Below are 41,237 nucleotides of genomic sequence, written 5' to 3' on the forward strand. Positions count from 1 at the left end.
CTGACTCACAGCAGGGGTTTTCAGGCCGTTTCCACGGCCTTTTTTTTCGCCTGGGGATTGATCAATCGCTTATGTTTTTATGGAATAAACAAATGAATAAATAAGATTTATAGATATATAAATCTGCTGATAAGGTCTATCCCATCTTGGCGCCATCGCCGTACAGCGAACCGCCGACACTTGCTCAAGGAATCTCCTGCATGCTGGTCGTAACACTTGGAGGCAGTCCCAGCCAGCGGTCCCGCTCTGGGGTCTTGCTGGATAAAACCCGTCAGTGGCTGCAACAGCAGGGCGTGGAAGTGGTGAGTTACCAGGTACGGGACTTCCCGGCTGAAGACTTGCTGCATGCGCGCTTCGACAGCCCCAAGGTCATCGACCTGCTGCAACAAGTCGCCAATGCCGACGGCCTTGTGATTGCCACGCCGGTGTACAAGGCGTCGTTTTCCGGGGCGTTGAAGACCGTACTGGACCTGCTGCCGGAGCGTGCGTTGGCCCATAAGGTGGTGCTGCCGATGGCGACCGGCGGCAGCATTGCCCACATGCTGGCGGTGGACTACGCCCTGAAGCCGGTGCTGTCGGCCCTCAAGGCCCAGGAATTGCTCCACGGTATTTTTGCCGAAGACAGCCAGATCGCCTATGGCGAAGGCAGCGTGCAGGCGCAACTGGTGCCGGTACTCGAACAGCGTCTGCACGAAGCCCTGGAGCAGCTCTACAGCGCCATGGCGCGCCGGCCAAAACCGCTGGACCCTGACGTATTGAATGAACGTTTGTTGAGTGCTCGCTGGAGCATCTGAGCCTCACCCCGAAAAGCTGGAAACACTCACCTTACTCAGCCGACAACGGCCAAGCAGGTGCAGCCAAAACCCTAATCGCACAGTTGGAGAGAGCGCCATGCGCACTGTCATCTTGCGCCGTGGTCTGGTCGCACTCTTTGCTGCGGCTGTGTCCTTCGGCGCCATCGTTCAAGCCCAAGCCGCCGAGACCTTGCGGATCGGTTATCAGAAGTACGGCACCCTGGTGCTGCTCAAGGCCAAGGGCACCCTGGAAAAACGCCTGGCCGACCAAGGCGTGCAGGTGCAGTGGACCGAGTTTCCCGGTGGCCCGCAATTGCTCGAGGGCCTGAACGTCGGCTCCATCGACTTCGGCGTTACTGGCGAAACCCCACCGGTGTTTGCCCAGGCGGCTGGCGCCGATCTGCTCTACGTCGCCTACGAACCACCCGCGCCTACCAGCGAAGCGATCCTGGTGCCCAAGGACTCGCCGATCAAATCGGTGGCCGAGCTCAAGGGTAAAAAGGTCGTGCTCAACAAAGGCTCCAACGTGCACTACCTGCTAGTGCGTGCCCTGGAAGATGCCGGCCTCAACTACACCGACGTAAAGACCGTGTTCCTGCCCCCCGCCGATGCCCGTGCTGCGTTCGAGCGTGGCAGCGTGGACGCCTGGGTGATCTGGGACCCGTACCAGGCCGCCGCCGAGAAGCAACTGCAAGCGCGCACCCTGCGAGACGGCACCGGGATTGCCGACAACCATCAGTTTTACCTGGCCACCAAACCCTACGCCGAACAGCACCCGCAAGTGATCAAGGCGTTGGTGGAAGAGGTGCGTGCGGTAGGCGAATGGTCCAAGGCCAACCCGCAGGAAGTGACTGAGCAGGTCGCCCCACTGCTCGGCCTGCCGGCAGATATCACCCTCACATCGGTGAAACGCCAGGGCTACGGCGCGCTGTTCCTGACCCCGGCAGTGGTCGCCGCCCAGCAGAAAATCGCAGACACCTTCTACCAACTCAAATTGATCCCCAAGCCCTTGAGCATCAAGGACGTGATCTGGACGCCACCCGCCGCGGTTGCCAAAGCGCCGTAATCCGACTTCATTCAGGAGACAACTCCATGAGCCTCAATATTTTCTGGTTCCTGCCCACCCACGGCGACGGTCATTACCTTGGCACCGCCGAAGGCGCCCGCGCTGTCGACCACGGTTACTTGCAACAAGTGGCCCAGGCTGCTGACCGCCTGGGTTTCGGCGGGGTGTTGATCCCTACGGGTCGCTCTTGCGAAGACTCGTGGTTGGTGGCCGCCTCGCTGATCCCCGTGACCCAGCGCTTGAAATTCCTGGTTGCCCTGCGCCCTGGGATCATCTCCCCGACCGTGGCCGCGCGTCAGGCCGCGACCCTGGATCGCCTGTCTGGTGGCCGTGCGCTGTTCAACCTGGTCACCGGTGGCGATCCGGAAGAACTGGCTGGCGACGGATTGTTCTTGAGCCATGAAGAGCGCTACCAGGCGTCGGTGGAATTCACCCGCATCTGGCGCCGTGTGCTGGAAGGCGAGACCGTGGACTACGACGGCGAGCACATCAGCGTCAAAGGCGCAAAATTGCTCTACCCACCGATTCAACAACCACGCCCGCCGCTGTATTTCGGGGGTTCCTCCGAAGCCGCCCAGGACCTTGCGGCCGAACAGGTCGAGATGGTACTGACCTGGGGTGAGCCGCCGGCAGCCGTTGCGGAAAAGATCGCGCAGGTACGCGCCAAGGCTGCAAAACTGGGACGCACGGTGCGCTTTGGCATTCGCTTGCATGTGATCGTGCGCGAAACCAACGACGAAGCCTGGAAAGCCGCCGACAAACTGATCTCCCACCTGGACGACGAGACCATCGCCCGGGCCCAGGCGTCCTTGGCGCGCTTCGATTCGGTGGGCCAGCAACGCATGGCAGCCTTGCACGGCGGTAGCCGTGACAACCTGGAAGTCAGCCCCAACCTGTGGGCCGGCGTCGGCCTGGTACGTGGCGGCGCAGGGACGGCGCTGGTGGGCGATGGCCCAACGGTTGCGGCGCGGGTCAAGGAGTACGCGGACCTGGGTATCGATACCTTTATCTTCTCCGGTTATCCACACCTGGAAGAGTCGTATCGGGTCGCCGAGCTGTTGTTCCCGCACCTGGATATCGAACGTCCCGAGCTGCCAAAAAGCGCCGGCTACGTCAGTCCGTTTGGCGAGATGGTGGCCAACGACATCCTTCCCAAAGCTGCGTCACAGAGCTGAGGCGCCGTTATGGACTTAGAAAAAATCAGCCATCGCGTGGCGCCCTGGGTGCTGCCGATCTTATTGCTGGCGGTGTGGCAGTTGTCGGTGTCGGCGGGTTGGTTGTCGACGCGCATTCTGCCAGCGCCGAGTGCGGTGATCGAAGCCGGGGTGAACCTGGTGGTCAGCGGCGAAATCTGGACGCACCTGGCCATCAGCGGCTGGCGCGCCGGCCTGGGCTTTGTGATCGGTGGCAGCATCGGTCTGGCCCTGGGCTTTATTACCGGCTTGTCGAAGTGGGGCGAACGCTTGCTCGACAGCTCGGTGCAGATGATTCGCAACGTGCCGCACCTGGCGCTGATTCCGCTGGTGATCCTGTGGTTCGGCATTGATGAGACTGCGAAAATTTTCCTGGTGGCCCTGGGTACCTTGTTCCCGATCTACCTGAACACTTACCACGGCATCCGCAATGTCGACCCGGCACTGGTGGAAATGTCGCGCAGCTATGGCTTGTCCGGTTTCAGCCTGTTCTGGCAAGTGATCCTGCCGGGCGCGCTGCCGTCGATCCTGGTGGGGGTGCGCTTTGCCCTGGGCTTCATGTGGCTGACGTTGATCGTGGCGGAAACCATCTCGGCAAGTTCCGGCATCGGTTACCTGGCGATGAATGCCCGTGAATTCCTGCAAACCGACGTGGTGGTGCTGGCCATCGTCATGTACGCCATCCTCGGCAAACTGGCAGACCTGGCAGCCCGCGGGCTGGAACGTGTGTGGCTGCGCTGGCACCCGGCGTACCAAGTCAAAGGAGGCGCAGCATGACGGCTCAACAACCTCCGCGTCTGTTGAAGGGCATCCCTCTGGCAGTGCGCAAATTGCGCAAGGCCTTTGGTACCCGCGAAGTGCTCAAAGAGATTGACCTGCATATTCCCGCAGGGCAGTTCGTGGCCGTGGTCGGTCGCAGTGGTTGCGGCAAAAGTACCTTGCTGCGCCTGTTGGCGGGGCTGGACAAAGCCAGTGGCGGCGAGCTGCTGGCCGGCTCCGCGCCACTGCACGAAGCGATTGAAGATACGCGGTTGATGTTCCAGGAAGCGCGCTTGCTGCCATGGAAGAAGATCATCGATAACGTCGGCCTGGGCCTCAAGGGCGACTGGCGGCCCAAAGCGCTGGATGCGCTGGAAGCGGTTGGCCTGGCCGAGCGCGCCAATGAATGGCCGGCGGCGTTGTCCGGTGGCCAGAAACAGCGCGTGGCACTCGCACGGGCGTTGATCCATCAGCCGCGCCTGTTACTGCTCGATGAGCCGCTGGGCGCACTGGATGCCCTGACCCGCATCGAGATGCAGCAACTGATCGAAAACCTGTGGCGCAAGCACGGTTTCACGGTGTTGCTGGTGACCCACGACGTCAGCGAAGCCGTGGCGATTGCCGACCGCGTAATTCTGATTGAAAACGGCGAAATCGGCCTCGACCTGAACATCGATCTGCCACGCCCACGGGCCCGTGGCTCACACCGCCTGGCCGCGCTGGAAGCCGAAGTGCTCAACCGCGTGCTGTCGCTACCCGGTTCCCCACCGGAACCCGAACCTGTTTCACCGCTGCCGACGCAATTGCGTTGGGCTCAATAACTCACACAGGAAAAACACCATGACTATTAAAGCCATCAACGTGCGTAACCAGTTCAAAGGCACCATCAAGGAAATCGTGGTCGGCGACGTGCTGTCGGAAATTGACGTGCAGACCGCGTCCGGCATTGTCACCTCGGTAATCACCACCCGTTCGGTCAAGGAGTTGGAGCTGGTGATCGGCAGTGAAGTGATTGCCTTTGTGAAATCCACTGAGGTGTCGATTGCCAAGTTGTGATAACCCCACTGATCGTTCCCACGCTCTGCGTGGGAATGCCGCCTGGGGCGCTCCGCGTCCCGCTGTGCCAAAGGTGACGCAGAGCGTCACGGGATGTATTCCCACGCAGAGCGTGGGAACGATCAGCGCTTGGGCAGATAGGCCGGCAAATAAAGCCCCACATACGCATCAAACACCCGCATCCCTTCCTCCGCCATGCGCGGCGTAATCAGCCCATGCTGATGCACCGAGCGCGCGTACACGCGGTCGCTCAACTCCAATGCCAGGGCAAACACGTCCACATCGCTCGGTAGCGTGGGCACTTCAAAGTGGCGATTGAACACCGCCAGCATCAAGTCGCCCAATTCCAGATCATGCTGGCGATCGGCCTGGGTCACTTCGGTCAACCCATGCTGGGCCAGGATCAACTGGCGCGCCGCGGCATCGTTGCTGTAGATGCTGAGCATGCGTTGTTCAACGATGTAGGACAGGTCGCGCCAATGCTTGAGAGATTCATGCTCGATGGGCGCCTGGATGGCAGCGCGAAAGGCTGCGTGAACGTCAGCGGTCAACGCCTCAAGCAACGCCGGCACACTGGCGAAAAAGTGGTACACCGATGACGGTGGAATCTGTGCCCGTTCGGCCACGCTGTAGATCGACAAGCTGGCCACACCTTCGGCGGCCAGCAAGGTGCGGGCGGCGTCGAGGATCGCGTCGATCCGGGCCTGGCTGCGGGCGCGGGGTTTGCGAACAGTGGCGGGGCGGGTGGTCATGGATGTCTCCTACAAGGCAGCAGGCATTGTATGAGCAGGAATCTGTGTTGTCTGCCAAGCCGCCTTCGCGAGCAAGCCCGCTCCCACATTTAACTGCATTCCAAAGTTGAAACCCGACCCCTGTGGGCGGGCTTGCTCGCGAAGAGGCCAACTCGGTCTACCGGTAGAAACCCATAAAAAAACGCCACTGACCAAAATCAGCGGCGTTCTTTTATTGCAGCAACCGCTTACACGGTATGCAGGTACCAGTTGTACTCAAGGTCGGAGATGGAGTGTTCAAACTCCTCCAACTCACTTTCCTTACAGGCGACGAAGATATCGATGTATTTAGGATCGATGTACTTGGCCATCACCTCGCTGTCGTCCAACTCACGCAGCGCATCGCGCAGGTTGTTCGGCAGGCTCTGCTCGTTCTGCTCGTAGCTGTTGCCTTCCACTGGAGCGTTCGGCTCGATCTTGTTGGTCAGGCCGTGGTGTACGCCCGCCAATACCGAGGCCATCAGCAGGTAAGGGTTGGCATCGGCGCCAGCCACACGGTGTTCGATACGCACGGCATCGGACGAGCCGGTGGGTACGCGAATCGCCACGGTGCGGTTATCCAGGCCCCAGCACGGCGAGTTCGGCACGTAGAACTGTGCGCCGAAACGACGGTAGGAGTTGACGTTGGGGCACAGGAACGCCATTTGGGCGGGTAGGGTCTCCAGCACACCGCCGATCGCGTGACGCAATGCGGCGTTCTGCTCGGGATCCTCGCTGGCAAAGATGTTCTTGCCGTCCTTGTCCAGAATGGAAATGTGTACGTGCAGCCCGTTGCCTGCCTGGCCTGGGTAAGGCTTGGCCATGAAGGTGGTGTCCATCTCATGGTCGTAGGCGATGTTCTTGATCAGGCGCTTGAGCAGTACCGCGTAGTCGCAGGCCTTGATCGGGTCGGCGACGTGGTGCAGGTTCACTTCGAACTGCGCCGGGGCACTTTCCTTGACGATGGCATCGGCCGGAATGCCTTGCTCCTTGGCACCTTCCAGAATGTCCTGGAGGCAGTCGACGTATTCGTCGAGGTCGTCGATCAGGTAGACCTGTGTCGAGTGCGGGCGTTTGCCGGAGATCGGCGAGCGGGGCGGTTGTGGGCGGCCGTTCACGTTCTCCTGGTCGATCAGGTAGAACTCAAGCTCGAAAGCGGCGCAGATGGTCAGACCGAGGTCGTCAAACTTGGTGACAACTTGGCGGAGCACTTCGCGCGGATCGGCGAAGAAAGGTTCACCTTCAAGTTCGTGCATGGTCATCAGCAGTTGCGCGGTGGGGCGCTTTTGCCAGGGTTCATTGCACAGGGTGTCGGGGATTGGATAACAGATTCGGTCAGCATCACCGATGTCCAGGCCCAGGCCGGTGCTTTCCACCGTAGAGCCGTTGATATCCAGGGCAAATAAAGAGGCAGGCAGGTTAATGCCCTTCTCGTAAACCTTGTGGAGGCTGGTGCGTTCGATGCGCTTACCGCGCACCACACCATTCATATCCGCAATTAGAAGGTCTACGTACAGAACCTCAGGATGATCCTTAAGGAACGCGTTCGCTTCGTTAAGCTGAACGGCACGCGGGGGTACCGACATGATGCAACACCTTTGTTGTTAAAAATATCAATCATTGATCTTTTCTGGTTTCAGTCAACCCGAACGGCCTGCCGAAGTCAAGCGAGGCATTTTTTGCCCTAAAAAAGCGCCATGAAGCCTTTTTTGCGGGGTTTTGGGGCGGTTTTTTGGGTTTTAGGGGCTTGGGACCTGCAGGCTTGAGCGGGCCGTGTAGGATTTTTTACGGGGGTGTTGTGTAAAAAAATGAACAAGGCTAAGCTCGATTCAAACCCATAACAGCAATAATACCGGGGTGCTTCATGTTTCACCTGCCGCCAATCGGCGTCTCTGCCTGCTCCAGCCAGGCTTTGTCCGCAGCTCGTTCGCCCCGTGTGAATGCCCAGGCACCGGCCAATATTCTTGACGGCCCGGCCGATCTCCTTTTTGCCATCTCCGACGCCACTGAGCGACCCTCATCCGCCGTGCCGATCATAATTGCGCACAACTTTGGCCTGAGGAATGCAACCCATGGGCAAATGGCAGGTAAGCTCCTACCCTGAATGAAAAAACGACGCGGATGCTGCGTCAACCAACGCCTGGCCTTTAATGGATGCCAGGAAACCCAGCCCAGAGGCATTTATGAGTAACAACCTCGACCAGCTCACCGATTGGTTGAAAGACCACAAGATCACAGAAGTCGAATGCATGATTGGCGACCTCACCGGTATTACCCGGGGCAAGATCTCGCCGACCAACAAGTTCATTGCCGAAAAAGGCATGCGCCTGCCCGAGAGTGTTCTGTTGCAGACCGTGACCGGCGACTATGTCGAAGACGACATCTATTACGAATTGCTCGACCCGGCCGACATCGACATGATCTGCCGCCCCGACCAGAACGCGGTATTCCTGGTGCCCTGGGCCATCGAGCCGACCGCCCAGGTGATCCACGACACCTACGACAAGCAAGGCAACCCGATCGAGCTGTCGCCGCGCAACGTGCTCAAGAAAGTCCTCAAACTCTACTCCGACCGCGGCTGGCAGCCCATCGTGGCGCCGGAGATGGAGTTCTACCTGACCAAGCGCTGCGAAGACCCGGACTTCCCGCTGCAACCGCCGATTGGCCGCTCCGGCCGCCCGGAAACCGGTCGCCAGTCCTTCTCTATAGAAGCAGCCAACGAATTCGACCCGCTGTTCGAAGACGTCTACGACTGGTGCGAACTGCAGGAACTGGACCTCGACACCCTGATCCACGAGGACGGCACCGCGCAGATGGAAATCAACTTCCGTCACGGCGATGCCCTGTCTCTGGCCGACCAGATCCTGGTGTTCAAGCGCACCATGCGTGAAGCCGCGCTCAAGCACGACGTGGCCGCCACCTTCATGGCCAAGCCCATGACCGGCGAGCCCGGCAGCGCGATGCACCTGCACCAGAGCATCATCGACATTGCCACCGGCAAGAACGTCTTCTCCAATGAAGACGGGACCATGAGCCAACTGTTCCTCAACCATATTGGCGGCCTGCAGAAATTCATCCCTGAATTGCTGCCTTTATTCGCCCCCAACGTGAACTCGTTCCGCCGCTTCCTGCCCGACACCTCGGCGCCGGTGAACGTGGAATGGGGCGAAGAAAACCGCACCGTCGGCCTGCGCGTACCGGATGCCGGCCCGCAGAATCGCCGCGTGGAAAACCGCCTGCCTGGCGCCGACGCCAACCCGTACCTGGCGATTGCCGCCAGCCTGTTGTGCGGCTACATCGGCATGGTCGAAGGCCATAACCCGAGCGCGCCGGTGGTGGGCCGCGGTTACGAGCGACGCAACCTGCGCCTGCCGTTGACCATCGAAGACGCCCTGGAACGCATGGAAAACAGCAAGACCATCGAGAAATATCTGGGGCAAAAATTCATCACAGGCTACGTCGCGGTCAAGCGGGCCGAGCATGAAAACTTCAAGCGCGTGATCAGTTCGTGGGAGCGGGAATTCCTGCTCTTCGCCGTCTGATGCGCCGGGCGCGCCCTTCAAACGGCGCGCCTTCACTGAAAAGTCTAGGAGATTGGTATGTCCAGCAACAACCCGCAAACCCGTGAATGGCAAGCCTTGAGCAATGATCACCACCTGGCGCCGTTCAGCGACTTCAAGCAATTGAAAGAGAAAGGCCCAAGGATCATCACCAAAGCCCACGGCGTTTACCTGTGGGACAGCGAAGGCAACAAGATCCTCGACGGTATGGCCGGCCTGTGGTGCGTGGCGATCGGTTACGGTCGCGATGAACTGGCCGATGCCGCCGCCAAGCAGATGAAAGAACTGCCGTACTACAACCTGTTCTTCCAGACCGCACACCCGCCGGTATTGGAGTTGGCCAAGGTCATTTCCGATGTCGCGCCGGCTGGCATGAACCACGTGTTCTTCACCGGCTCTGGCTCCGAAGGCAACGACACCATGTTGCGCATGGTCCGCCACTACTGGGCGATCAAGGGCCAGCCCAACAAGAAAACCATCATTGCCCGCAAGAATGGCTACCACGGCTCTACCGTGGCCGGCGCCAGCCTGGGCGGCATGACCTATATGCACGAGCAGGGCGACTTGCCGATCCCGGGCATTACCCACATCGCGCAGCCGTACTGGTTTGGCGAAGGCGGCGACATGAGCCCCGAGGAATTCGGTGTGTGGGCCGCCAACCAGTTGGAAGAGAAAATCCTGGAGCTGGGCGTGGACAACGTCGGCGCCTTTATTGCCGAGCCGATCCAGGGTGCCGGTGGCGTGATCGTGCCGCCTGCCACGTACTGGCCGCGCATCAAGGAAATCCTCGCCAAGTACGACATCCTGTTTGTCGCCGACGAAGTAATCTGCGGCTTCGGCCGTACCGGTGAGTGGTTCGGTAGCGATTTCTACGACCTCAAGCCGCACATGATGACCATCGCCAAGGGCCTGACCTCGGGCTACGTGCCCATGGGCGGCCTGATCGTGCGTGACGAAGTGGTGGCGGTGCTCAACGAAGGGGGCGATTTCAACCACGGCTTTACCTACTCCGGCCACCCGGTGGCCGCGGCCGTGGCGCTGGAAAACATCCGCATCCTGCGCGATGAAAAAATCGTTAACCGTGTGCACGACGAAACGGCACCGTATTTGCAAAAGCGTCTGAGGGAACTGGGCGATCATCCGCTGGTGGGTGAAGTACGCGGCGTCGGTATGCTCGGTGCGATCGAGCTGGTGCAGGATAAGGCGACGCGCAAGCGTCACGAAGGCAAAGGCGCCGGCATGATCTGCCGAACCTTCTGCTTTGAAAATGGCCTGATCATGCGCGCCGTGGGCGACACCATGATCATTTCGCCGCCACTGGTCATCAGCAAGGCTGAAATCGACGAGCTGGTAACCAAGGCCCGCCATTGCCTGGACCTGACTTTGGCTGCCTTGCAGGGCTAAGTGCTAGGCTCAGTGCGCGGTGCACTGGGCAGTTAAAAATGCAGGGGCTTTGGTTGAAAGCCGGCCCCTGAACTTGCCAGACTGTCGCCCTGTTTTGTTGCCCTTCGGTTGGGCCGTAAAACATACAACGCTTGTGGCCCAAAAAAGAAAAAATTGGAGCATCACCAAATGAAGGCATTAGGTTTGAAGAACGCTGGCAAGACCCTCCTCGCCTTGTCCCTGATGGGTGCAATGGCGGGCGCGGCCCAGGCAGACAATAAAGTGCTGCACGTTTACAACTGGTCCGACTACATTGCACCGGACACCATCGCCAACTTTGAAAAAGAGTCGGGCATCAAAGTGGTGTACGACGTTTTTGACAGCAACGAAACCCTGGAAGCCAAGTTGCTGGCAGGCAAGTCCGGCTACGACATCGTCGTGCCGTCGAACAGCTTCCTCGCCAAGCAGATCAAGGCCGGTGTCTACCAGGAGCTGGACAAGTCCAAGCTGTCCAACTACGACAACCTGAACAAATCCCTGCTCAAGGCCGTATCGGTCAGCGACCCGGACAACAAGCACGCCTTCCCGTACATGTGGGGCTCGATGGGCATCGGCTACAACCCGGAGAAGGTCAAGGCCGCACTGGGCGTGGACAAGATCGACTCGTGGGACGTACTGATGAAGCCGGAAAACATCGCCAAGCTGAAAAGCTGCGGCGTGAGCTTCCTCGATTCGCCAACCGAAATGCTGCCGGTAGCGCTGCATTACCTGGGCCTGCCGACCGACACTACGAAGAAGGCTGATCTGAAACAGGCCGAAGACCTGTTCATGAAAATCCGTCCTTCGATCGGCTACTTCCACTCCTCCAAGTACATCTCCGACCTGGCCAACGGCAACATCTGCGTGGCTGTGGGCTACTCGGGTGACATCGAACAGGCCAAAACCCGCGCGGCTGAAGCCGGCGGCAAGGTCAAGATCGCCTATGACATTCCCAAGGAAGGTGCTGGCAGCTTCTTCGACATGGTCGCCATTCCCAAGGATGCCGAAAACGTCGAGGCTGCCTACGCATTCATGAACTACCTGCTCAAGCCAGACGTCATGGCCGCGATCACCAACAGTGTGCGTTTCCCGAACGGTAACGAGAAAGCCACTGCCCTGGTCGATAAAGACATCACCAGCGACCCGGGTATTTATCCGTCGGCCGAAGTGCAATCCAAGCTCTACGCCATTGCCGACATGCCGGCGGCAACTCAGCGTGAAATGACCCGTAGCTGGACCAAGATCAAGTCCGGTAAATAACGCACAAACCTGTAGGAGCGAGCTCGCTCGCTAAAATCGTCAACGATAACGCGGGGCCTCTGATAGCCCGCGTTGCCGGTGAGTTCTTCGCGAGCAAGCTCGCTCCTACAAACAGTGGCAGCCGTACAGAAAATAAATGACAGAAAGTTTTGCCGGATCGGTTTATCGACGGTAAGTTGCGCGCCGGTTTTGTTGCCGGGCAACAACTTCAAGGCCCCCAACTATTCAAGAGGACCTCCACTTGCCAATTTCTTTATTTCGCAAAGCCATGCTGGTGGGTGCAGGTATCACGCTGGCTGCCAGCGTACAGGCCGCACCGACGGTGCATATTTATAACTGGTCGGACTACATCGGCCCCGACACCCTGGCCAACTTCGAAAAGGCCAGCGGTATCAAGCCTGTGTATGACGTGTTTGACTCCAACGAAACCCTGGAAGGCAAGTTGCTCGCCGGGCGTACCGGCTACGACGTCGTGGTTCCGTCCAACCATTTCCTGGGCAAGCAGATCAAGGCTGGAGCGTTCCAGAAGCTCGACAAGTCACTGCTGACAAACTACGCCAACCTCGACCCGGTGCTGCTCAAGCGCCTGGAAAAGAACGACCCGGGCAACCAGTACGCGGTGCCGTACCTGTGGGGCACCAACGGCATTGGCTACAACGTCGACAAGGTCAAGGAAGTGCTGGGTGTCGACAAGATCGACTCCTGGGCAGTGTTGTTCGAACCGGAAAACATGAAGAAGTTGGCCACTTGCGGCGTGTCGTTCATGGACTCGGCCGATGAAATGCTACCGGCGGTACTCAACTATATGGGCCTGGACCCCAACAGCACCAACCCGGCCGACTACAAGAAAGCCGAGGAAAAACTGCTGAAAGTGCGGCCCTACGTGACCTACTTCCATTCCTCCAAATACATCTCGGACCTGGCCAACGGCAACATCTGCGTGGCGGCCGGTTTCTCCGGCGATGTGTTCCAGGCCAAGGCCCGTGCGGCGGAGGCGGGCAAAGGCGTGAACATCGCCTACACGATTCCCAAAGAAGGCGGCAACCTGTGGTTCGACGTGCTGGCGATTCCCAAGGATGCCAGCAACGTCAAGGAAGCCCACGCCTTCATCAACTATTTGCTGCAGCCTGAGGTGATCGCTCAGGTCAGCGATCAAGTCGGTTACGCCAACCCTAACCCAGGGGCGGACAAACTGATGGAGCAATCGATACGCACCGACGAAGCGGTTTACCCACCGCAGGCGGTTCTCGAGCGGACATTCGTCAACTTTGAGCTACCCCCGAAAGTGCAGCGTTTAATGACCCGTAGCTGGACCAAGGTCAAGACGGGCAAGTAAGGCTAAAACTATCCAAGGCTGGCCCGCATTGGGCCGGCTGCACAGTTTTTTTTGGGAGTTTCGTAAATGGCAGTTGCCTCCGGCGCCTATAAGAAAGCCCTCGAGGGCGACCAGACACCGAAAAAGGTGCTGGTCAAAATCGACCGGGTCACGAAGAAGTTCGACGAGACGATTGCCGTGGACGATGTGTCCCTGGAAATCAAGAAAGGCGAGATCTTCGCCTTGCTCGGCGGTTCGGGTTCGGGCAAATCCACCTTGCTGCGCATGCTTGCAGGTTTCGAGCGCCCAACCGAAGGTCGCATCTACCTCGACGGTGTGGACATCACCGACATGCCGCCCTACGAGCGGCCGATCAACATGATGTTCCAGTCCTACGCCTTGTTCCCGCACATGACCGTGGCGCAGAACATCGCCTTCGGCTTGCAACAGGACAAGATCCCCAAGGCTGAAGTCGACGCACGCGTGGCCGAGATGCTCAAGCTGGTGCAGATGAGCCAGTACGCCAAGCGCAAGCCGCACCAATTGTCCGGCGGCCAGCGCCAGCGTGTGGCCTTGGCCCGCTCCTTGGCCAAGCGCCCGAAGCTGCTGCTGCTCGATGAGCCGATGGGCGCACTGGACAAGAAGCTGCGCTCGCAGATGCAACTTGAGTTGGTGGAGATCATCGAGCGCGTTGGGGTGACCTGCGTGATGGTGACCCACGACCAGGAAGAAGCCATGACCATGGCCGAACGCATCGCGATCATGCACCTGGGCTGGATCGCCCAGATCGGCAGCCCCATCGATATCTACGAAACTCCCACCAGCCGCCTGGTGTGCGAGTTCATCGGCAACGTCAACATTTTCGACACCCAGGTGGTGGACGACGCCGAAGGCCACGCAGTGCTCAAGTGCCCGGACCTGGACCGCGACATCTACGTAGGCTACGGCATCGCCACCTCGGTGGAAGACAAGTCGGTGACCTACGCCATTCGCCCGGAAAAGCTGTTGGTGACCACCGAAATGCCGACCTGCGAACACAACTGGTCCAGCGGCAAGGTGCACGACATCGCCTACCTGGGAGGCCACTCGGTGTTCTACGTGGAGCTGCCGAGCGGCAAGCTGGTGCAGTCTTTCGTCGCCAACGCCGAACGCCGTGGCCAGCGCCCAACCTGGGGTGACCAGGTGTACGTGTGGTGGGAAGACGACAGCGGCGTGGTACTTCGCTCATGAACATGAAGAAATTCAAGCGGCGCTTGGATCGCATCGTGCCCAATGGCAAGCAGGTGGTCATCGGGATTCCCTTCCTCTGGCTGTTCCTGTTTTTCGCACTGCCGTTTTTCATCGTGCTGAAAATCAGCTTTGCCGAAGCCGATGTGGCGATCCCGCCCTATACCGAGATCTATACCTACGTTGAGCAAAAGCTGGAGGTGGTGCTGAACCTGGCCAACTACAGCTTGCTGGCGGGCGACGAGTTGTACATCGCCGCCTACCTGGGCTCGCTGAAGATGGCGTTTTTCAGCACGCTGCTGTGCCTGCTGATCGGCTACCCGATGGCCTACGCCATTGCCACCGCGCGCAAAGAGATGCAGACCGTGCTGGTGCTGCTGATCATGATGCCCACCTGGACCGCGATCCTGATCCGGGTGTATGCGTGGATGGGCATCCTCAGCAACAACGGCCTGCTCAATGGCTTCCTGATGTCCATGGGCTTGATCAACGAGCCGCTGCAGATCCTCAACACCAACATCGCGGTGTACATCGGCGTGGTCTATTCGTACCTGCCGTTCATGATCCTGCCCCTGTACGCCAACCTGGTGAAGCACGACCAGAGCCTGCTGGAAGCCGCCTCCGACCTGGGGTCGAGCACCTTCAACAGCTTCTGGAAAATCACCGTGCCGCTGTCCAAGAACGGCATCATCGCCGGTTGCATGCTGGTGTTTATCCCGGTGGTGGGCGAGTTCGTGATTCCTGAACTGCTCGGCGGCCCGGAAACCCTGATGATCGGTAAGGTGTTGTGGCAAGAGTTCTTCAACAACCGTGACTGGCCGGTGGCGTCTGCCCTGGCGGTGGTGATGCTGGCGATCCTGATCGTGCCGATCATCCTGTTCAACCGCAGCCAAGCCAAAGAGCTGGAGGGCAAGATATGAAGCGCTTTCGTTTCTCCAGCTTCATGCTGGTCGCAGGCTTGTTGTTCATCTACCTGCCGATGTTGATCCTGGTGATCTACTCGTTCAACGAATCCAAGCTGGTGACAGTGTGGGGCGGTTGGTCGATCAAGTGGTACGTGGGCCTGTTGGACAACACCCAGTTGATGGGCTCGGTGGCCCGCTCCCTGGAAATCGCCTGCTACACGGCGGTGGCGGCGGTGGCGTTGGGTACCCTGGCCGCCTTCGTGCTGACGCGCATCAGCCAGTTCAAGGGCCGCACGCTGTTCGGTGGCCTGGTGACGGCACCGTTGGTGATGCCCGAAGTGATCACCGGTCTGTCGTTGTTGCTGCTGTTCGTGGCCATGGCACAGATGATCGGCTGGCCCCAGGAACGTGGCATCGTCACCATCTGGATCGCCCACACCACCTTCTGTGCGGCGTATGTGGCGGTGGTGGTGTCGGCGCGCTTGCGTGAGCTGGACCTGTCGATCGAAGAAGCGGCGATGGACTTGGGCGCACGGCCATGGAAGGTGTTCTTCCTGATCACCATCCCAATGATCGCGCCATCGCTGGCAGCGGGCGGCATGATGTCGTTCGCGCTATCGCTGGACGACCTGGTACTGGCCAGCTTCGTGTCGGGCCCTGGTTCCACCACCTTGCCGATGGAAGTGTTCTCGGCGGTGCGTCTGGGGGTTAAACCCGAGATCAACGCCGTGGCGAGCCTGATTCTGTTGGCGGTGTCGCTGGTGACCTTCCTGGTGTGGTTCTTCAGCCGTCGGGCCGAAGAGCATCGCAAGAAGGCTATTCAGCAAGCGATTGAAGAAGCCGCAGCGGATGGCTGGCAGCAGCCGGACAAGCGCCGGGCGCCAGCGCCGGTCTGACTGCCGACGCGATCCACTGTAGGAGCGAGCTTGCTCGCGAAGAACGTTAACGATGACGCTGGGTACCTGACACCCAGCGGCGCTCTCAGGTTTTTCGCGAGCAAGCTCGCTCCTACAGTGGGGTTTAGCTATGCAGCCCACGGCGACGTGCGGATCACCTGCACAAAATTCATCGGCTTGAACCCCGGCTCCTGGTCCACCAGCACGTCGGTCTTAACATTGCCAAACGTGGTCTGCGGGCGATGGCGCAAGCCGTCTGCGAACGCGCAGATGATGCACTCCTTGAACCCTTCACCCCGTGGATGTGCATGCACCACCGCTTCGCGCTGCGCGCTGCTGAACGCGGCGTAGTCCATGCCCAGCACATCCATCTCCACACCAGCGGTCACCAGCGCTACGGTGGGGCGCAGGTGTTTCGGCACGCCCGGCGTGGTGTGCAGGGCGATGGACAACCACACTTGTTCGATATCGTCATCGCTCAACCCATAGGGCTTGAGAAATGCGGCGGCGGCGTTGGCGCCGTCCACTTCGAAGCGCTCGTCGTCACTGCGGTGGCCCTCCACCAGGCCCAGGTCATGGAACATCGCGCCGACGTAGAGCAACTCCGGGTCGTAGGCCAATTGCTTGCGCTCACCGCTCAAGGCGCCGAACAGGAAGACCCGGCGCGAATGGTGGTAGAGCAGGTCCGATTCGACGTCGCGGATGTATTCGGTGGTGGCCCTGGCCAAGGCGCTGTCAGGGATCTGGATACCGGCTATGGTGGTGCTCATGGTGGATCTCCTCTGGAAAGACTTCAGTCTGGTCCCATGACCCTGAAGCGGCTATTGCGACAGGGAGGCGATCCCGGCCAATGTGCCGCCACATCGTGCCAAGCATGTAGGCGATCCCCTGTGGGAGCTGGCTTGCCTGCGATAGCATCACCTCGGTGTACCTGAGGTACCGAGTCGTCTGCATCGCAGGCAAGCCAGCTCCCACAAGGGGGGCGCGTTTATCCAGTTGGAAAAAGGTGTTTGTGACCATGGGCAAAACCGTCGCCATCCTGATCTTCCCCGGTGTCCAGTCGCTGGACGTGAGCGGGCCGATGGATGTGTTCTGCGAGGCCAACCGCTTCCTGGCGCCCGAGGATCACTATCGGCTGGAAGTACTCGGCTTTGGCCACGGCGCCATGGCGGCCTCCAACGGTTTGTCACTGCAGGCGCACAAGCACTACAGCGAAGCCCGGCAACCCTATGACCTGTTGCTGGTCGCCGGTGGCCCACAGTTACCCTTCGAGGATTTCGGCTTCGAGTTTGACGCTTGGCTGCGCGCGGCCGCCGCGAAGGCGCAGCGCTTCGGCTCGATCTGCAATGGCGCCTTCATGCTGGCCCGTGCAGGTCTGCTGGACGGCAAGACCGTCACTACCCATTGGAACGATGCCGCCAGCCTGGCGCGCCTGTGTCCCTCGGCCCAGGTCGAAGCCGACCGTCTCTATGTGCAGGACGGCAAGCTCTACACCTCCGCCGGGGTCACGGCAGGTATCGACCTGTCGTTGTACTTGCTGGCCCAGGATCACGGCCCGGAAGTGGCCCTGAGCGTGGCCAAGCGCCTGGTGGTGTTCACCCAGCGCTCGGGCGGGCAATCGCAGTTCAGCCCGTTCCTCACGCCCCATGCCGAAACCACCTCGGCGGTGGCGCTGGTGCAGCTGTACGTGCTGGCCAACCTGACGGGAGACTTGACCATTGCCGACCTGGCCAAGGCGGCCAATATGAGTGCGCGCAATTTCTCCCGGGTGTTTGCCCGTGAAGCGCGGATTACGCCGGCGGAATTTGTCGAGAGGGCGCGGGTGGATGCGGCGCGCGTGATGCTTGAAAGCAGCCACGCACCGCTTAAAACCGTGGCCTATCAATGCGGCTTTCGCGACGCCCAGCACATGCGCAGTGTGTTCAACCGCCGGCTGGGCGTCACGCCGCAACAGTTCAGGCTTAACTTTGCGGCGCCGGTTTGAGCGTGTCGTAGGCTTCCAGGGCGCGCAACGAGTAGATGTAGGCCGCGCCTGCATTCAGCGAGATCGCGGTGGCCAGCGTGGCCGCCACTTCTTCGCGGGTTGCCCCGGCCTTGATCGCGGCATCGGCATGCACGCCGATACAACCGTCGCAGCGGGTGGTGATCGCCACCGCGATGGAAATCAGTTCACGGGTCTTGGCGTCGAGTACATTGTTTTCCTCGGCAGCTTCCCCCAGCGCCATGTAGGCTTTGACCATCTTCGGGTTGCTCTTGCCCAGTGAGCCAAAGGCTTTCTTCACGGTAGGCAGCAAGTCGGACCAGTTATTGAACATTGCGGTAACTCCTGAACAGGTTGGGTGTGAAGCCAGTCTGTAGCGTTGAAGGCTACGGCTATTGTTCAATCCGCTCATTTTTTTGACCGATGCTCGCAAATGAATGCCATCGACACCCTTATCGCGCTGGCCAACCTGCGCGGCAGCCTGGATTTGCGTTGCCAGTTCCAAGGGGACTGGGCGTTGGACCATGCGCCGGAAAACCTCGGCGTGGCGCCTTATCACATCGTGCTTAGCGGCACCTGCCGCGCCGAGTTGTCTGGCGGGCAATATGTAACGTTGGAGGAGGGCGATATCCTGCTGATGCCCGGTGGCGGTACCCACTTGCTGCGCAGCCAGGGCGCGCGGATCCGCCCGATGCAGCCTCGCGTTATCGAAGGGGGTGCGCTGACCGTGCACCGTTTGGGCGGTGAACAGCCGGATGTGGATATGCTGTGTGGCAGCTTTCACTACAACCGCCAATCGCTGTTGTTCGATGCGTTGCCGGACTACCTGGTGGTGTCCAGCCGCCAGTGGCAAGGCGATGGGCAACTGGCGGCGTTGATAGCGTTGCTGCGCAGTGAAGCGGACGGGCAGCAAGTGGGTGCCCGTTCGTTTATCAATGCGCTGTCGTCAGCCCTGTTCACCTTGATCCTGCGCAGTTGGCTGAGCGACCAGGCGCCAGGGGCGGGAACCTTCGCCTTGCTCGCTGACAAGCGCTTGAGCAAGGCCTGGCAAGCCATGCTGGCCGAACCTGGGCATGAATGGACCATCGATGGTCTGGCGTCGGCGGCCAGCATGTCCCGTGCGACTTTTATGCGTGCGTTCGTCAAAGTGGCAGGTGTATCGCCCTGGGTGTTGCTCACCCAATTGCGCATGGAGATGGCGTTCAACCTGCTGCGCCAGTCACGCCTGAGCCTGATCGATATCGCCGCCCAGGTGGGTTATCAATCCCAGGCGGCGTTCAGCAAGAAATTCAAGGACACCTACGGCCAAGCGCCAGGGCGCATGCGGGCTCACACCCGATGATCATTCCCACGCTCTGCGTGGTAACGCCTCTTGGGACACTCTGCGTCCCGCTTCTAAGGGCGGACGCGGAGCGTCCATGGCTGCATTCCCACGCGGAGCGTGGGAACGATCATCGGGCGGGTAGCAGTTTCAAGGTGCCGCGGGTATTGGCCGTCACTTCCTCCTCACTGAAGTGCGCCTGCTCATACCTGCCCTCGATATAGCTCTGCGCCTGGTCGCCATAGTGCGTATCAAAGGGCACACCGCTTTGCCCCACCGGGTTGATGGTGAGGGCGTGGGCCGGGTCGGCGAAGTCGATCAGGCGCCGTGTCGACGGGCCGTAGGTCACAGGCCACGGCGCCGGGCCAATCGGGGCGGTCTGGTTGTTCGGCACTTCGTGGCTGCCCGGTGCCGGGAACGGGCCGACGTTGAAGATTTTATCCAGCGGTTTTTGCAGGCCCAGCGGGTGGCCGTGGGTCAGGGTGTGCGCCTTGCCCCACTGCCACTGTGCCGGGTCATCGCCGAACGTAGCCTTGAGGTGGGCCAGGCTATTGTCCCAGGCGAGCTTGACGGTGTCGGCCCGATTGCCGTTCCACCAGGGCGAGTCTGCCGACGCGGCCAGGCGGGGCAATGCGGCGTCGATCACGCGGGTGCCGAGCAGGGTCTTGAACAAGGCATCGCCGAGTTTGGGGTGAAAGGTTGCGTCGCTGAGGTTGAACAGCAACTGGTTGAACAGCGTGGCATTGGTGGAGTCCAGCGGGTAGTCACCCTTCCAGTTGGCAAGCTGCTCCACCAGTTTGAGTTGCGCCGGGTCCTTGACCACCTCGCGCAGCACCGGCAACAGCGGTGCCAGCAGGCGTGGGCCGTAGGCGGTGGTGGTGCCCAGTTGCAGGGCCTGGCTGTTGGTCACATCCCACTTCACGCTTGTGTCGCTCAACTGCGCGTTCAACTGCTGGCCGCGGTCAGCCAAGTTGTAATAACCGGGGATCGGCATGCCGGTGGGCGATGCCGGCTGGGCATTGGCGGACACCACATAGCCGCGCGGCGGGTTTTCTTCCTGGGGGTTGGCACTGAAGGGGTAGAAACCCAGCTTGTCGGCCTGGGCAGTGCTACCGTCGAGGATGAACGCCGGGTTGACGCCGGCCGGGCGGATCGGCAACTGCGCTGCCGCCCACCAGCCGATATCGCCTTTGGCATTGGCCCACACGATGTTCAGGCCTGGCGCCGACACCTTGGCGGCTGCGGCACGTGCCTTGGCCAGGGTGTCGGCACGGTTGAGCTGATAGAAGCCATCGAGGATCGGGTTTTCACTGTCCAGGAACGCCCACCACATGGCAATCGGTGTGCTGCCGGCGTTCTCACCGAGCACGTCGTTGATGATCGGGCCGTGGGGCGAACGGCGCAGGGTGAGGGTTACCGGCGCCTGGCCCTTGACCTGGATCTGCTGCTCGCTGCTGCTCATGTCCACCCATTGGTCGTGGTACCAGACCTGGTTGGGGTTGTCCGGATTGACCTTTTCGGCGATCAGGTCGAGGTCGTCGTTCTGGAACATGGTCAGGCTCCAGCCGAAGTCCAGGTTGTGCCCCAGGAACGCCACCGGTACCAGCGCGTTGTGGTAGCCGTACAACTCGAAGCCTGGCGCCGACAGCTGCGCCTCGTACCAGACCGAAGGCACCGAGAAACGGATATGTGGGTCACCCGCCAGCAACGGTTTGCCGCTTTGAGTATGGCTGCCGCTGACGGCCCAGGCATTGCTGCCTTCGAACTGCGGCAGGCCGTTGTCGGCCAGGGCCTGTTCGCTCAGGGCGGCGATGGCGCCAAGCGTCTGCCAATCGCTGGCCGCCAAGTTGAGGGCGCCCTTGGGTTGCCAGTCGAGATCGAAGACGTTCAAGTAGGCGCTGCCCAGCCGGTCGCGCACGTAGGTCAGTACCGGCTCGGTACGAAAGGCTGCGGCAAAGCTGTAGGCCATGTACCCGGCGACGCTGATGCTGTCTTCGGCGGTAAACGGGCGCTTGGCGATGCCCAGCACATCGAATTCCATGGGGCTGGCGTGGCTGTCCTGATACTGGTTGATCCCGTCCAGGTAGGCTTGCAGGGCCTTGGACGAGGCTGAGCCAGGGTCCATGTGCTCCACATAGCTCAAGGCACGCTCGCGAATGCGCAGGCTGCGAAACAGTTTGTCGGTCTCCAGCAGCTTGGGCCCCAGCACCTCGGCCAGTTCGCCACGGGCCAGGCGCCGCATGATCTCCATCTGGAACAGGCGGTCCTGGGCATGCACATAGCCCAGGGCGCGGTACAGGTCGGCTTCGTTTTCGGCGCGGATATGCGGTACGCCACGGTCGTCGTAGCGCACCGTGACCGAGCCTTGCAGGTGCGCCAGCATCACCGTGCCCTGGCGCGTGGGTTGTTTGCTGTAGACGTACCAACCGACGCCCAGGGCGACCAGCACAATCAGCACCGCAAAAACCTGCAAGACGCGCTTCATGAACATTCCTTACCAAAGTGGACGGACTACAGATCCTTAGGCCACGAACAATAGCAGCCTACCGCGAGGGTGTGAGTGGCATTCACTTCGCGTCCGGCTCCGAGGGCCTTGAGAATTGGCTCGATAAAACTGTTGCTGGCGTTGCACGTCAGGCCTTCGCTGTAGGGGCCGAAATACGCCAGCTTGCCGGTGCGGTCCCAAATGCCCACGGCCGGGCTGGCGGGGATCTGGTCCGCGCCGGGCAGGGCATCGAGGACTTTCAGATGGCGCAGGTTCTCGGGCAACTGGCCGTGGCTGCCGGGTTTTTGCAGGGCATAGAACTCCACCCCTTGGGGCGCGTACTGCTCGATCAACTCGCCCAGGTGTTGCTGGTTACCGACATTGCACGGGCACGCCGGGTCCCAGAAGTGCACCAGGCGAGTCGGGCCAGGGCCGCTGAGAGCGGCGGGCAGTTGCAGCGCATCGCCGGAAAATACCGCGGTGTGTTCGCTGAAGGCGCGCAGGTAGCGGCCCTGGAACCAGTCATAGGCCGCCCACAGCACCCCGGCGCAGATAACCAGGATCAGGCTGGCGAACAGGGCGTTACGGTAGGGCGGTCGCATTGGATGTATCCTCGCAGGTCGCGTAGCTTGCCATGCTTGTCCTGACAGATGAATATCGCAGCTCGATATTCATCTTCACCGCAAGTCTGGAAGCCTTTATGCCCGTCACCTTTGACCCTGATCATCTGCGCGAAAGCTTGCGCCCCCTGGTGGATGCGCAGCCGCTGTCAGCCGAGGCGAGGGTTTACCAGCGTTTCTACGGGCTCGACCTGGCCGCACGTCAGGTGCCGGCGGTGAGCCGCCTGGGGCGCTTGCAGGTGGATGGGTTCGAGGTGGTGGCCCAGGTCTGGTGGCCGCCAGCGCCAGTGGCGACGATGTTCCTGTTCCACGGTTTCTACGATCACATGGGGCTGTATCGCCATGTGGTGGATTGGGCGTTGGACCAGGACTTCGTGGTGATCGCCTGCGACCTGCCTGGCCATGGCTTGTCCAGCGGCGCACGCGCCAGCATCGATGACTTTGCGGTGTACCAGAGCGTGGTGCAGGCCTTGTTCGTCGAGGCCAAGGCGTTGCAATTGCCGCAACCCTGGCACCTGTTCGGGCAAAGCACCGGCGGCGCCATCGTGGTGGACCATCTGCTCAACCACGGCGCCCAAAGCCCGGCCCAGGGCAAGACCTTCCTGCTGTCGCCGTTGGTGCGGCCGCGTGCCTGGGGTTGGTCGCAGGTCAGCTATTACCTGCTGCGCCCGTTCGTCAAAGGCATCGCCCGGCGTTTCAGCGATAACTCCAACGACCCTGCGTTCAAGCCGTTCCTGGAAGCCGACCCGCTGCAGCCTCGCCAATTGCCGACCGCCTGGGTGGGGTCGCTGGCGCGCTGGATCAAACGCATCGAAGCCGCACCACGCAGCCCCCGGCGCCCGGTGATCGTGCAGGGTGAGGAAGATATGACGGTGGACTGGCAGCACAATTTGCAGGTGTTGCGAGGTAAGTTCGACCGGCCTGAGGTGTTGATGCTCAAGCAGGGGCGGCATCACTTGGCCAATGAAATTCCGCAGATTCGCGAAGCATATTTTAACTTCCTCACGGATCACCTGAAATAACGCAGTCCAAATGTGGGAGCTGGCTTGCCTGCGATAGCGGTGTCACTGACACATCGCAATCGCAGGCAAGCCAGCTCCGACAGGGTTTACTGCGTCAGGCTTGAGGTGCTTTGACCAACGGCAAGCCCTGCGCGAATGGCTGCAAGGGCGGCCTGGTAATACGCCTTGCCCTCCGGCGACTCGGCAAAGGTGGCGAACTCTTCCAGCTCCGGGTCGGACAAATCCCGATAGACATACAGCAGGGTATTGTTCAAATCCTTGTCGATCTGCTGCATCAACCGCTCACGCTGGCCATTCAACATTCCTTGCGCCTGACCGCCGCCGAGCAGGCCTGGGATCATCTGGCTCAAGCTGTCGGCCGCCACGCCAGCAATCGCCAGGCTGACCTCGGCGCCGGCCTCGCGGGCGGGCAGGGCCTGGGCCAAGTGGCCGATGATCAGGCTGCGGGTGGCATCGGCTTCAAGTTTAGGCAGACCCTGGGCGTTTTTTGCCAGTTGGTCGCGGCGCGTGGCCAGCAACTCGGCGGCGACGATCTTGCGGCCCAGGGGCGATTGGAAAAACGCCAGGGCAGGTTTCGGGTCGGGCAAGTGCTTGCGCAATTGCGCCTCGGCACGCTGGTCCATGGCCTGGGCGGCAAAGCGTTTATTGCTGTTGTCCACCAGCGCCTGGTACACCACCGGCGGCAGGCTATTGCGGTAGCGCTGCTGGGCGGCACTGAGGGCGTCATTGAAGTGCGCACGTTGTTCGGCCCAGCCGGCGACCTTGTACAACTGGTCATGGCCGTCTGCCCAGGCGGGCAAAACGCAGAACATCAACACAGAAAAAAACAAACGACGCATAAGGACTCCTGTCAGTCGGCCACTATTGTCCGTGTCGGGCGTAGGATTTGTCGAGAAGTCCTATCAGTCACCTGACTAAAGTGTATTCAGACGCTCAACGGCGCTGTCGGATTTTCAGGCGTATGGATACTATGCGCGCCATGCAAATACCCCTCGATCACCCGCTGCTGCAACGCATCGTCGACGACCTGGCCGAAAAAGGCTGGTCGCAGCAAAATGGCTTCCTGCCCCAGGCTCTGACCCTGGAGCTGGCGGCTGAGTGCCGTAAACGTGCGGCGCAAGGTGAACTGGCGCCCGCAGCAGTAGGTCGTGGGCCGGCCCAGGAGATTCGCGAGGGCATTCGCGGTGACCATATCCAGTGGTTGGAGGAGGGGGACGCGCCTATCTGCGATACCTACATGGGCGTGATGGACGGCCTGCGCCTGGCGATGAATCGCAGCCTGTTCCTGGGCCTGGAAGATTTCGAAAGCCACTTCGCGATGTATCCGCCGGGCGCGTTTTACCTCAAGCATGTAGACCGTTTTCGCGACGATGACCGGCGCATGGTCTCGGCGGTGATCTACTTGAACGACGCCTGGCTGCCCGAGCATGGCGGCCAACTGCGCATGTACCTCAAGGGCGGTGTCGAATACGACGTGGTGCCCACCGGGGGCTGCCTGGTGGTATTCCTGTCGGGCGAGGTGCCTCACGAAGTCCTGCCCGCTACGCGCGAACGCCTGTCCTTGACGGGCTGGTTTCGCCGGCGGGGCAACGAGCCGTTTTAAACATGGAAAAGATTCTGGTCAGCCGCTGCCTGCTCGGGCACAAGGTGCGCTACGACGGCGGGGCCAGCGGCCCATTCGACCCACTGGCAGCGTGGCAAGCTGAAGGCCGCGTGGTTGCCATCTGCCCGGAAGTGGCGGGCGGCTTGCCCACACCGCGGCCATCGGCCGAAATCCCAGGCGGGCAGGGCATCGACGTGTGGGAAGGCCGCGCCCAGGTGCTGACGGCCGAGGGCGAAGACTTCACCAGCGCCTTTCTCGACGGTGCCCGCCAAGCCTTGGCGCTGGTGCAACGCCATCACATCCGCATCGCCATTCTCAAGGCCAACAGCCCATCCTGCGGCAATCTGTTGACCTATGACGGCACCTTCAGCGGGGTGAAGGTCAGTGGCGAAGGCGTCACGGCGGCGCTGCTCAAGCGCCATGGTGTGCAGGTGTTCAGTGAGTTGCAGTTGCCTGAGGCGGCGGCGGCCCTCACGCAGCTTTAAGAAGCTTAAACAGATCAAATGTGGGAGCTGGCTTGCCAGCTCCCACATTTATTGCACCTTGAGCCATTTCTGCGCCAGCGCCTTCAACCGGCCATCGTCCTTAACCCGCTTCAACGCCCCGTTCAAACTGGTCTTGAACGCCGGGTTGCCCTTCTGGAACGGGATCGCCAATGCCGGCTTCTGGTGATAAGGCTCACTGAAATCGAAACGATCCTCAAGCTCGGCAGTCATAGCCATATGGTTAATGGCCACGTCGTACTTGCCGGTTTCCACACCGGAAAGCAGGTCCGCGTTATCGGTGGTGATAAACGAGGAGCGCACCTCCATTTCCTTGGCCAGCAGTTCACCCAGCTCCACTTCAAAGCCTGCGAGTTTGTCGCCCTCTTTGAAATTGTACGGCGGGGTATTGGCTTCCAGGACTATGCGCAGTTCACCGCGATCGTTTACGTCGTCAATCAGTTCGGCATGAGCCAAGGGGCTCAGAAGAGGAAGCAACAGCAACAGGCCAGGCGAAAAGCGCATGGTCACTCCTAAAGAATTCGTACAGGCGAGGCGCCGTTCAGCAACGTTTTGTTATGGTGTCGGGTGCCTTGGACCGCAATTTATCGCGAAGTTGTCATAACCCTACAGATTTCACCGAAAAACTGGAGAAGCGAATGAAAGCCCTTTTGTCCCGTGCAACGATTGCCAGCCTTTTGCTGGGTACCTCGATGTTGGCCAGTGCCGCAGACCTTCCTCGTACGCCTGCGCCTGAAGGTGCCGAAGTGTTCATCGTCTCGCCGAAAGATGGCGCCACCGTTGATAAAACCTTCACCGTCAAATTCGGCGTCAAGAAGCTGGACCTGGAACCGATCGACAAGCAAGTGCCTAACGCCGGGCACCACCATCTGTTGGTAGACCAGAAGGTGGAGTCGCTCAACGCCAATGAGGCGATCCCGGCCACGCCTACCTCGATTCACTTCGGCAAGGCGCAGACCGAAACCGAGCTGACCCTGACGCCAGGCAAGCACACCCTGCAACTGGTGGCCGGCGACAACGTGCATCGCCAGTTCGAACCCACAGTCGCCTCGAAAGTGATCACCGTTAACGTCAAATAAGCGTTATTCGGGCAAAAAAATGGGAGACCCCTGCGGGTCTCCCATTTTTTATCCAGCGCTTGAAGCCTTAGAACAACACGCGGCTACGAATAGTGCCGTTGATGTGCTGCAGCTTCTCTTGCGCCAGGTCCGAGTACTCGGCGTCGACGTCGATCACCACGTAGCCGACCTTCTCGTTGGTCTGCAGGAACTGACCGGAGATGTTGATGCCGTTTTCCGCGAAGACCTTGTTGATCTCCATCATCACGCCAGGGATGTTCTGGTGGATGTGCAGCAGGCGGTGCTTGCCCGGGTGAGCCGGCAGGGCCACTTCCGGGAAGTTGACCGACGATACCGAGGTACCGTTGTCGCTGTACTTGACCAGTTTTTCCGAGACTTCCAGGCCGATGTTGGCTTGGGCTTCAGCGGTGGAGCCGCCGATGTGCGGGGTCAGGATCACGTTGTCCAGGCCACGCAGCGGGCTTTCGAAGATGTCATCGTTGGAGCGTGGCTCCACCGGGAACACGTCGATGGCAGCGCCGATCAGGTGCTTGTCCTTGATCGCGTCGGCCAGGGCATCCAGCTCGACCACGGTGCCGCGAGCGGCGTTGATCAGAATCCCGCCTTTCTTGATCGCGCGGATTTCCTTCTCACCGATCATCCACTGGGTCTCGGCCGTTTCCGGAACGTGCAGGGTGACGATGTCGGACATGCCCAGCAGCTCGGTCAGGCTGGCCACTTGGGTGGCGTTGCCCAATGGCAGCTTGGTCAGGGTGTCGTAGAAGAACACCTGCATACCCAGGCCTTCAGCCAACACCGACAGTTGCGTGCCGATCGAGCCGTAGCCGACGATGCCCAGCTTCTTGCCGCGGATTTCGAAGGAGTTGGCCGCGCTCTTGATCCAGCCGCCACGGTGGCAGGAAGCGTTCTTCTCAGGGATACCGCGCAGCAGCAGGATGGCCTCGGCCAGCACCAGCTCCGCTACGGAACGGGTGTTGGAGTACGGTGCATTGAACACCGCGATGCCGCGCTCGCGCGCTGCATTGAGGTCGACCTGGTTGGTGCCGATGCAGAAACAGCCGACAGCCACGAGTTTCTTGGCGTGGTCGAAGATATCTTCGGTCAGCTGAGTGCGGGAGCGAATGCCGATAAAGTGCGCGTCGGCGATCTTTTCCTTGAGCTGGGCTTCCGGCAGAGAACTGGTGATGTACTCAATGCTGGTGTACCCGGCGGCTTTCAGAACGTCGACAGCCGATGGGTGGACGCCTTCCAGAAGAAGGAACTTGATCTTGCTCTTATCGAGAGAAGTCTTGCTCATCTGCGTAAACCTGTATCCCGGAGAAAATTGGCAGGGAGTCGAGCAGCGCAAGCTGACCCGGACGGCAGGAAAGCCGTCACCGCAGAAACGCCCTTTGGGTCTGTCCTGCGGGGGCGGTATGCTAGCATACGCACCCCGCTAAACACCTATTCCTGCGACGTGAAGCGTTCTCAGGATGACCATGAATTGTTCGAGAGTTCTGTCGATGACCCATCCTGCCCTGATTGATGAGCTAAAGACCCTGGTTGAGCCCGGCAAAGTGCTGACCGACGCCGACTCCCTGGAGGCTTACGGCAAGGATTGGACCAAGCACTTCGCTCCCGCACCTAGCGCCATCGTGTTCCCCAAGACCACCGAGCAGGTACAGGCCATCGTGCGTTGGGCCAATGAGCACAAGGTGGCGCTGGTGCCATCGGGCGGGCGCACGGGCTTGTCGGCTGCTGCCGTTGCCGCCAACGGCGAAGTGGTGGTGTCGTTCGACTATATGAACCAGATCCTCGACGTGAACCTCACCGACCGCACCGCCGTGTGCCAGCCGGGTGTGGTCACCAAGCAACTGCAGAACGTCGCTGAAGAAAACGGCCTGTATTATCCGGTGGACTTCGCCTCGTCCGGTTCCAGTCAGATTGGCGGCAATATCGGCACCAATGCCGGCGGAATCAAAGTGATTCGCTACGGTATGACCCGCAACTGGGTGGCCGGCATGAAGGTCGTCACCGGCAAAGGCGATGTGCTGGAGCTGAACCGCGACCTGATCAAGAACGCCACCGGCTACGATATGCGCCAGCTGTTTATCGGCGCTGAGGGCACCCTGGGCTTTGTGGTCGAAGCCACCATGCGCCTGGACCGTGCGCCAAAGAACCTCACGGCGATGGTGCTCGGCACGACTGATTTCGACTCGATCATGCCGGTGCTGCACGCCTTCCAGAGCAAGCTGGACCTGACCGCCTTCGAATTTTTTTCCGACAAGGCCCTGGCCAAAGTCCTTGGCCGTGGCGACGTGCCGGCGCCGTTCGAAACCGAGTGCCCGTTCTACGCGTTGCTGGAATTTGAAGCCACCACCGAAGAAGTCGCCAACCACGCTCTGGAAACTTTCGAACATTGCGTGGAGCAGGGCTGGGTGCTGGATGGCGTGATGAGCCAGAGCGAAACCCAACTGCACAACCTGTGGAAACTGCGCGAGTACATCTCCGAAACCATTTCCCACTGGACGCCGTACAAGAACGACATCTCGGTGACCGTGTCGAAAGTGCCAGCGTTCCTGAGCGAAATTGACGCGATCGTCGGTGAACACTACCCGGACTTCGAAATCGTCTGGTTCGGCCATATCGGTGACGGCAACCTGCACCTGAACATCCTCAAGCCGGAAAACCTGAGCAAAGACGAGTTCTTTGCCAAGTGCGCCACCGTGAACAAGTGGGTATTCGAGACCGTCGCCAAGTACAACGGCTCGATCTCCGCCGAGCACGGCGTGGGCATGACCAAGCGCGATTACCTGACCTACAGCCGTTCACCGGTTGAAATCGAATACATGAAGGCCGTCAAAGCCGTGTTCGACCCTAACGGGATCATGAACCCCGGCAAGATCTTCGCTGTTTAACCGCACCTGAAGGAGTCGTTCCATGAGCTACCAGCACAAGTATGTCGACGGCACCAACATCCACTTCCCGGTGGGTAAAGTGGTGTGCATCGGGCGTAACTACGCCGAACACGCCAAGGAACTGGACAACCCGGTGCCTACCGAGCCGCTGCTGTTCATCAAGCCGGGCAGCTGCGTGGTGCCGTTGGAAGGCGGCTTTGCCATTCCGACCGAACGCGGTTCGGTGCACTACGAAGCGGAAATCGCCGTGTTGATCGGCAAGCCTTTGTCCGCCAAGCCGAGCCGGGAAGAAGTGCTGGACGCCATCTCGGGCTTCGCCCCGGCCCTGGACCTGACCCTGCGCGACAAACAGGCCGAGCTCAAAGCCAAGGGCCTGCCGTGGGAAATCGCCAAGTCTTTCGATGGCGCGGCGGTGATTGCCCCCTTCGTGGTCAGCAGTACCTTTGCAGACGTGACCGATATCGGCATTCGCCTGAGCATCAACGGTGAAGTGCGCCAGGACGGCAACAGCGCGCAGATGCTCAACCCGATTGTGCCGATGATTCAGTACATGGCGGGTTGCTTCTCCCTGCAAGCGGGCGACGTGATCCTGACCGGCACCCCGGCGGGCGTTGGCCCGTTGAATGTGGGGGATGAAGTGGTGTTGGAGCTGGCGGGTGTCAATCGCTTCGAAAGCGTTGTGCGCTAAATCACTGCCAAACTGCGATCAAACTGTGGGAGCGGGCTTGCCCGCGATGGCGGTGTGACAGTCACTGAATAGTTGACTGAACGCCCTTAATCGCGGGCAAGCCCGCTCCCACAGTTGTTTGTGTACATCTGCAGGATCCGGCGTTTTGCATTTTTTTCACACGCCATCCGGATAATTCCCTGCTCTTGCGCGCGGGGCCTTGAATCCTGTGCTATCCCCTAAAGCTGACTTTCCGGAAAAGCGCTCAATGGTCGTGCCTCTGCCCACTTCGAAAACCTCGCTCCGCTCTCGCTTGTCCATGCGCTGGTATTCCTGGGTGTTCTTGGCCGGTGCCATTTTGTATGGCGTCGCCTGGGCCATGCACTGGGACGATCGCGGTCTGCTGTGGGTACTGGAGCGTTTCGAGAGTTCGGCCGAACGCCGGGAAAGTGTGTGGCTGCCGGACTATCACGCGGTGATCGACGCCAAGTTGCTGCCCGGTATGGAGAAGGACGAGGCATCAGACCTGTCCTATAACCCGCAGACCAAAACCCTGTTTTCAGTGATGGGCAAGAACCCCTTCTTGGTCGAACTGAGCCTGCAAGGCGATGTGTTGCGCAAAATGCCGCTCAACGGTTGGAACAACCCGGAAGGCGTGGCGGTGATGGAAAACGGCTTGATGGCGGTAGTCGATGAACGCGATCACAGCCTGACCGTGGTCAAGGTCGACGCCGGTACTACGGCGCTGAACAAGGCCGATTTCCCCAGTCATGACCTGGGCCCGTCCAAAGATCAGAACAAAGCCTTTGAAGCCGTCACCTGGGACAAGCGCAACCAGCAGCTGGTGCTGGGCGAAGAGCGTCCGCCGGCCTTGTTCACTTGGAAAAGCGATGGCAATACGCTGACCGGCGACAAGCAAAAACTGGCCAGCACCGAACTGGATGTGCGCAACCTGTCGGCCCTGTCCATCGACCCACGTACCGGGCATTTGCTGGTGCTGTCGGCCGATTCCCACCTGCTGCTGGAACTGGATGAAACGGGCGAGCAAGTCAGCTTCATGACCTTGCTTGGCGGCTTCAATGGCCTGAAAGACACGATCCCCCGTGCCGAAGGCGTGACCATGGACGAGAGCGGCAATCTGTACATGGTCAGTGAGCCAAACCTGTTCTATCGCTTTGAAAAGCAGAAATAACTGACGAATTACGTCAGAGTTTTCTTTATAAACGGCATTCGCCAGGCAGTCCGGTGCGTTTAAGTTTAAATTCAGGTGACCTTGATATCTATTCGCCAGTTTTTTCTCTGAGCCCGCCCCGATGCGTCGACTTGCCCGCCCCAAACCTGCTGTTTTTATCCTGCTGTTGCTCGCCTTGGTCGCTGCCGGGCTGGTGGCACAGCAGTTCCGTCTGTTCGAACGCGCCTGGTTCAACTGGCAGGTGTGGTACCAGCCTGCGGATGAGCGCGCCATTGGCCTGGCGGACTACCGTGTCACCCTCGAAGGCCAGGTGATCGAAGGGCTCGACGACGATGTCTCGGCCCTGACCTACGACCCCGTGCGCAAAAGCCTGTTTACCGTCACCAATAAAAACGCCGAACTGGTCGAGTTGTCGCTGGAGGGCAAGATCCTGCGGCGCATTCCGCTGGTGGGCTTTGGCGATGCCGAAGCGGTGGAATTTATCAGCGACAACATCTACGTCATCAGCGATGAGCGCCAGCAGCGCTTGATCAAAGTGCATGTGGACGATGACACCACGTTCCTCGACGCCGCCGATGCGGAGCAAATGACCCTGGGCGTGCACGTTGGCGGCAACAAGGGCTTTGAAGGGTTGGCCTACGACTCGGTGGGCAAGCGCTTGTTCGTGGCCAAGGAACGCGACCCCATGCTGATCTACGAGGTGCACGGGTTTCCCCATTTCAAGCCGGAAAAAACCTATTCGGTACATGTGATCAACAACCCCAAGCGCGATGCCGGGCTGTTTGTGCGCGACCTGTCGAGCCTGCAATACGACGAGCGCAGTGGCCATCTGTTGGCGCTGTCGGATGAGTCGTTCCTGGTCTTGGAGCTCGATATTGATGGTCGCCCTCTAAGCAGTCTGTCGTTGCTTAAAGGGCGCCATGGGCTGAGCAAGCGCGTGCCCCAGGCCGAAGGGATCGCCATGGATGACGACGGCACGCTGTACATGGTCAGTGAGCCCAACCTGTTTTACGTGTTCAAGAAACCCTGATCAGAACATCCATTGCACACCCAGCGAATAACCGGTCTGGCTGCCTTCAGCATGCCCGAGGCGGCCATTGACCTCGGCAAACACGCCCAACTGTGGGGTGATCGCCAGTTGGCTGCCGAGTTGTGCGCGAGCGAAGCTCTTATCCACTGAGCCCAGCCTGGCGGTGCGGGCCTGGCCATCGGCGCGTGCGGTGAGTTGCAGGTCGTCCAGGCGGCCGTCGGCCAATTCCTTGACCCAGGCGATGTCGCCGTAGGGCATCAGGTTCAGGCCATAGGGCAGGGCAACAGCGCCGCGCACGCGCCAGCCGAGGCTGGCTTCCAGGGAGTCGAAAGACTGCTCTTCGTATTCCAGGGCCGTGCGCAGGTTCTGCTTTTCGTGGAACTTGTCGATGCGGTAATGGCTGTAGTCCAGGCCGGCGAACGGCCCGCTCTTGATCGCGCCAAAATCAAAGTCATAGCCACCCAGCACCCGTGCGCCCAACGCCAAGGCATCGGTGTCGCCCGTCAGTTGCTGATTGAGCAGGATCGGCCCGCCATTGGCCTGGATGACCAGGTTGCGCTTGGAGTCGAAGCGCGTGTGGCCCACGCTCAGGTCACCGGCCAGCCAGCTTGGCCCGCCATCGTTGAGCAGCGCATAGACGGCTGCCTGCCAGGTGTCGCTGTCGAGCTTGCCGCGATGCTCCAATTTGTCGCGCCCATTGAGGTAGCTGAGGCTGGCGCCGATATTCAGGCTTGAAGTCAGTTGGTAGTCGCCGAGGGCATGCAGACCCACGCGCCGGGCTTCGGGGTTGGGGGCCGTGTCGAAGCCGCTGTCCGGGTTGTATTCGCCATCCACACCGATCTCGCCATCAAAGCTTGCGACCTCGCGGCTGGCCGCTTGCAGGGTCAGCCAGCGGCGATCATGCAGGCGCACCAGGGCCTGATGCTGGCGCTGCAGGTTGTCTTGCATATTGCGCGCAACGGCACCGCCAGAAGCGGTCGAGGCCATCAGGTCGGCGTTGGTCAGTTCCAACACCAGGCGGCTGAGCAGGCGTGAATAGTCACGCAGGCGCTGGTCAATGCGCGCCTGGCCGAACGCATCGGTCAGCACGGCTTTGTTGTCTTCGTTCGGGTCGTGCCAGGTCGAGCCGCCGGGGATTTTCGGGTTGTCGGTCTGGGTGTAGCCGTCCAGGTCGCCCAGTTCCCAGTTGGTGGCCTCTATATAAAGGATCGGGATATTCAGCGGTTCGAACGCTTCACCATCGCTGCAGCAGCCGGTGCCCTTTGGGTACTGCGGGTCGAGGCCGGGGTTGCTGAACAAGGGGATGTTCAATTCCCTGGCGATCTGGAAGGTGTGCTCGCGCAAGGAGGCCAAGGCCGGGTTGGCGGTGCTGTTCTGGCCGGCGTGGGCGTACATCATGTCGCCGGTGATCAGGCTGTCGAGGTTGATCATCGCGAGCATGTTGGCGCGCTGGCTGGCGCTGAGTGAGTCGACAAAGGCACGGGAGCCGCGCAGGCCTTCTTCTTCGGCGCCGAAGCCAACGATTTGCAGGCCATTTTCCAGTGACAGGCCGCCGAGGTTCTTCGCCACCTCGGTCAACACGCTGGCGCCGGAACCGTTGTCATCCAGGCCTTGCAGGGTCGGGCGGCCGAAGTAAGTGTCGAAGTGCGCGCCAATCACCACGTACTGGGCCTTGGTACCAGCGGCAGAGGCCACCACGTTTTGCGAAGCCCGGCTGCCGTTGTTCCAGGTGAAGTCCTGGCGGCTGAAGCTATAGGCCGTGCCCATCTGGCTCTGCATCCAGTCGGCTGCCCCGGCAAAATTTGCCGTGCCTCGATATCGGCCAGGGTAGTCGTTGATCAGTTTTTCCAGGGTGGTGTTGGCGTGCTGGCCGTAATCGTAGGCCTGGGTATGCGTGGACAGCAGGGCACCGGCAACGCTGATGGCGAAGGCTAAGGGCTTTATCACAAGGTCTTCCTTGAGGTGAGGGGGACGTTCAAGCCCAGACCCTTTGCACAATGCGCGCCTCATTCCATGGGCGGCTGCGAATTGGCGCATTGTTAAACGCGTGGGTCGCGTGGCTGTAATTTGTAACGGATTGGATACCAGGCGGGGCAGGGGATGCCGTGACAGAGCGCACGGTTTTGGCGAGGAGTGCTGCGAAAAGTAGCGTTTTTGTTACATCGCTCTAGAGTCGAGCGCTAACACATGTGGGAGCTGGCTTGCCTGCGATGGCATCGCCTCGGTATCCATTGATACGCCGAGTCGTCTGCATCGCGGGCAAGCCCGGCTCCCACAGGGTCAGGCCTTGAGGGTTTTCACGCCTTCCGGGGTGCCCAGCAGCAATACATCCGCCGGGCGCGCCGCGAACAGGCCGTTGGTGACCACGCCCACGATGGCATTGATTTGCGTCTCAAGCTCCACCGGGTTGGTGATCTGCATATTGAACACGTCGAGGATGATGTTGCCGTTGTCGGTCAACACACCTTCGCGGTACACCGGGTCGCCGCCCAGTTTCACCAGCTCGCGGGCCACATGGCTGCGGGCCATGGGGATGACTTCCACCGGCAGTGGGAACGTGCCCAGCACGGGTACCAGCTTGCTCGCGTCGGCGATGCAAATGAAGGTCTTGGCCACGGCCGCGACAATCTTCTCGCGGGTCAGGGCCGCGCCGCCGCCTTTGATCAGGTTCAGGTGCTCGTCGCTTTCATCGGCGCCGTCGACGTAGAACTCCAGGTCGCTCACGGTGTTGAGCTCGTACACCGGAATGCCATGGCCCTTGAGGCGGGCGGCGGTGGCTTCGGAACTGGCCACGGCGCCGTCGAACGCGCCCTTGTGCTGGGCCAGTGCGTCGATAAAGCAGTTGGCGGTGGAACCGGTGCCGACGCCGACGATGCTCTTGTCGTCGAGCTTAGGAAGGATTAAATCGACAGCGGCCTGGGCCACTGCCTGTTTGAGTTGATCCTGGGTCATGCGGGCTCCGGAACGGGCGGGGAATTAACGAGGGCGGCGAGTATAACCCAACAAAACCTCGGGATTCGTGTGGTCGCCCGGCCAAACGCTGGGTTAGACTCCTTGGCCCTGCCCAACCCGTGAAGTAGATGCCTGCCGATGCTTGAACACTACGTCAAAAAAATCCTCACCTCGCGTGTTTACGACATCGCCGTGGAAACCCCCTTGCAGACTGCCCGCCAGCTCTCCGAGCGGCTGGGTAACAAGATTTGGCTCAAGCGCGAAGACTTGCAGCCGGTGTTCTCGTTCAAGATTCGCGGCGCCTACAACAAGCTGACCCAGCTCAGTGCCGAAGAACGTGCGCGCGGCGTCGTCACCGCGTCGGCCGGCAACCATGCCCAGGGCCTGGCCCTGGCGGCCAAGGTGCTGGGGGTCAAGGCCACCATCGTGATGCCCAAGACCACCCCGGAGATCAAGGTCGAAGGCGTGCGCTCCCGTGGCGGCAAAGTGGTGCTGCACGGTGATTCCTTCCCGGAAGCCCTGGCCTACTCGCTCAAGCTGGTCGACGAAAAAGGCTACGTGTACATCCACCCCTACGATGATCCGCACACCATTGCCGGGCAGGGCACCGTGGCGATGGAAATCCTGCGCCAGCACCCAGGGCCTCTGGACGCGATTTTCGTACCGGTGGGCGGCGGCGGTCTGATCGCCGGGATTGCGGCGTACGTGAAATACCTGCGCCCGGAGATCAAGATCATCGGCGTGGAGCCGGACGATTCCAACTGCCTGCAAGCCGCCATGGCGGCGGGCGAGCGCGTGGTATTGCCGACCGTCGGCCTCTTTGCCGACGGCGTGGCAGTGGCGCAGATCGGCCAGCACACCTTCGACATCTGCAAGGACTATGTGGATGAAGTGATCACCGTCAGCACCGATGAAATCTGTGCGGCGATCAAGGACATCTACGACGACACCCGCTCCATCACCGAGCCGGCGGGTGCGCTGGGCGTGGCCGGGATCAAAAAGTACGTCGAGACCCGCGGTGTCAGCGGCCAGACCTTTGTCGCCATCGACTCGGGCGCCAACGTCAACTTCGACCGTTTGCGCCATGTGGCCGAGCGCGCCGAACTGGGTGAAGGTCGTGAGGCCATTATCGCGGTGACCATCCCCGAGCGGCCGGGCAGCTTCAAGGCCTTCTGCGAGGCGGTGGGCAAGCGCCAGATCACCGAATTCAATTACCGCTACCACTCCGGCAGCGAAGCGCACATTTTCGTCGGCGTGCAGACCCACCCGGAGAACGACCCGCGCAGCGCGTTGGTGGCCAGTTTGACCAGCCAGGGTTTCCCGGTGCTGGACCTTACCGAGAACGAACTGGCCAAGTTGCACATTCGCCATATGGTCGGCGGGCATGCTGCCAAAGTCAGCGACGAGCTGGTGTTTCGTTTCGAGTTTCCGGAGCGGCCGGGGGCGTTGTTCAACTTTCTCCACAAGCTCGGCGGGCGCTGGAACATCTCGATGTTCCACTACCGCAACCACGGCGCGGCTGACGGCCGAGTGGTGGCGGGCTTGCAAGTACCGGCGGACGAGCGCCACCTGGTGCCTGCCGCGCTGGCGCAAATCGGTTACCCGTACTGGGATGAAAGCGAAAACCCGGCTTACCAGCTGTTCCTCGGTTGAGCGACTACGCTGACTGAGCGGCCTATAAGGAATAGAGACCATGGAAACGCTGACTACCCTCAAGGTGATCCACATCACCGCCACCGTATTGCTGCTGCTCAGCGGCCTCGGCCTGGCCGTATTGGCGTGGCGTAAACGCAGCGCCGGCCCGGCCGCGACCGTGCAGCGCCCCTGGGCATTTATATGGCTGCTGATGGGGATTTGCCTGGTGAGCATGCCCTTCACCGGCTGGTGGCTGGTGCACCTGCTCGGCTGGCCATTGGGGCAAACCTGGATCTTGGGCTCCAGCATCCTCTACACCGTGGCGGCGCTGGCCTGGTTCTGGCTGGTGGCGCGGCTCAATCGGCTGCGCAAGGGCGAGGGCGGGAGCCTGAATTTCACCCTGGTGCTGGCGGTGGTCAGCCTGGTGGGGTTTGTGGCGATTGCAGGGCTCATGGGCGCCAAGCCTGTTTGAAACCGCGTCGCCTTCATCGCAGGCAAGCCAGCTCCCACACTTGACCGGATTCCAACATGAGAACAGGGTCAAAATGTGGGAGCTGGCTTGCCTGCGATAGCGTTGTCAGCTGCGCAGCGTAATCACCGGCCAACCCCGTTTCTGGGCCTCAGCACGAAGATTCGGATCCGGATCCACTGCCACCGGGTGCGTCACCTGCTCCAGCAACGGCAAATCATTCATCGAATCGCTGTAGAAGTAGCTGTCTTCCAGGCTATGCCCGGTTTCTTCCAACCAGCGGTTCAAACGCGTCACCTTGCCCTCGCGAAAGCACGGCACATCGGTGCTGCGCCCGGTATAACGGCCATCCACCATTTCGCACTCGGTGGCGATCAGAGTCTCGACGCCCAGGCGGGCGGCAATTGGCGCGGTGACGAAGCGGTTGGTGGCGGTGATGATCACCAGCTTGTCACCGGCGGCGCGGTGCTTGGCCAGCAGTTCAACGGCCTTGGGAAGCATGATGGGCTCGATGCAGTCGCGCATGTAGTCGTTGTGCCACGCGTCCAGCTGGGCCATCTCGGTGCGGCCGAGGATTTCCAGGCAGAAGTTCAAGTAGGCGGCGTTATCCAGCCGGCCGGCCAGGTAGTCCTGGTAGAACTCGTCGTTGCGGGCCTTGTAGGCTACCGCGTCGAGAATCCCGCGTTCACACAGGTAATCGCCCCAGGCGTGATCGCTGTCACCGCCCAGAAGGGTATTGTCCAAGTCGAATAAAGCCAGGCGCATTGCAGTTACTCGCTGAAAAGTCTGTAAAAAGGCGTCCAGAATACGGTCTTTTCACAAGAGTGCACATAAGGTAAGAAGCCTCGTTGCCGCTGGAACAACCTTTGTGGAACAATGCGGCGACATGCGTTTGCGAGGTTGTTGCCGTGATCGACCCCGATGGTTTCCGTCCTAATGTCGGCATTATTCTGACGAATGATGCCGGACAGGTGCTATGGGCTCGCCGAATCAACCAAGATGCCTGGCAGTTTCCTCAAGGTGGAATCAACCCCGACGAAACCCCTGAAGACGCCTTGTACCGTGAGTTGAACGAAGAAGTCGGCCTTGAGCGCGAAGATGTGCAAATTCTGGCCTGTACCCGTGGCTGGTTGCGCTATCGTTTGCCGCAACGCCTGGTGCGTACCCACAGCCAACCGCTGTGCATCGGCCAGAAGCAGAAATGGTTTCTTTTGCGCCTGATCTCCAACGAGCAGCGGGTGCGGATGGATTTGACCGGTAAACCGGAGTTCGATGGCTGGCGCTGGGTCAGCTATTGGTATCCGTTGGGCCAGGTGGTGACATTCAAGCGCGAGGTTTATCGTCGCGCTCTCAAAGAGCTTGCCCCGCGCCTTTTAGCGCGCGACTGACGACGGAGTTCGACCCCGAGCCATGCTCAATACGCTGCGCAAGATCGTCCAGGAAGTTAACTCCGCCAAGGATCTCAAGGCGGCGTTGGGGATTATTGTGTTGCGCGTCAAGGAAGCCATGGGCAGCCAAGTCTGCTCGGTTTACCTGCTGGACCCCGAGACCAACCGTTTTGTGCTGATGGCCACGGAGGGCTTGAACAAGCGCTCCATCGGCAAGGTCAGCATGGCGCCCAATGAAGGTCTGGTGGGCCTGGTGGGGACGCGTGAAGAACCCCTCAACCTCGAAAATGCGGCCGACCACCCGCGTTATCGCTACTTTGCCGAAACCGGTGAAGAGCGCTACGCCTCGTTCCTCGGTGCGCCGATCATCCACCACCGCCGCGTTGTCGGCGTGTTGGTCATTCAGCAAAAAGAACGCCGCCAGTTCGATGAAGGTGAAGAAGCCTTCCTCGTGACCATGAGCGCGCAGCTGGCTGGGGTTATCGCCCACGCCGAAGCCACCGGCTCGATCCGCGGCCTTGGGCGCCAGGGCAAGGGTATCCAGGAAGCCAAGTTCGTCGGCGTACCGGGTTCGCCAGGCGCCGCGGTGGGTACCGCGGTGGTCATGCTGCCGCCAGCCGACCTCGATGTGGTGCCGGACAAGAGCGTCAGTGACATCGACGCCGAGATCAAACTGTTCAAGACCGCCCTCGAAGGCGTGCGCGCCGACATGCGCAACCTGTCGACCAAGCTGGCCACCCAGTTGCGTCCCGAAGAGCGTGCGCTGTTCGACGTGTACCAGATGATGCTCGACGACGCGTCCCTGGGTAACGAAGTCAAGACCGTGATCAAGACCGGCCAGTGGGCCCAGGGCGCGTTGCGCCAGGTGGTCACCGATCACGTCAACCGTTTCGAAATGATGGACGACGCCTACCTGCGCGAGCGGGCATCGGATGTGCGCGACCTGGGGCGCCGTCTGTTGGCGTACCTGCAGGAAGACCGCAGCACCAACATGGTCTTCCCCGATAACACCATCCTGGTCAGTGAAGAATTGACCGCCACCCAGCTTGGCGAAGTGCCTGAAGGCAAGCTGGTAGGCCTGGTCTCGGTATTGGGTTCGGGTAACTCCCACGTGGCGATCCTGGCCCGGGCCATGGGTATCCCGACGGTGATGGGCCTGGTGGACCTGCCGTACTCCAAGGTCGATGGCATCGACATGATCGTCGACGGGCATCGCGGCGAGGTGTTCACCAACCCCAGCGACGTGCTGCGCAAGCAATACGCCGAGGTGGTGGAAGAAGAGAAGCAACTGGCCCAGGGCCTGGATTCGCTGCGCGAGCTGCCGTGTGTCACCCCCGACGGCCACCGCGTACCGCTGCTGGTCAACACCGGCCTGCTGGCGGATGTAGCCCGTGCGCAACAACGCGGCGCCGAAGGGGTGGGTCTGTACCGCACCGAAGTGCCGTTCATGATCAACCAGCGTTTCCCGAGCGAGAAGGAGCAGCTGGCGATTTATCGCGAGCAACTGCAAGCCTTCCACCCGTTACCGGTGACGATGCGCAGCCTGGATATTGGCGGCGACAAGTCACTGTCCTATTTCCCGATCAAGGAAGACAACCCCTTCCTTGGCTGGCGCGGTATTCGCGTTACCCTCGACCATCCCGAAATCTTCCTCGTCCAGACCCGTGCCATGCTCAAGGCCAGCGAGGGCTTGAACAACCTGCGTATCCTGCTGCCGATGATCTCCGGCACCCATGAACTGGAAGAAGCCCTGCACCTGATCCACCGCGCCTGGGGCGAAGTGCGCGACGAAGGCGCCGATGTGCCGATGCCGCCGATTGGCGTGATGATCGAAATCCCTGCGGCGGTGTACCAAGCCAAGGAACTGGCGCGGCAGGTGGACTTCCTGTCGGTAGGCTCCAACGACCTGACCCAGTACCTGCTGGCCGTGGACCGTAACAACCCACGGGTGGCCGACCTCTACGACTACCTGCACCCGGCGGTGCTGCAAGCGCTGCAACACGTGGTGCGCGACGCCCATGCCGAAGGCAAGCCGGTGAGTATCTGCGGCGAAATGGCCGGTGACCCGGCGGCGGCGGTGCTGTTGATGGCGATGGGCTTTGACAGCCTGTCGATGAACGCCACCAACTTGCCGAAAGTGAAGTGGATGCTGCGCCAGGTGGAATTGAGC

At 60.6% G+C, this 41,237-nt stretch carries 39 protein-coding genes; 27 read left to right on the plus strand and 12 right to left on the minus strand.

The features are described 5' to 3' along the window. Positions 1-200 precede the first annotated feature (200 nt). The 6 genes from ssuE (at position 201) to AC1RAC_RS15645 (ending at position 4,868) form a co-directional block, all read left to right on the plus strand. The gene (gene ssuE / locus AC1RAC_RS15620) at positions 201-794 is read left to right on the plus strand and encodes an NADPH-dependent FMN reductase (protein WP_014720392.1); all 594 of its coding nucleotides are present in this window, start codon (positions 201-203) and stop codon (positions 792-794) included. A gap of 97 nt (positions 795-891) precedes the next feature. Next, positions 892-1,860 (plus strand): sulfonate ABC transporter substrate-binding protein, encoded by a 969-nt coding sequence (locus AC1RAC_RS15625; protein WP_181124109.1) that lies wholly within the window; start codon positions 892-894, stop codon positions 1,858-1,860. 26 nt (positions 1,861-1,886) lie between these two features. Beyond that, positions 1,887-3,035, plus strand: a complete 1,149-nt coding sequence (ssuD, locus tag AC1RAC_RS15630) for an FMNH2-dependent alkanesulfonate monooxygenase (RefSeq protein ID WP_003195260.1) — start codon at positions 1,887-1,889, stop codon at positions 3,033-3,035. A 9-nt stretch (positions 3,036-3,044) separates the two neighbouring features. Continuing rightward, entirely contained in the window at positions 3,045-3,830 is a 786-nt protein-coding gene (ssuC, locus tag AC1RAC_RS15635) for an aliphatic sulfonate ABC transporter permease SsuC (RefSeq protein ID WP_003195258.1), read from the plus strand. Further along, positions 3,827-4,633 (plus strand): aliphatic sulfonates ABC transporter ATP-binding protein, encoded by an 807-nt coding sequence (gene ssuB / locus AC1RAC_RS15640; protein ID WP_032902254.1) that lies wholly within the window; start codon positions 3,827-3,829, stop codon positions 4,631-4,633. The genes ssuC and ssuB overlap by 4 nt, the downstream gene beginning before the upstream one ends. A gap of 19 nt (positions 4,634-4,652) precedes the next feature. Continuing rightward, positions 4,653-4,868: a TOBE domain-containing protein gene (locus AC1RAC_RS15645; protein ID WP_003176783.1), complete on the plus strand. Its 216-nt coding sequence runs from the start codon at positions 4,653-4,655 to the stop codon at positions 4,866-4,868. Between the two features lie 122 nt (positions 4,869-4,990). Here AC1RAC_RS15645 and AC1RAC_RS15650 read toward each other — a convergent pair whose 3' ends face one another. Together AC1RAC_RS15650 and AC1RAC_RS15655 are read right to left on the minus strand one after the other, a co-directional pair. Beyond that, positions 4,991-5,620, minus strand: coding sequence for a TetR/AcrR family transcriptional regulator (locus AC1RAC_RS15650; RefSeq protein WP_019817784.1), 630 nt, complete (start codon positions 5,618-5,620; stop codon positions 4,991-4,993). Between the two features lie 227 nt (positions 5,621-5,847). Next, positions 5,848-7,224, minus strand: a complete 1,377-nt coding sequence (locus tag AC1RAC_RS15655) for a glutamine synthetase family protein (RefSeq protein ID WP_003195252.1) — start codon at positions 7,222-7,224, stop codon at positions 5,848-5,850. Positions 7,225-7,821: 597 nt separating this feature from the next. Here AC1RAC_RS15655 and AC1RAC_RS15660 point away from each other — a divergent pair. The 7 genes from AC1RAC_RS15660 (at position 7,822) to AC1RAC_RS15690 (ending at position 16,223) form a co-directional block, all read left to right on the plus strand. Beyond that, on the plus strand, positions 7,822-9,180 hold the full coding sequence (locus AC1RAC_RS15660; protein WP_003195249.1) for a glutamine synthetase family protein: 1,359 nt from the start codon (positions 7,822-7,824) through the stop codon (positions 9,178-9,180). A gap of 57 nt (positions 9,181-9,237) precedes the next feature. Continuing rightward, a complete protein-coding gene (locus tag AC1RAC_RS15665; protein WP_014720386.1) occupies positions 9,238-10,602 on the plus strand; it encodes an aspartate aminotransferase family protein in 1,365 nt (454 codons plus the stop codon). A 183-nt stretch (positions 10,603-10,785) separates the two neighbouring features. Next, entirely contained in the window at positions 10,786-11,880 is a 1,095-nt protein-coding gene (locus tag AC1RAC_RS15670; protein WP_034129075.1) for a polyamine ABC transporter substrate-binding protein, read from the plus strand. A 241-nt stretch (positions 11,881-12,121) separates the two neighbouring features. Next, positions 12,122-13,216 carry a polyamine ABC transporter substrate-binding protein gene (locus tag AC1RAC_RS15675; protein ID WP_034128995.1) on the plus strand — a complete coding sequence of 365 codons (1,095 nt, stop codon included), beginning with the start codon at positions 12,122-12,124 and terminating at the stop codon, positions 13,214-13,216. A gap of 66 nt (positions 13,217-13,282) precedes the next feature. After that, positions 13,283-14,425 (plus strand): ABC transporter ATP-binding protein, encoded by a 1,143-nt coding sequence (locus AC1RAC_RS15680; protein ID WP_003195240.1) that lies wholly within the window; start codon positions 13,283-13,285, stop codon positions 14,423-14,425. Beyond that, entirely contained in the window at positions 14,422-15,342 is a 921-nt protein-coding gene (locus tag AC1RAC_RS15685) for an ABC transporter permease subunit (RefSeq protein WP_003195238.1), read from the plus strand. The genes AC1RAC_RS15680 and AC1RAC_RS15685 overlap by 4 nt, the downstream gene beginning before the upstream one ends. Beyond that, positions 15,339-16,223 (plus strand): ABC transporter permease subunit, encoded by an 885-nt coding sequence (locus AC1RAC_RS15690; protein ID WP_003195236.1) that lies wholly within the window; start codon positions 15,339-15,341, stop codon positions 16,221-16,223. The genes AC1RAC_RS15685 and AC1RAC_RS15690 overlap by 4 nt, the downstream gene beginning before the upstream one ends. Before the next feature lie 128 nt (positions 16,224-16,351). On the opposite strand, the gene AC1RAC_RS15695 is transcribed toward AC1RAC_RS15690, so the two are convergent. Then, entirely contained in the window at positions 16,352-16,993 is a 642-nt protein-coding gene (locus AC1RAC_RS15695) for an HD domain-containing protein (RefSeq protein ID WP_089041499.1), read from the minus strand. A gap of 248 nt (positions 16,994-17,241) precedes the next feature. On the opposite strand from AC1RAC_RS15695, the gene AC1RAC_RS15700 reads away from it, so the two are divergent. Further along, positions 17,242-18,207: a GlxA family transcriptional regulator gene (locus AC1RAC_RS15700; protein WP_034128992.1), complete on the plus strand. Its 966-nt coding sequence runs from the start codon at positions 17,242-17,244 to the stop codon at positions 18,205-18,207. Here AC1RAC_RS15700 and AC1RAC_RS15705 read toward each other — a convergent pair. Next, positions 18,185-18,538, minus strand: a complete 354-nt coding sequence (locus AC1RAC_RS15705) for a carboxymuconolactone decarboxylase family protein (protein WP_034128991.1) — start codon at positions 18,536-18,538, stop codon at positions 18,185-18,187. The genes AC1RAC_RS15700 and AC1RAC_RS15705 overlap by 23 nt on opposite strands. A gap of 99 nt (positions 18,539-18,637) precedes the next feature. On the opposite strand from AC1RAC_RS15705, the gene AC1RAC_RS15710 reads away from it, so the two are divergent. After that, positions 18,638-19,546 carry an AraC family transcriptional regulator gene (locus tag AC1RAC_RS15710; protein WP_034128990.1) on the plus strand — a complete coding sequence of 303 codons (909 nt, stop codon included), beginning with the start codon at positions 18,638-18,640 and terminating at the stop codon, positions 19,544-19,546. A 109-nt stretch (positions 19,547-19,655) separates the two neighbouring features. On the opposite strand, the gene AC1RAC_RS15715 is transcribed toward AC1RAC_RS15710, so the two are convergent. Both AC1RAC_RS15715 and AC1RAC_RS15720 read right to left on the minus strand, forming a co-directional pair. Further along, positions 19,656-22,010, minus strand: coding sequence for a penicillin acylase family protein (locus tag AC1RAC_RS15715; RefSeq protein WP_492616749.1), 2,355 nt, complete (start codon positions 22,008-22,010; stop codon positions 19,656-19,658). 26 nt (positions 22,011-22,036) lie between these two features. Further along, positions 22,037-22,612 (minus strand): DUF6436 domain-containing protein, encoded by a 576-nt coding sequence (locus AC1RAC_RS15720; RefSeq protein ID WP_492616750.1) that lies wholly within the window; start codon positions 22,610-22,612, stop codon positions 22,037-22,039. Positions 22,613-22,710: 98 nt separating this feature from the next. Here AC1RAC_RS15720 and bipL point away from each other — a divergent pair, with 98 nt between their 5' ends. After that, on the plus strand, positions 22,711-23,652 hold the full coding sequence (bipL, locus tag AC1RAC_RS15725; protein WP_106117742.1) for a phospholipase BipL: 942 nt from the start codon (positions 22,711-22,713) through the stop codon (positions 23,650-23,652). Between the two features lie 86 nt (positions 23,653-23,738). On the opposite strand, the gene AC1RAC_RS15730 is transcribed toward bipL, so the two are convergent. Continuing rightward, positions 23,739-24,491 carry a DUF2059 domain-containing protein gene (locus AC1RAC_RS15730; protein WP_003195224.1) on the minus strand — a complete coding sequence of 251 codons (753 nt, stop codon included), beginning with the start codon at positions 24,489-24,491 and terminating at the stop codon, positions 23,739-23,741. 131 nt (positions 24,492-24,622) lie between these two features. On the opposite strand from AC1RAC_RS15730, the gene AC1RAC_RS15735 reads away from it, so the two are divergent. Beyond that, positions 24,623-25,255 (plus strand): 2OG-Fe(II) oxygenase, encoded by a 633-nt coding sequence (locus AC1RAC_RS15735; protein WP_003195222.1) that lies wholly within the window; start codon positions 24,623-24,625, stop codon positions 25,253-25,255. A gap of 2 nt (positions 25,256-25,257) precedes the next feature. Beyond that, positions 25,258-25,740, plus strand: a complete 483-nt coding sequence (locus AC1RAC_RS15740; protein WP_127880382.1) for a 2-thiouracil desulfurase family protein — start codon at positions 25,258-25,260, stop codon at positions 25,738-25,740. Positions 25,741-25,788: 48 nt separating this feature from the next. Here AC1RAC_RS15740 and AC1RAC_RS15745 read toward each other — a convergent pair whose 3' ends face one another. Then, the gene (locus AC1RAC_RS15745; RefSeq protein WP_492616751.1) at positions 25,789-26,262 is read right to left on the minus strand and encodes a transporter substrate-binding domain-containing protein; all 474 of its coding nucleotides are present in this window, start codon (positions 26,260-26,262) and stop codon (positions 25,789-25,791) included. 134 nt (positions 26,263-26,396) lie between these two features. On the opposite strand from AC1RAC_RS15745, the gene AC1RAC_RS15750 reads away from it, so the two are divergent. After that, positions 26,397-26,837: a DUF4399 domain-containing protein gene (locus AC1RAC_RS15750; protein ID WP_034128985.1), complete on the plus strand. Its 441-nt coding sequence runs from the start codon at positions 26,397-26,399 to the stop codon at positions 26,835-26,837. A gap of 67 nt (positions 26,838-26,904) precedes the next feature. Here AC1RAC_RS15750 and serA read toward each other — a convergent pair whose 3' ends face one another. Next, on the minus strand, positions 26,905-28,134 hold the full coding sequence (gene serA, locus AC1RAC_RS15755) for a phosphoglycerate dehydrogenase (RefSeq protein WP_492616752.1): 1,230 nt from the start codon (positions 28,132-28,134) through the stop codon (positions 26,905-26,907). A 205-nt stretch (positions 28,135-28,339) separates the two neighbouring features. Between serA and AC1RAC_RS15760 the strand changes: the two genes are divergently transcribed. From AC1RAC_RS15760 to AC1RAC_RS15775, 4 genes are all read left to right on the plus strand, one after another. Further along, positions 28,340-29,734: an FAD-binding oxidoreductase gene (locus AC1RAC_RS15760; RefSeq protein ID WP_005792341.1), complete on the plus strand. Its 1,395-nt coding sequence runs from the start codon at positions 28,340-28,342 to the stop codon at positions 29,732-29,734. A 22-nt stretch (positions 29,735-29,756) separates the two neighbouring features. Continuing rightward, positions 29,757-30,422, plus strand: coding sequence for a fumarylacetoacetate hydrolase family protein (locus AC1RAC_RS15765; RefSeq protein ID WP_034128983.1), 666 nt, complete (start codon positions 29,757-29,759; stop codon positions 30,420-30,422). Positions 30,423-30,669: 247 nt separating this feature from the next. After that, positions 30,670-31,593 carry an SdiA-regulated domain-containing protein gene (locus AC1RAC_RS15770; protein WP_034128982.1) on the plus strand — a complete coding sequence of 308 codons (924 nt, stop codon included), beginning with the start codon at positions 30,670-30,672 and terminating at the stop codon, positions 31,591-31,593. Between the two features lie 121 nt (positions 31,594-31,714). Beyond that, complete coding sequence (locus AC1RAC_RS15775; RefSeq protein WP_034128981.1) at positions 31,715-32,623, plus strand: SdiA-regulated domain-containing protein; 909 nt, start codon at positions 31,715-31,717, stop codon at positions 32,621-32,623. Here AC1RAC_RS15775 and AC1RAC_RS15780 read toward each other — a convergent pair whose 3' ends face one another. Beyond that, the gene (locus AC1RAC_RS15780) at positions 32,624-34,570 is read right to left on the minus strand and encodes an autotransporter domain-containing protein (protein WP_492616753.1); all 1,947 of its coding nucleotides are present in this window, start codon (positions 34,568-34,570) and stop codon (positions 32,624-32,626) included. It abuts the gene before it with no gap. 333 nt (positions 34,571-34,903) lie between these two features. Continuing rightward, complete coding sequence (gene rpiA / locus AC1RAC_RS15785; RefSeq protein ID WP_003195201.1) at positions 34,904-35,575, minus strand: ribose-5-phosphate isomerase RpiA; 672 nt, start codon at positions 35,573-35,575, stop codon at positions 34,904-34,906. A 138-nt stretch (positions 35,576-35,713) separates the two neighbouring features. On the opposite strand from rpiA, the gene ilvA reads away from it, so the two are divergent. Together ilvA and AC1RAC_RS15795 are read left to right on the plus strand one after the other, a co-directional pair. Then, positions 35,714-37,228, plus strand: coding sequence for a threonine ammonia-lyase, biosynthetic (gene ilvA / locus AC1RAC_RS15790; RefSeq protein WP_034128978.1), 1,515 nt, complete (start codon positions 35,714-35,716; stop codon positions 37,226-37,228). Positions 37,229-37,268: 40 nt separating this feature from the next. Beyond that, positions 37,269-37,682 carry a DUF2269 family protein gene (locus AC1RAC_RS15795; RefSeq protein WP_054917042.1) on the plus strand — a complete coding sequence of 138 codons (414 nt, stop codon included), beginning with the start codon at positions 37,269-37,271 and terminating at the stop codon, positions 37,680-37,682. A 105-nt stretch (positions 37,683-37,787) separates the two neighbouring features. On the opposite strand, the gene AC1RAC_RS15800 is transcribed toward AC1RAC_RS15795, so the two are convergent. Next, positions 37,788-38,444, minus strand: a complete 657-nt coding sequence (locus AC1RAC_RS15800; RefSeq protein WP_054895972.1) for a histidinol-phosphatase — start codon at positions 38,442-38,444, stop codon at positions 37,788-37,790. Positions 38,445-38,587: 143 nt separating this feature from the next. On the opposite strand from AC1RAC_RS15800, the gene AC1RAC_RS15805 reads away from it, so the two are divergent. Both AC1RAC_RS15805 and ptsP read left to right on the plus strand, forming a co-directional pair. Then, on the plus strand, positions 38,588-39,067 hold the full coding sequence (locus tag AC1RAC_RS15805) for an RNA pyrophosphohydrolase (protein WP_003176750.1): 480 nt from the start codon (positions 38,588-38,590) through the stop codon (positions 39,065-39,067). Between the two features lie 22 nt (positions 39,068-39,089). After that, positions 39,090-41,237 (plus strand): phosphoenolpyruvate--protein phosphotransferase (ptsP, locus tag AC1RAC_RS15810; RefSeq protein ID WP_492616754.1); only part of this gene is annotated, 2,148 nt, incomplete at its 3' end.

This window comes from Pseudomonas sp. GW823-FHT02F05 (genome assembly GCF_058797315.1).

What these genes read in the sequence shown, in the direction of transcription:
- AC1RAC_RS15705 (WP_034128991.1), bottom strand. Translation starts at nt 18,538, where the DNA reads ATGTTCAATAACTGGTCCGACTTGCTGCCTACCGTGAAGAAAGCCTTT.
- AC1RAC_RS15655 (WP_003195252.1), bottom strand. Translation starts at nt 7,224, where the DNA reads ATGTCGGTACCCCCGCGTGCCGTTCAGCTTAACGAAGCGAACGCGTTC.
- ssuC (WP_003195258.1), top strand. Translation starts at nt 3,045, where the DNA reads ATGGACTTAGAAAAAATCAGCCATCGCGTGGCGCCCTGGGTGCTGCCG.
- AC1RAC_RS15800 (WP_054895972.1), bottom strand. Translation starts at nt 38,444, where the DNA reads ATGCGCCTGGCTTTATTCGACTTGGACAATACCCTTCTGGGCGGTGAC.
- AC1RAC_RS15715 (WP_492616749.1), bottom strand. Translation starts at nt 22,010, where the DNA reads ATGAAGCGCGTCTTGCAGGTTTTTGCGGTGCTGATTGTGCTGGTCGCC.
- AC1RAC_RS15685 (WP_003195238.1), top strand. Translation starts at nt 14,422, where the DNA reads ATGAACATGAAGAAATTCAAGCGGCGCTTGGATCGCATCGTGCCCAAT.
- AC1RAC_RS15760 (WP_005792341.1), top strand. Translation starts at nt 28,340, where the DNA reads ATGACCCATCCTGCCCTGATTGATGAGCTAAAGACCCTGGTTGAGCCC.
- AC1RAC_RS15775 (WP_034128981.1), top strand. Translation starts at nt 31,715, where the DNA reads ATGCGTCGACTTGCCCGCCCCAAACCTGCTGTTTTTATCCTGCTGTTG.
- AC1RAC_RS15710 (WP_034128990.1), top strand. Translation starts at nt 18,638, where the DNA reads ATGAATGCCATCGACACCCTTATCGCGCTGGCCAACCTGCGCGGCAGC.
- ssuB (WP_032902254.1), top strand. Translation starts at nt 3,827, where the DNA reads ATGACGGCTCAACAACCTCCGCGTCTGTTGAAGGGCATCCCTCTGGCA.
- bipL (WP_106117742.1), top strand. Translation starts at nt 22,711, where the DNA reads ATGCCCGTCACCTTTGACCCTGATCATCTGCGCGAAAGCTTGCGCCCC.
- AC1RAC_RS15770 (WP_034128982.1), top strand. Translation starts at nt 30,670, where the DNA reads ATGGTCGTGCCTCTGCCCACTTCGAAAACCTCGCTCCGCTCTCGCTTG.
- AC1RAC_RS15660 (WP_003195249.1), top strand. Translation starts at nt 7,822, where the DNA reads ATGAGTAACAACCTCGACCAGCTCACCGATTGGTTGAAAGACCACAAG.
- AC1RAC_RS15730 (WP_003195224.1), bottom strand. Translation starts at nt 24,491, where the DNA reads ATGCGTCGTTTGTTTTTTTCTGTGTTGATGTTCTGCGTTTTGCCCGCC.
- rpiA (WP_003195201.1), bottom strand. Translation starts at nt 35,575, where the DNA reads ATGACCCAGGATCAACTCAAACAGGCAGTGGCCCAGGCCGCTGTCGAT.
- AC1RAC_RS15750 (WP_034128985.1), top strand. Translation starts at nt 26,397, where the DNA reads ATGAAAGCCCTTTTGTCCCGTGCAACGATTGCCAGCCTTTTGCTGGGT.
- AC1RAC_RS15645 (WP_003176783.1), top strand. Translation starts at nt 4,653, where the DNA reads ATGACTATTAAAGCCATCAACGTGCGTAACCAGTTCAAAGGCACCATC.
- AC1RAC_RS15650 (WP_019817784.1), bottom strand. Translation starts at nt 5,620, where the DNA reads ATGACCACCCGCCCCGCCACTGTTCGCAAACCCCGCGCCCGCAGCCAG.
- ilvA (WP_034128978.1), top strand. Translation starts at nt 35,714, where the DNA reads ATGCTTGAACACTACGTCAAAAAAATCCTCACCTCGCGTGTTTACGAC.
- ssuD (WP_003195260.1), top strand. Translation starts at nt 1,887, where the DNA reads ATGAGCCTCAATATTTTCTGGTTCCTGCCCACCCACGGCGACGGTCAT.
- AC1RAC_RS15795 (WP_054917042.1), top strand. Translation starts at nt 37,269, where the DNA reads ATGGAAACGCTGACTACCCTCAAGGTGATCCACATCACCGCCACCGTA.
- AC1RAC_RS15765 (WP_034128983.1), top strand. Translation starts at nt 29,757, where the DNA reads ATGAGCTACCAGCACAAGTATGTCGACGGCACCAACATCCACTTCCCG.
- ssuE (WP_014720392.1), top strand. Translation starts at nt 201, where the DNA reads ATGCTGGTCGTAACACTTGGAGGCAGTCCCAGCCAGCGGTCCCGCTCT.
- AC1RAC_RS15720 (WP_492616750.1), bottom strand. Translation starts at nt 22,612, where the DNA reads ATGCGACCGCCCTACCGTAACGCCCTGTTCGCCAGCCTGATCCTGGTT.
- AC1RAC_RS15680 (WP_003195240.1), top strand. Translation starts at nt 13,283, where the DNA reads ATGGCAGTTGCCTCCGGCGCCTATAAGAAAGCCCTCGAGGGCGACCAG.
- serA (WP_492616752.1), bottom strand. Translation starts at nt 28,134, where the DNA reads ATGAGCAAGACTTCTCTCGATAAGAGCAAGATCAAGTTCCTTCTTCTG.
- AC1RAC_RS15745 (WP_492616751.1), bottom strand. Translation starts at nt 26,262, where the DNA reads ATGCGCTTTTCGCCTGGCCTGTTGCTGTTGCTTCCTCTTCTGAGCCCC.
- AC1RAC_RS15690 (WP_003195236.1), top strand. Translation starts at nt 15,339, where the DNA reads ATGAAGCGCTTTCGTTTCTCCAGCTTCATGCTGGTCGCAGGCTTGTTG.
- AC1RAC_RS15625 (WP_181124109.1), top strand. Translation starts at nt 892, where the DNA reads ATGCGCACTGTCATCTTGCGCCGTGGTCTGGTCGCACTCTTTGCTGCG.
- AC1RAC_RS15700 (WP_034128992.1), top strand. Translation starts at nt 17,242, where the DNA reads ATGGGCAAAACCGTCGCCATCCTGATCTTCCCCGGTGTCCAGTCGCTG.
- AC1RAC_RS15695 (WP_089041499.1), bottom strand. Translation starts at nt 16,993, where the DNA reads ATGAGCACCACCATAGCCGGTATCCAGATCCCTGACAGCGCCTTGGCC.
- AC1RAC_RS15740 (WP_127880382.1), top strand. Translation starts at nt 25,258, where the DNA reads ATGGAAAAGATTCTGGTCAGCCGCTGCCTGCTCGGGCACAAGGTGCGC.
- AC1RAC_RS15665 (WP_014720386.1), top strand. Translation starts at nt 9,238, where the DNA reads ATGTCCAGCAACAACCCGCAAACCCGTGAATGGCAAGCCTTGAGCAAT.
- AC1RAC_RS15735 (WP_003195222.1), top strand. Translation starts at nt 24,623, where the DNA reads ATGCGCGCCATGCAAATACCCCTCGATCACCCGCTGCTGCAACGCATC.